At 74.6% G+C, this 57,671-nt stretch carries 40 protein-coding genes (2 of these 40 cut by a window edge); 16 read left to right on the top strand and 24 right to left on the bottom strand.

The genetic code is table 11. The annotated features are described in order from the left end of the window. The 6 genes from pabB to ACF089_RS19290 form a co-directional block, all read left to right on the top strand. Positions 1–1,843, top strand: the 3' portion of a protein-coding gene (pabB, locus tag ACF089_RS19315; protein WP_392027966.1) for an aminodeoxychorismate synthase component I. It extends 212 nt beyond the left edge of the window; only the last 1,843 of its 2,055 coding nucleotides appear in the window; the start codon falls outside the window, past its left edge; its stop codon occupies positions 1,841–1,843. Then, a complete protein-coding gene (locus tag ACF089_RS19310) occupies positions 1,840–2,958 on the top strand; it encodes a prephenate dehydrogenase/arogenate dehydrogenase family protein (protein ID WP_392027963.1) in 1,119 nt (372 codons plus the stop codon). Before pabB ends, ACF089_RS19310 begins: the two co-directional genes overlap by 4 nt. A gap of 35 nt (positions 2,959–2,993) precedes the next feature. After that, a complete protein-coding gene (locus ACF089_RS19305) occupies positions 2,994–4,220 on the top strand; it encodes an aminotransferase class I/II-fold pyridoxal phosphate-dependent enzyme (RefSeq protein WP_392027961.1) in 1,227 nt (408 codons plus the stop codon). A gap of 31 nt (positions 4,221–4,251) precedes the next feature. Next, positions 4,252–6,588, top strand: a complete 2,337-nt coding sequence (prmC, locus tag ACF089_RS19300; RefSeq protein ID WP_392027958.1) for a peptide chain release factor N(5)-glutamine methyltransferase — start codon at positions 4,252–4,254, stop codon at positions 6,586–6,588. Positions 6,589–6,645: 57 nt separating this feature from the next. Then, positions 6,646–9,723: an amidohydrolase family protein gene (locus ACF089_RS19295; RefSeq protein WP_392027955.1), complete on the top strand. Its 3,078-nt coding sequence runs from the start codon at positions 6,646–6,648 to the stop codon at positions 9,721–9,723. Positions 9,724–9,853: 130 nt separating this feature from the next. Then, on the top strand, positions 9,854–10,417 hold the full coding sequence (locus tag ACF089_RS19290) for a GNAT family N-acetyltransferase (RefSeq protein WP_392027953.1): 564 nt from the start codon (positions 9,854–9,856) through the stop codon (positions 10,415–10,417). A 176-nt stretch (positions 10,418–10,593) separates the two neighbouring features. On the opposite strand, the gene ACF089_RS19285 is transcribed toward ACF089_RS19290, so the two are convergent. After that, positions 10,594–11,004, bottom strand: coding sequence for a MazG nucleotide pyrophosphohydrolase domain-containing protein (locus tag ACF089_RS19285; RefSeq protein ID WP_392028186.1), 411 nt, complete (start codon positions 11,002–11,004; stop codon positions 10,594–10,596). A gap of 616 nt (positions 11,005–11,620) precedes the next feature. Between ACF089_RS19285 and ACF089_RS19280 the strand changes: the two genes are divergently transcribed. Beyond that, entirely contained in the window at positions 11,621–12,625 is a 1,005-nt protein-coding gene (locus ACF089_RS19280) for an alpha/beta fold hydrolase (protein ID WP_392027950.1), read from the top strand. Positions 12,626–12,684: 59 nt separating this feature from the next. Here ACF089_RS19280 and ACF089_RS19275 read toward each other — a convergent pair whose 3' ends face one another. Then, a complete protein-coding gene (locus ACF089_RS19275; RefSeq protein WP_392027948.1) occupies positions 12,685–13,542 on the bottom strand; it encodes an alpha/beta fold hydrolase in 858 nt (285 codons plus the stop codon). 172 nt (positions 13,543–13,714) lie between these two features. Between ACF089_RS19275 and ACF089_RS19270 the strand changes: the two genes are divergently transcribed. Further along, the gene (locus ACF089_RS19270) at positions 13,715–14,158 is read left to right on the top strand and encodes a hypothetical protein (protein WP_392027945.1); all 444 of its coding nucleotides are present in this window, start codon (positions 13,715–13,717) and stop codon (positions 14,156–14,158) included. A 21-nt stretch (positions 14,159–14,179) separates the two neighbouring features. Here the strand turns inward: ACF089_RS19270 and ACF089_RS19265 are convergent, their stop codons facing one another. The 3 genes from ACF089_RS19265 to ACF089_RS19255 all read right to left on the bottom strand — a co-directional run bounded on the left by ACF089_RS19265 (position 14,180) and on the right by ACF089_RS19255 (position 17,477). After that, a complete protein-coding gene (locus ACF089_RS19265; RefSeq protein ID WP_392027942.1) occupies positions 14,180–16,366 on the bottom strand; it encodes an ATP-binding protein in 2,187 nt (728 codons plus the stop codon). A 219-nt stretch (positions 16,367–16,585) separates the two neighbouring features. Beyond that, complete coding sequence (locus ACF089_RS19260) at positions 16,586–17,215, bottom strand: DUF6879 family protein (RefSeq protein ID WP_392027939.1); 630 nt, start codon at positions 17,213–17,215, stop codon at positions 16,586–16,588. After that, entirely contained in the window at positions 17,208–17,477 is a 270-nt protein-coding gene (locus ACF089_RS19255) for a hypothetical protein (RefSeq protein WP_392027938.1), read from the bottom strand. Before ACF089_RS19255 ends, ACF089_RS19260 begins: the two co-directional genes overlap by 8 nt. 182 nt (positions 17,478–17,659) lie before the next feature. Here ACF089_RS19255 and ACF089_RS19250 point away from each other — a divergent pair, with 182 nt between their 5' ends. Further along, positions 17,660–18,241 (top strand): isochorismatase family protein, encoded by a 582-nt coding sequence (locus ACF089_RS19250; protein ID WP_392027935.1) that lies wholly within the window; start codon positions 17,660–17,662, stop codon positions 18,239–18,241. A gap of 119 nt (positions 18,242–18,360) precedes the next feature. Then, complete coding sequence (locus ACF089_RS19245; RefSeq protein ID WP_392027932.1) at positions 18,361–19,350, top strand: ABC transporter substrate-binding protein; 990 nt, start codon at positions 18,361–18,363, stop codon at positions 19,348–19,350. A gap of 170 nt (positions 19,351–19,520) precedes the next feature. On the opposite strand, the gene ACF089_RS19240 is transcribed toward ACF089_RS19245, so the two are convergent. The 4 genes from ACF089_RS19240 to ACF089_RS19225 all read right to left on the bottom strand — a co-directional run bounded on the left by ACF089_RS19240 (position 19,521) and on the right by ACF089_RS19225 (position 25,335). Continuing rightward, on the bottom strand, positions 19,521–19,643 hold the full coding sequence (locus ACF089_RS19240; RefSeq protein ID WP_392027929.1) for a hypothetical protein: 123 nt from the start codon (positions 19,641–19,643) through the stop codon (positions 19,521–19,523). A gap of 39 nt (positions 19,644–19,682) precedes the next feature. Then, positions 19,683–20,171 carry a hypothetical protein gene (locus ACF089_RS19235; RefSeq protein WP_392027926.1) on the bottom strand — a complete coding sequence of 163 codons (489 nt, stop codon included), beginning with the start codon at positions 20,169–20,171 and terminating at the stop codon, positions 19,683–19,685. Between the two features lie 288 nt (positions 20,172–20,459). Further along, positions 20,460–21,572, bottom strand: coding sequence for a DUF6745 domain-containing protein (locus ACF089_RS19230; RefSeq protein ID WP_392027922.1), 1,113 nt, complete (start codon positions 21,570–21,572; stop codon positions 20,460–20,462). 463 nt (positions 21,573–22,035) lie between these two features. Continuing rightward, positions 22,036–25,335, bottom strand: a complete 3,300-nt coding sequence (locus ACF089_RS19225) for a cytochrome P450 (protein WP_392027919.1) — start codon at positions 25,333–25,335, stop codon at positions 22,036–22,038. A 139-nt stretch (positions 25,336–25,474) separates the two neighbouring features. Here ACF089_RS19225 and ACF089_RS19220 point away from each other — a divergent pair, with 139 nt between their 5' ends. After that, positions 25,475–26,104, top strand: coding sequence for a TetR/AcrR family transcriptional regulator (locus tag ACF089_RS19220; RefSeq protein WP_392027916.1), 630 nt, complete (start codon positions 25,475–25,477; stop codon positions 26,102–26,104). A 79-nt stretch (positions 26,105–26,183) separates the two neighbouring features. Here ACF089_RS19220 and ACF089_RS19215 read toward each other — a convergent pair whose 3' ends face one another. The 5 genes from ACF089_RS19215 to ACF089_RS19195 form a co-directional block, all read right to left on the bottom strand. Further along, positions 26,184–27,686, bottom strand: coding sequence for an MFS transporter (locus ACF089_RS19215; RefSeq protein ID WP_392027913.1), 1,503 nt, complete (start codon positions 27,684–27,686; stop codon positions 26,184–26,186). A gap of 811 nt (positions 27,687–28,497) precedes the next feature. Further along, a complete protein-coding gene (locus tag ACF089_RS19210) occupies positions 28,498–29,127 on the bottom strand; it encodes a hypothetical protein (protein WP_392027910.1) in 630 nt (209 codons plus the stop codon). A gap of 458 nt (positions 29,128–29,585) precedes the next feature. Next, positions 29,586–30,965 carry a hypothetical protein gene (locus ACF089_RS19205; protein ID WP_392027907.1) on the bottom strand — a complete coding sequence of 460 codons (1,380 nt, stop codon included), beginning with the start codon at positions 30,963–30,965 and terminating at the stop codon, positions 29,586–29,588. 99 nt (positions 30,966–31,064) lie between these two features. Then, positions 31,065–31,850: a TetR family transcriptional regulator gene (locus ACF089_RS19200; protein ID WP_392027904.1), complete on the bottom strand. Its 786-nt coding sequence runs from the start codon at positions 31,848–31,850 to the stop codon at positions 31,065–31,067. Positions 31,851–31,914: 64 nt separating this feature from the next. Further along, positions 31,915–32,892, bottom strand: coding sequence for a ferric reductase-like transmembrane domain-containing protein (locus ACF089_RS19195; RefSeq protein ID WP_392028184.1), 978 nt, complete (start codon positions 32,890–32,892; stop codon positions 31,915–31,917). A gap of 409 nt (positions 32,893–33,301) precedes the next feature. Between ACF089_RS19195 and ACF089_RS19190 the strand changes: the two genes are divergently transcribed. After that, positions 33,302–33,922, top strand: coding sequence for a hypothetical protein (locus tag ACF089_RS19190; protein WP_392027901.1), 621 nt, complete (start codon positions 33,302–33,304; stop codon positions 33,920–33,922). 65 nt (positions 33,923–33,987) lie between these two features. Continuing rightward, complete coding sequence (locus tag ACF089_RS19185) at positions 33,988–34,614, top strand: sigma-70 family RNA polymerase sigma factor (RefSeq protein WP_392027898.1); 627 nt, start codon at positions 33,988–33,990, stop codon at positions 34,612–34,614. 108 nt (positions 34,615–34,722) lie between these two features. Here the strand turns inward: ACF089_RS19185 and ACF089_RS19180 are convergent, their stop codons facing one another. The 5 genes from ACF089_RS19180 to ACF089_RS19160 form a co-directional block, all read right to left on the bottom strand. Next, a complete protein-coding gene (locus ACF089_RS19180; RefSeq protein ID WP_392027895.1) occupies positions 34,723–35,700 on the bottom strand; it encodes a streptomycin biosynthesis protein in 978 nt (325 codons plus the stop codon). A gap of 477 nt (positions 35,701–36,177) precedes the next feature. Continuing rightward, positions 36,178–37,413 carry an ABC transporter permease gene (locus ACF089_RS19175; RefSeq protein ID WP_392027893.1) on the bottom strand — a complete coding sequence of 412 codons (1,236 nt, stop codon included), beginning with the start codon at positions 37,411–37,413 and terminating at the stop codon, positions 36,178–36,180. Then, positions 37,410–38,321, bottom strand: a complete 912-nt coding sequence (locus ACF089_RS19170) for an ABC transporter ATP-binding protein (protein ID WP_392027890.1) — start codon at positions 38,319–38,321, stop codon at positions 37,410–37,412. The genes ACF089_RS19175 and ACF089_RS19170 overlap by 4 nt, the downstream gene beginning before the upstream one ends. Continuing rightward, positions 38,318–39,523 (bottom strand): efflux RND transporter periplasmic adaptor subunit, encoded by a 1,206-nt coding sequence (locus ACF089_RS19165; protein ID WP_392027886.1) that lies wholly within the window; start codon positions 39,521–39,523, stop codon positions 38,318–38,320. Before ACF089_RS19165 ends, ACF089_RS19170 begins: the two co-directional genes overlap by 4 nt. A gap of 16 nt (positions 39,524–39,539) precedes the next feature. After that, positions 39,540–40,103 carry a hypothetical protein gene (locus ACF089_RS19160; protein ID WP_392027884.1) on the bottom strand — a complete coding sequence of 188 codons (564 nt, stop codon included), beginning with the start codon at positions 40,101–40,103 and terminating at the stop codon, positions 39,540–39,542. Positions 40,104–40,423: 320 nt separating this feature from the next. On the opposite strand from ACF089_RS19160, the gene ACF089_RS19155 reads away from it, so the two are divergent. Together ACF089_RS19155 and ACF089_RS19150 are read left to right on the top strand one after the other, a co-directional pair. Continuing rightward, entirely contained in the window at positions 40,424–41,074 is a 651-nt protein-coding gene (locus ACF089_RS19155) for a response regulator transcription factor (RefSeq protein WP_392027881.1), read from the top strand. 139 nt (positions 41,075–41,213) lie between these two features. Then, entirely contained in the window at positions 41,214–42,452 is a 1,239-nt protein-coding gene (locus ACF089_RS19150; protein WP_392027879.1) for a sensor histidine kinase, read from the top strand. Between the two features lie 171 nt (positions 42,453–42,623). On the opposite strand, the gene ACF089_RS19145 is transcribed toward ACF089_RS19150, so the two are convergent. The 4 genes from ACF089_RS19145 to ACF089_RS19130 all read right to left on the bottom strand — a co-directional run bounded on the left by ACF089_RS19145 (position 42,624) and on the right by ACF089_RS19130 (position 53,341). Continuing rightward, positions 42,624–47,543, bottom strand: a complete 4,920-nt coding sequence (locus ACF089_RS19145; RefSeq protein ID WP_392028181.1) for an amino acid adenylation domain-containing protein — start codon at positions 47,541–47,543, stop codon at positions 42,624–42,626. Positions 47,544–47,634: 91 nt separating this feature from the next. Continuing rightward, positions 47,635–49,776, bottom strand: coding sequence for an ABC transporter ATP-binding protein (locus ACF089_RS19140; protein WP_392027876.1), 2,142 nt, complete (start codon positions 49,774–49,776; stop codon positions 47,635–47,637). Next, a complete protein-coding gene (locus ACF089_RS19135) occupies positions 49,773–50,006 on the bottom strand; it encodes an MbtH family protein (RefSeq protein WP_392027874.1) in 234 nt (77 codons plus the stop codon). Before ACF089_RS19135 ends, ACF089_RS19140 begins: the two co-directional genes overlap by 4 nt. A 482-nt stretch (positions 50,007–50,488) precedes the next feature. Further along, positions 50,489–53,341: an AAA family ATPase gene (locus ACF089_RS19130; RefSeq protein ID WP_392027871.1), complete on the bottom strand. Its 2,853-nt coding sequence runs from the start codon at positions 53,339–53,341 to the stop codon at positions 50,489–50,491. Between the two features lie 440 nt (positions 53,342–53,781). Here ACF089_RS19130 and ACF089_RS19125 point away from each other — a divergent pair, with 440 nt between their 5' ends. Then, a complete protein-coding gene (locus tag ACF089_RS19125) occupies positions 53,782–56,904 on the top strand; it encodes an AAA family ATPase (protein WP_392027869.1) in 3,123 nt (1,040 codons plus the stop codon). Positions 56,905–56,968: 64 nt separating this feature from the next. Here ACF089_RS19125 and ACF089_RS19120 read toward each other — a convergent pair whose 3' ends face one another. Further along, positions 56,969–57,671: the 3' portion of an MFS transporter gene (locus ACF089_RS19120; RefSeq protein WP_392027866.1), read on the bottom strand. The gene runs 596 nt beyond the window's last position; the window shows 703 of its 1,299 coding nt (coding positions 597–1,299); its start codon lies off the right edge, out of view — the gene reads right to left on this strand; its stop codon occupies positions 56,969–56,971.

Genomic DNA, 57,671 nt, shown 5'->3' with positions numbered 1-57,671 from the left:
CCAGGACCGGGTCCCGGTGCTCGGGATCTGCCTGGGCCACCAGGGCATCTCGCACTTCGCCGGGGCCACCGTCGGCCACGCCCCCGAGCCGACGCACGGCCGGACCTCGGAGGTCTTCCACGAGTCGGCCGGTCTCTTCGACTCGATCCCCTCGCCGTTCACCGTGGTCCGCTACCACTCGCTCGCGGTCACCGATCTGCCCGCCCATCTCACCCCCGTGGCCTGGACCGCCGACGGCGTGGTGATGGGCGTCCAGCACCGGCGGGCCCCGCAGTGGGGCGTGCAGTTCCACCCCGAGTCGGTGCTCACCGAGTACGGCTGCCGGCTGATGCACAACTTCCGTGAGCTGGCGCTCGGCGCCGCGGGCCGGCCGGGTCCGCGGGCCGCGCGGTCCGCGCCGGTCGGGGACGGCCGCCGCGTCGAGTGCCGCACGCTCGACGCCCACCCCGACGCCGCCGGGCTCTTCAGCGAGCTGTACGGGGAGTCCGAGCACGCCTTCTGGCTCGACAGCTCCCGGCACTCGCTGCCCACCAGCCGCTTCAGCATCATGGGCGACGACTCCGGCCCGCTCGCCGAGTATCTGTCGTACTCGGTGCCGGACCGGACCTGGACGATCGAGCACAACGGCGAGGTCACCACCGTCGCCGAAGGGTTCTTCGAGCATCTCGGCGAGCGGCTCGCCGAGCGCCGGGCGCCCCAGCCCGCCGGGCTCCCCATCGACTTCAACCTCGGCTATGTGGGCGCGCTGGGGTACGAGCTGAAGGCCGAGACCGGCGGCGGCTCCGTCCATGTCTCCCCGATGCCGGACGGCCGGCTGATCTTCGCCGACCGGGCCGTGGTCATCGACCACCAGGAGCGGCGGACCCATCTGCTCGCGCTGACCGATCCCCGGCTCGGCGCGACCGTACGGGCGAGCGCCGACTGGTTCGCCCGTACCGCCGAAGCGGTCCACCGCCACCCCGAGCGGCCGCCGGCGCCCCGCCCGGAGCCGTCCGGCTCGATCACCCGCGCCTTCCGCTTCGACCAGCCCCGGACCGCGTACCTCGGCAGTGTGAAGTCCTGCCTCGACGCGATCACCGACGGCGAGTCGTACGAGATCTGCCTCACCAACACCGCCGAGTCCGCCCCGCTGGACGCGCCGTTGGAGAGCTATCTGCGGATGCGCGCGATCAGCCCGGTGCCGTTCGGCGCGTATCTGCGCTTCGGTCAGGACGCGGTCCTCAGCGCCTCCCCCGAACGGTTCCTCCAGGTCCGCCGGGACGGCCGGGTGCAGGCCAAGCCCATCAAGGGGACCCGGCCGCGCGGGGCGAGCCCCCAGGACGACGAGGCGATCCGGCGCGAGCTGGCGGCCCACCCCAAGGACCGCGCCGAGAATCTGATGATCGTCGATCTGCTGCGCAACGATCTGAACCGGGTCTGCACGGTCGGCTCCGTCCATGTGCCCAAGCTGTTCGACGTCGAGACCTACTCCCATGTGCACCAGCTGGTCAGCACCGTCGAGGGCCGGATCGCCCCCGACCGCTCGGCCGTGGAGTGCGTCCGCGCCGCCTTCCCCGGCGGCTCGATGACCGGCGCGCCCAAGGTCCGCACCATGGAGATCATCGACCAGCTGGAGCGGCGGGCGCGCGGCTACTACTCGGGCTCGATCGGCTGGCTGTCGCTGAGCGGGGCCGCCGACCTCAGCATCGTGATCCGTACGGTCGTCACCAGCGAGCGGGCCGCGACCTTCGGCGTCGGCGGGGCGATCGTCTCGCTCTCCGACCCGGAGGAGGAGCACGAGGAGACCCTGGTCAAATCGCGGGCCATGCTCGCCGCGCTCGACGCCGCCGTGGAGGAGTCATGAGCGGCCCGGGCCCGGCGGCGGGCGAGACGGGCGGCCGCCCGCCCGGCCGCGCGGTCGTGGTCGGCCACGGGCACGTCGGCCGGCTCCTCTCCGGACTGCTGCTCTCCGGCGGCTGGGAGACGGTCGTCGCCGACACCGCACCCGCGGACGGCGACGACGGCGGTCCGCGCCTTCTGCGCGCCGACGTCGGCGACCCCACCCAGGAGCTGCGGCGGGAACTGGGCCGCGCCGACGCCGTGTTCCTCGCGGTGCCCGAGCAGGCCGCGCTGTCGGCCGTCGGCGTCCTCGCGTCGTCGACGTCCCCCGACGTCACCCTGGTGGAGACCCTCTCCCACAAGCACCGCTTCCTCACGGAGGCCGAACAGAGGCTCGCGCCCCGCCCGGTGCTCAGCCTCAATCCGCTCTTCCACCCCTCGCTCGGCTGGACGGGGAACGCCATCACCGCCTCCCTGCTGCGCGGCGGCCCGCGCTGCGAGGCGCTGCTGGAGCTGATCGGCTCCACCGGCGCGCGGGTGGAGCGGCTCGGCCACCGCGAACACGACCGGTACGTCACCTCCGTACAGGCGCTCACCCACGCGGCGCTGCTCTCCTTCGCCGCCGCGCTGTCCCGGCTCGGGCTGGACCCGGGGACGGTGGCGGCGTGCGCGCCGCCGCCGACCCGGACGCTGCTGGCGCTGGCCGCGCGGGTGCTGACCTCGGACGTGGAGACGTACTGGGACATCCAGGCCGCGGGCGAGGAGGCCGCCGACGCCCGGAACGCCCTGGGCGCGGCGCTGGGCGCGCTCGACGACTGCGCCCGGCCGGGCGGCGGGGCCGGCGCGCCCGGTGAGAACGGCGAGAGCGGCGAAAGCGGCGCGCCCGGCGACGGCGAGAACGGCGAGAACGGCGAGAAACAGTTCCGGGATCTCTTCGCCGACATCTCCGGGTGGTATGGCGACGGGCTGCGGGGCTCCGCCGACGACGCGGCCCGGATGCTCACCGCGCTCATCGCCCGCCCGGCCGCCGCCGGCGCCGCGGGGGCCGCCGCCCCCGCCGCGGAGGCCCCCGCCCGACCGCACCGTACCCCCGAGTCGCACCACTCCCCCGCACCGCACGACTCTTCCGGCTCGCCGTGAGCCCGGGCCACCCCTTGAGACACCAGGAGGGCGTCATGAACGACCCGCTGCCGAACCGGATCGCGCGGAGGTCGGCCGCCACCACCGACATGTACGACCGTGCGGTGCGGGCCGGGCTGACCGGCCACACCATCACCCGGCGGACCGGCAAGTCCGTACGGCTGGAGACCGGCGAGGAGTGCGTCGAGTTCGTCTCCTGCTCCTATCTCGGGCTGGAGGACCACCCGAGGCTGGTCCAGGCGGCGCGCACCGCGCTGGAGACCTACGGCACCCACTTCTCGTCCTCCCGCAACAGCGTCGAGCCCGTGGAGGCCCGGCTGCTGGAGGAACTGCTCGGCTCGATCTACCCGGGCATGTCCGCGCTCGTCTTCAACTCGGTCAGCAGTGTGCACCTCGGAGTGCTGCCGCTGCTCGGCGCGGGAGTGCTGCCCGGCTATCCGATCGGCGGCGAGGGCCCGCTGTTCGTGATCGAGCGGACCGCCCACGCCTCGATGCAGGCGCTGCGCGGGGTGCTCGAACAGGTCGGCCCGGCGACCCGCTTCCGGGTCGAGGACCCCGCCTCGCTCACCGCCGCGATGGAACTGGCGCGCACCTCGGGCCGCACCCCGATCGTCCTGGTCGACGGCATCGGCTCGATGGGCGGGCTGATCGACGTCGCGGCGCTGAGCGATGCGGCGGCCGAACTCGGCGGCTACGTCTACATCGACGACGCCCACGGCATCTCCATCAGCGGACCGGCGGGAGCGGGCTACGCCTTCGAGGCGCTGGGCGGCCGGATCCCGCCGTCCGTGCTGCTCGTCGGCTCGCTGTCCAAGGCGTTCGGCGGCTCCGGCGGCTTCCTCCTGACCCACGGTCCGGAGGATGTGACGCTGCTGCGCCGCGAGGCCAACCCCATGGTCTTCGGCCACTCGAACATGATCACGCACATCCTCGCCAACGCCGAGTCGGCCCGGATGCACCTCGACGGCACCGTCGACGGGCTCCAGCAGGCGCTGTGGGCCAACGTCGAGCTGTTCGACAAGGCCAACAGCGGCGGCGGCCTGGTCAACGCGGGCGCCCGCTCGCCCATCCGGGGCCTCGCCATGGAGACCGAGGAGGCCGCCTTCGAGGGCGCGGTACGGCTCAGGGAGGCCGGGATCCTCTGCTTCCCCGTCTTCTATCCCGTCGTGGCCCAGGGCACCGGGCTGCTGCGGTTCGCGCTCTCCGCCCAGCACACCCCCGAGCAGATCCAGTCCGTCGCGGACTGCCTCGCCACCGCCTGACCACCGGCCACCAGGTAAAGGAAGAGCTTCGATGAACGACAGCACCGCCACCGCCTCCGGCTTTGACGCGATCGTCGTGGGCAACGGCTCCCTGGGCACCTCGCTCGCCGTCGAACTGGCCGGCCGGGGCGCGTCCGTCGCCCTGATCGGCCGCCGCGCCCGGCCCTTCGCCGCCTCCTCGGCGGCGGGCGCGATGCTCGGCTGCTTCGGCGAGGTGACCACCGGACTGCTGAACAACGCCCACGGGGCGGCCAAGTTCGAGCTGGACCTGCGGGCCAAGGACGTCTGGCCCGAGTGGCTGGAGACCATCTCCGACGGGGCCGCCGACCCGCGCGACATCCTCACCGCCAAGGGCACCACCGTCATCCTCAACACGGTCGGCACCGGAGCGATCGACTCGGACAACTACGAGGCGATCCGCGCCACGCTCGACAAGCACGCCGAGCCGTACGAGACGGTCGACCCCGAGGACATCGGCTGGCTGGACCCGGACCCCAACTCCCGCCCGCTCAAGGCGCTGCACATACCCGGCGAGCACGCCGTGGACTCCGGCCGGCTGCTGCGCCGGCTGGAGGCGACCGCGGTGCGCCGGGGCGTCGAGCTGTTCGACGCCCAGGCCGCTTCGGTGGTGCACGAGGGCGGCCGGGCCCGCGGGGTCGTGCTCGACGACGGCCGGACCCTCACCGCCGACAAGGTCGTGCTGGCGAGCGGCGTCGGCGCGCAGGGCCTGGTCGACTCGGTGCCCGGACTCGGCGACCGGATCCCCCGGCTGGTCGCCGGATACGGCGTCTCGGCCACCGTCTCCACCCAGGACGGCACCGCGCCCGAGTCGGTGATCCGCACCCCCAACCGGGCGTTCGCCTGCGGACTGCACATCGTCCCGCGCGGCATGGCCCGGGTCTACGTCGGCGCGACCAACATCATCAACCCGCGTCCGCTGGCCGATCCCGTCATGCGCGACCTGCTCTTCCTGCTGGAGTGCTCGCACCGGCAGATCCGCCGCAATCTCTGGTCCAGCAGCGTCGCCGGGGTCCAGGTCGGCAACCGCCCGGTCTCCCTCGACGGCTTCCCGCTCCTCGGCGAGACCCCGCTGAGCGGACTGTGGATGATGACCGGCACCTACCGGGACGGGCTCTTCCTCTCCCCGCTGCTGGCCCAGGAGTTCGCCCGCAGGCTGCACGGCGAGACGCCCGAACTCGATCTGGAGATCTTCACCCCCGAGCGCAGGCCGCTGGAGGGCGTGAGCCGCGAGTCCGCCATCGACACCACCGTCGAGCACATGCTCGCCACCGGCTACGAGCACCACTGGCACGTGCCCACGGACTGGCAGGAGTATCTGGGGGCCGACCTCAAGCCCCTCTACACCGACTGGGCCGACCGCATCGACACCGACTTCACCCCGCCGCCGGAGCTGATCGCCTCCTCCCGGCTGCACCCCAAGATGGTCGAGTGGATGCGGACGTACTACGCCAACTGCCGCGCCAAGTGGGGCGCGCCGGTACGGGACGACGCCCCCTCGGTCCGTACGAAGGTGGAGTGGGCGCGCGAGGTGCTCACCACCGCCCAGGTCTGGACCCCCAAGCAGGACGCCGTCGCGCTCGCCGCGCACGTCCTCGCCACCGGACCGGACGCGATCGACCTCGACGCGGAGCTGACCGCCGAGCAGAGCGACGCCTACCAGGCGCTGGTCTCCCGGCGCGCCGACCGGGTGCCGCTGGAGTATCTGACCGGCCGGGCGAAGATCTTCGACCTCGAACTGGAGGTGAACGAGGACGTCTTCATCCCCCGGGTGCACTCCGAGGCCATGGTCTCCGACGCGCTCGCGGCCGCCGACGGCGAGCGGCCCAGGATCGTGGATCTGTGCACCGGCTCCGGCGCGATCGCGCTGGCGCTCGGGGCGCGGCGGCCCGGAGCCGTCGTCACCGGCGTCGACCTCTCCGCCGCCGCCGTCGCGTGCGCGCGGGGCAACGCCCGGCGGCTGGCCGGGCAGGTGCCCGCGGCCGTCGACTTCGTCCGGGGCGACGCCGCCGACCCCGCGCTCCTCGCCGAACTGGACGGCACGGTCGACCTGGTCACCGCCAACCCGCCCTATGTGCCGGACCGGCTGGTGATCCCGGCGGAGTGGGCGGTGCACCAGCCGGCCGAGGCGATCTACGCGGGCTGGGACGGGCTCGACGTGCTCCGCTCGGTGGTCACCGCCGCCGCCCGGCTGCTGAAGTCCGGCGGGGTGCTGGCCGTCGAGCACTACGACGCGGTGGTGGACGAGGTCGTCGACATCGTCACCGCCGCCGGCTTCGAGGCCGTCGTGAGCCACACCGACCACGACGGCTTCCCCCGCTATGTCGTCGCCCGGCGCGCCGGGCGATGAGCCGGTGGCCCCGAAGAGGACCGCGGCGCCGGACGTGAACGACCTGGAGCACAGCGCATGAGTCTCAGCAGACGCGCGATGCTGCGGGGCGGCGTGGCGCTGGGGGGTGCGGCGGCCGTGGACCCGGCCGCCCTCACCGCCCCGGCGCTCGCCGCCCCGGCGGGCATCGCCATCGACCGGGCCACCAATGTGGCCCTCTCCCACGACCCCGCCACCGGGCGGCTGGTCCACGACGCCGTCAACGCGCTCTGGCTCATGCCGTCCGGGGGCGGTCCGGCCCGGCGGCTCACCGACGACGCCGAGGACGCGACCTGGCCGTCGTTCTTCCCCGGCGGCGCCCGCGTCGCCTTCCAGTCCTTCCGCCACGGCCGGTACGACCTGTGCGCGGTGGACGTCGCCACCCTCGCGGTGGAACGGCTCACCTCCGGCCCGCAGTACGACATCGAGCCCGCCGTCTCCCCCGACGGCACGGCGATCGCCTATGTCTCCGACGCGGGCGACACCAGCACGATCCGGATCCTCGACCTGGCCACCGGCAGCTCCCGCGCCGTCGCCGGGGCCGACGACCGGCGCTCCTACCGCTCGCCCGCCTGGCATCCCGACGGCCGGCTCCTCGCGTACATCGCCGGGGAGACCTCGGTGGAGACCCTGCGCCCGGCGACCGGCGAGCGCACCGTGGTCCGCACCGCGCCCCCCGGACAGGTGCTGCGCGGCACGGGCTACGGACCGGACGGCGCGCTCGCCCATGTCGCCGTCGACGGCCCCCGGGCCACGCTGTACGTCGACGGCCGGGCGGTGACCGGACCGGCCGAGGAGCCGGGCCCCTTCCCGCCCGCCTGGACCGGCGCCCGCGAACTCGTCCACGGCTCCGCCGACGGCCTCCTCCTCCGCCGCACCGCGCCCGCCGCGCCCACCGGCGCGCCATGGACCTCTGCCGCGATCCCGTTCACCGCCGTGCTCGCGCCGCCCGGCACGCCCCCGGTCTCCGCGCGGCCCGTCACACCGCCCCGCGAGGCCCCCGTCCGGGGCATCGCCGGACCGGCGATCTCACCCGACGCCTCCTCGGTCTGCTTCCGGGCGCTGGGCGCGCTCTGGCTCATGCGGTTCGGCTCCGCCCCGGTGCGGATCGTCGACGGCGGGGATCCCAACGACCCGCACTGGTTCCCCGACGGACGCTCCGTCGTCTACAGCGGCGACCGGTCCGGCGTCCCCAACCTGTGGCGGCACACCCCCGGCGGCGGCCCCGACGAACAGCTGACCGACCACCCCGGCGGCGCGCTGCGCCCCAGCGTCTCGCCCTCGGGCGACCGGATCGCCTTCCAGGACGAGGCCGGGGCCGTACGGATCCTCGACCTCGCCGCCGGGACCAGCCGCGAACTGCTCCCCGCCGCCGACAAACCCGGCAAGGCGTCCTGGTCCCCGGACGGCGCCCGGCTCTCGATGGCCGTCCTGGTCACCGCCTCCGAGCGGGAGACCGCCGGATACAACCGGGTCCTGACCGCCGAGGTCGCCACCGGCCGGACCGTCACCCGGCCCATCGCCCCGTACCGCTCCATCGCCACCCGCGGCGACGACGGACCGGTGTGGACCCCGGACGGAAAGGCGATGATCGTCGTCGCCGAGAGCCTGGTGCACCGGGTGCCCGTCGCACCGGACGGGACGGTCACCGGACCGCCCGTACCGCTCTGCGACCGGGTCGCCGACGCGGTCTCCGTCTCCGCCGCCGGACATGTGCTCTTCCTCTCCGTCGGCGAGCTGACCCTGCTGCCGCCCGGCCGCCGGCGGCGCCGGCCGGTCCGGCTCGCCACCTCGCTCGTCTGCCGGCAGCGCCCGGCCGCGCCCCGCGCCGTCGTACGCGCCGGGGCGCTCTGGGACGGCGAGGGCGACGGCTACCGCCGGGACGTCGACATCACCGTCGAGAACGGCGTCGTCGTCGCCGTCGAACCGGTCCGCCCCGGCTCCCCCGCGCCCACCGTGGACGCGAGCGCCCGCACCGTCATCCCCGGGCTCGTCGACGTCCACAACCACTGGCACCACCGGGGCCGCCAGTGGGGCGGGCGGCAGGGGCCGCTCTGGCTGGCGTACGGGGTGACCACCAGCCGCTCCACCGGCGATCCGGCCCACCGGATGGCCGAGACCCGGGAGGCCCTGCACTCGGGCGCGGTCACCGGGCCGCGCTATCTCGGCTCGGGCGAGCCGCTGGACGGCGCGCGGGTCCGCTTCGACTTCATGCGCTCCGTCACCTCCGAGGAGCAGCTCGACCGCGAGCTGCTCCGGGTGACCGGCCTCGGCTACCACGTCGTCAAGTCCTACCAGCGCCTTCCGGTGCTGCTGGAGAGACGGCTGGTGGGGCGGCTGCGGCAGGCGGGCGTCCAGGCCGTCTCGCACTATCTCTACCCGGCGCTGCCCACCGGCTTCAACGGCATGGAGCACACCGGCGGGGAGAACCGGCTCGGCTACTCCCGCACCCTGAGCTACGCGGGCGGGCGCGCCGCCGAGGACACCGTGCGGCTGCTCAGCCGCCCCGGGGTGTACATCTCCTCCACACTGCTCTTCGCCCATGAGCTGTTTCTGGACAGCCGCGATCTCATCGAGGACCCGAGGACCCGCACCCTCTTCCCCTCCTGGGAGTACGCCGCGCTGCTGGCCCGCGCGGAGCACGCGGCGACCCCGGGCGGCGAGCTGGACCGCGCCTGGACGGCGGGCGACGTCGATCTGCTGCTGCGGGTGCACCGCGCGGGCGGCACGGTGGTCGCGGGCACGGACGCGCCGCTGGACTCCGTCGGCATCGGCATCCACCAGAATCTGCGGGCGCTGGTCAAGCACGGTTTCACCCCCGTCGACGCGCTGCGGACGGCGACCGGGAACGCGGGCCGGGCGCTGGGCGCGGCGGGCACGCTCGGGGTGATCCGGCCGGGGGCCCGCGCCGATCTGCTGGTGATCGACGGGGACCCGCTGCGGGACATCGCCGCCGCCGCCCGGATCGAGCAGGTCTTCGTGGACGGCCACCGGCACACGGTGCGGGAACTGCTGGCCCCCTTCGCCCGTTTCCCCCGTACGCGGACGGCGGCCGCGCCGGCCGCCCCGGCGCCGTCCCCGGGCTGCTGCCGCTCCCGCCCGGCCCCGCCGCCGTGACCGGGCCCCCTCGGCGACCGGGGCCCTTGGCGAAAAACCTCTGGTGTGACCACACGATGATCATGTGTGCTGAAGACTCGTGGTGACACCACCCACTCATCCGCATCCTTCGAGAACGCAGGGACTGTTCATGTTCGAACTCGTTGAGCCCATCAAGACCGAACGTCTGGTCATCCGTCCGTTCGCCGCGCGCGACGAGGACGACATGCTGGAGTTCGAGTCCCGGGAGGACGTGGCCCGCTATCTCTTCAACGAGCCGCGCACCCGCGAGGACAACGCCAAGGAGCTGGCGGTCCGGCTGGAGCAGACGGCTCTGCGCAAGGAGAAGGACACCCTGATGACCGCCGTCGAGCTGGACGGCAAGGTCATCGGCTATGTGCTGCTCGTCTGGCTGAGCGAGGAGCACCGGCAGGGCGAGTTCGGCTATGTCTTCCACCCCGGCTTCCAGGGCAAGGGGTACGCGACGGAGGCGGCCGTCGAGATGCTCCGCATCGGCTTCGAGAAGATGGATCTGCACCGGATCATCGGCCGCTGCGATCCGCGCAACGGCGGCTCCGCCCGGGTCATGGAGCGGCTGGGCCTGCGCAAGGAGGCCCACTTCGTGGAGTCCGAGATCTTCAAGGGCGAGTGGGGCGGCGAGCTGCACTACGCGATGCTGGCGTCGGAGTGGCGCGCGGCGCGGGACGCTTCGTGACGCGGGGCTGACACGGGAGGGAGGCCCCGGACGGGGCCTTCCTTCTCCGGGCGGGGCGCCGGGGCCGTCCGGCATGAGTTCTGGCCATTCGCGCGGGGCCGGGCGGCTCGGTTCGGGCGGCTCGGCCCGGTTCGGCTCGGCTCAGTTCAGCTCGGTTCGGGTCGGGTCGGGTCGGGTCAGAGCGAGTCGGACGTCGTCGGCCAGCCCTGGCGGCGCAGCACCCCGGCGATGTCCGGGGCCCGGTAGTGATCGCCCTTGAGGACCTTGCCGTCCTCCCGCAGCACGGGCACGCCGTCGGGCCCCAGCTTCGACATATTGGCGCGGTGCACCTCGGCGAGGACCGCGTCCAGATCGATGCCGTGGACCAGCGCCGTGCCGTAGGCGACGTAGACGACGTCGGCCAGCTCGTGCGCCAGGCTGTCGAGCGGACCGTCGACGGAGACCTCCGCCACCTCCGCGAACTCCTCGGCCAGCAGCTCGTGCCGGTGCGCCGCCAGCTCCGGCGGAACCTCCGCCGGGACGGCCCGGGCGTCGAGCCCGAAAGCGCGGTGGAACTCCTGGACCAGGGCGGCGGGCGACTGCTTCATCCGGCCGACTCTACGCGGCGGACGGGGCTCCCGGCCCCGGTGGAAGAAGGTCAGCCCGACCGCGATCAGGGCCGCGCCGAGCAGCACGGCGCTGAGCGTATGACCGATGCCGGTGTCGGAGAGTATGGGCTGCACCCCGGCGCCCGGCCCCTCGCCGTACGGCACGCCCCCGGCCGCACCGCCCGCCGCCGCACCGGCGCCGGAGGCCGCGAGCGCCGGGGCCGCACCGCCCGCCGTCAGGCATATCGCGCACAGCAGCAGAACGCCGCGACGCACCCCGCCCCGCCGCCGGGCCCGCGCCGCTCCGCCGCGCGGCCCCCGGTCCGAAGGATCAGCGAACACCGTCACAGCCCCGCCCTCTCGCCGTAGCCCCGCCCGCCCGGGCGTCCCCCGCCGTGCAGCAAGACGGCGAACACCACCGCCCTGGTTGTTCACGTATCGAGGGAAATTTCGCGACCCGTTCCCCCGTGCGCCGGCCGGGCGGCTGAGCTGCGACGACACCCGCGCCTCACCCGGACGGTCGGCGTTTTCACTCTCCCGCGCCACGCGGCGCGCGCGAGGGGCCCGGCGCGCGAACGCTGAGGAGCGACAGCCCTCCGTCAGAGAAGAGAGCACCATGGCTGTGTCACCGCCCTCCGCCGCCCCGTCGAACCGTCGCCGCATATCCGGCATACCCCTCACCGCTCTGCGCCGGACCGGCGCGCTCACCCTGGCCCTGGCCACGACGGCGCTCTGCGCCGCGCCGGCCGTCGCCGCCGACGGAAGCGGCTCCGACGGCAGGGCCAAGCCGACCGTCGTCCTCGTGCACGGCGCGTTCGCGGACGCGTCCGGCTGGAACGACGTCGTCGAACGCCTCCAGCACCACGGCTACAACGTGGTCGCCCCGCCCAACCCGCTGCGGGGCGTCGGCAATGACTCGACCTATGTGGCGTCCGTCCTGGAGTCCATCGAGGGCCCGATCGTCCTCGCCGGCCACTCCTACGGCGGCGCGGTCATCAGCCAGGCCGCCGCCGGGAACCCCAACGTCAAGGCGCTGGTCTACATCTCCGCCTTCATGCCCGACGTGGGCGAGTCGCCCGCCGGGCTCTCCGGCAAGTTCCCCGGCAGCGAACTCCAGCCCGCCCTGCGGCCCGTCCCGTACACCGACGCCCACGGCAGCGGCTCGGACCTGTACATCAAGAACGACAAGTTCCACTCCGTCTTCGCCGCCGACCTCTCCACCGCCCAGACGAAGGTGATGGCGGTCGAGCAGCGGCCCGTGGCGGCGGCCGGATTCGCGGAGAAGGCGACCGCGGCGGCCTGGAAGACCATCCCGTCCTGGTTCGTCGTCGCCAAGAACGACAAGGCCATCGCGCCCGATCTGGAGCGCTTCGAGGCCAGGCGCGCGAAGTCGCGCACCATCGAGATCAACTCCTCGCACGTGGCGATGATGTCCCACCCCGACACCGTCACCAAGGTGCTCCGCGAGGCCGCCTCCGGCAGTGCCGACCGGCCCGCGCTGGCCGCGACGGGCACCCGGACCAAGGCCCTCGCGGGCCTCGGCGGACTCGCGAGCGCGGCCCTCCTCGCGGGCACGGCGCTGGTCGTGACCTCCCGCAAGCGCCGGAGCGCCGGCGGCTGATCCGCCGACGCGCCGCACGGCGGCGGGCCCGGCGCACCCCGCGCCGGGCCCGCCGCCGTTCAGTGCCGCCCGACGAAGTCCAGCACCGCGTCGTTCAGCGCCGGGGCGTTCTCCTCGTGCATCAGATGCGAGGCGTGCAGGATCAGGATCCGCTCGCTGTCCGGCAGCAGCTCCTCCAGCCGGTCGACGAGCCGGTGGAACAGCGGCGCGCTGTGGAAACCGTTCACCAGCAGTGTGGGGACGCGGAGCGCGCGGACGTCCTCCGGGTCGAGCGGGGGCGTCCCCGCGTCGAAGAGCCCCGCCTTCAGCGCGGAGAGGTTCTCGCGCATCTGCGGTACGCGCTCGGGGGCCAGTCCCGCGTACGCCCGCTCGTCCAGCACCCCCCGCAGAAAGATCCGCATCGCCCGCTCGTCGTCGCCGGCCCGGAACGCCCGGCCGGCCGGCGCGAGGGTCCCGATCCGGAATCCGAGCAGCGCGCGCAGGACGGCGGGCCGGCGCAGCAGCGGCGGCAGCTCGGCCGGGCGGGGCGGATCGCTGAGCAGCAGCGGCACCACGGGCGGCTCCTCCAGCACCAGGCTCCGTACCGCCTCCGGCCGCCGGATCGCGGCGAGCAGACTGATGAACGCGCCCCACGAATTGCCGACCAGATGCGCGGGGGCGGCCCCGACCCGCTCCAGGAACGCCAGCAGATCGTCGACGTGCGGGCCCATCGGATTGGGGACGCCGGGCGGGATGTCCGGATTGGGGCGGGCGTAGCGTCTGCTGTAGGCGATGGCCCGGTACGCCGCCCCGACGGCGGGCAGCTGCGCGTCCCAGGTGCGCAGATCGCTGAGGTCGCCGTGGACGAAGACGACGGGCTCGCCGTCCCCGGTCTCCCGAAAGGCCAGGGAGACCCCGTTGACGTCGGCGGTTTCCATGTTTCCCCTCTCACCGGGCCCGCTTCCGACGAGCGCCCTCACCCTTCCCCCTCCGCCCCGCCGCCTAACGGCCCCTCACCCGTCCACTGGCCCATCCGGCGCACCCGGCGTGCGCCCGCGCCCCTCCGCTCCTTGACTGGAGTCCGGATTCCCGACGGAGGAGGCGTACGGCGTGAACACGCGGTGGAAGCGGTGCCTGGCGGCGGCGGGGCTCGCGGCGGCGCTGGCCGTCCCGGCCGCGGGCTGCTCCGACGGCGAGGGCGGCCCGTCCGACGTCGCCTCCCGCGCGATCGCCTCGGCGACCGCCGCCGTCGACGACAAGCTCCACGAGATCAAGGGCGGCGTCAACGCCAAGGACCAGGTCACCCTCGGCGCCCCCGACAGGGACGCCGACGGCCGCACCACGGTCGTGATCACCGCCCGCAACACCGCCGGCTCCCCCAAATCCTTCGCCGTCCAGATCATCTACCGCGACCCCGGCGGCAATCTCCTCGACACCGTCCTCGTCACCCTCCCCGACATCCCCGCCGGCTCCTCCGCCAAGGCCACGGCCCGCAGCAACCGCGATCTCTCGGGCGACGTCCGCGCGGAGACGGGGACGGCGCTGCGGTACTGAGCGCGTCCGCGCGTCCCGCCCTCAGCGCAGCCGCGCGGCGATCCGGGCGCGTACCTCCCGAGCCCGCGGATCGTCATGACCCGCCAGAAGCCGCAGCGCCTCCGCCCCATGCCGCCGCGCCGCCTCCGGATCACGGTCGGACACCGCCCGGGCCAGGCCGTCCAGCGCCAGGGCCTCGTTCCAGCCGTCGCCGAGCGCGCGATGCGCCGCGGCCGCGCGGCGGTGGAAGCCGGCCGCCTCGTCGGCGCGGCCGAGCCTCCGATAGATCTGCCCCGCGCCGTGCCAGGCCAGCGCCTCCCGGCCGCGGTCCCCGAGCCCTCGGTGCCGGGAGGCCGATCGCTGGTAGGAGACGAGGGCGTCCGCGAGGGCTCCGACGGCCTGCTGGGCGTCGCCGAGACAGATCAGCCAGAAGCCCTCCAGCCGTGCGTCGCGCAGACCGAGGGCGATCTCCAGCGCGGCGTCGGCCGCCTCAAGGGCCCGCTCGGGCTCTCCCCGCTCGCGCTCCAGTTCGCTCAGCAGCCGCAGCGCGTTGCCCTCGCCCCGGCGGCTGCCGAGAGCGCGGTGTGCCGTCAGCGCCCGCCGGACGGCGACGGCCGCCTCGTCCGTACGCCCGGCGCGCAGATGGGTGCTCCCGAGGTTGGCGAGCGCGGTGGCCGCCCAGTGCGCGGATCCCAGCTCGCCGAAGGCGTCGACGGCCTGCGCGAAGTGGTGCGCCGCCTCGGCCAGGCGTCTGCCGCGCAGGTGGGTCAGCCCGATCAGATTGAGCGAGTGCGCCTCGCCCGACCGGTCCCCCAGCTCGCGCAGGAGCGTCAGCGCGCCGTGATGGCACTCGGCGCCCTCGGCCGGGCGGCCGGCCCGGGTGTGTCCCATGCCGAGGGCGGTGAGCAGCAGGGCCTCGGCCGCGCGGTCGCCCAGCCGGCGGGCCGCCGCCAGACCGATCAGGCCGACCGGCTGCCAGTCCTCCGCGGGCGCGGACGGTGACTGGGTGTGCCAGAGCACGGCCGCGAGCCGCCAGGCGGTCCGGGGGCGTCCGGGGGCGGCGGCGCGGACGGCCCTCAGCAGATTGGCGTGCTCCCGTTCCGACCAGTCCACGGCGGCGTCGCGGTCGGGGAAGGACGCCGGACGGACGCCGTCGGCGGGCGGGGCGAGTTCCAGCCGGTCCTCGGCCGGGGCGAGCAGGCTCTGGGCGGCGTCGGCGGTGTGCAGATACCAGTCCAGGACCCGGCGCAGCGCGGCGTCCCGTTCCTCGGGCGGCTCCTCGTGGTGGGCCTGGTCGGTGGCGTAGGCGCGCAGCAGATCGTGGAACTGATAGCGCTCGGGGGCGGTCTGCTCCACGAGATGCGCGCCCACCAGGGAGTCGAGCAGCTGCCGGGTCCGCCCGGCGGTCAGTCCGGCGAGGGCGGACGCGGCCCCGAGGCCGAACTCCGGTCCCGGGTGCAGTCCGAGGAGACGGAACAGCCGTGCCGCCCGGTCGGAGAGGGCCCGGTAGGACCAGGCGAAGACGGTCCGCACGGCCTCGGCCTCCTCGTCGTCCCCGGTGCTGAGCGCGTCCCAGAGGGCGGATTCGTCCCGGAGGTCGGCGATCAGGTCGTCCAGTCGCATATGGGGGCGTCCGGCGGCGCGTTCGGCGGCGATGCGCAGGGCCAGCGGGAGGCGGGCGCACAGCTCCGCCAGTTCGGTGAGCCGGTCCGGGTCGTCGGCGGGGCGGTACCCGGCGGTGACCGCCCGCAGGAGCGCGACGGCCTCCTCCTGCGGCAGGGTGCCCAGCGTCAGCCGGCGCGCGCCCTCCCGGACGGCGAGCCCCGACAGCCTGCTCCGGCTGGTGACGACCACCAGGCTGCCCGCGCTGCCCGGAAGGAGCGGGCGCACCTGGGCCGCGGTGGCCGCGTTGTCCAGGACGATCAGGAGCCTGCGGTCCGCCAGCAGGGAGCGGTACAGCGCGGCGGCGGCGTCCGGATCCCTCGGGACGGCGGCCGGGCGGACGCCGAGGGCGGTGAGAAAGCGGTGCAGGGCGTCCTCGGCGGTGACCGGTTCCCCGGGGTCGTAGCCGCGCAGATTGACGTAGAGCTGCCCGTCCGGGAACCGCTCCTGGACCCGGTGGGCCCAGCGCAGGGCGAGGGAGGTCTTTCCGGCGCCGGCGGTGCCCGCGATCACCCACACCGAGACCACGAGCGCCGTGCCGTCCTCGTCGCAGAGCACGGCGTTCAACTGGTCCAGCTCCTGGGCGCGGTTGACGAAGCCGCGTACGTCGGCGGGGAGCTGCCTCGGGGTGGGGACGGTCGCGGGCTCCTCCTCCGGGGCGCCGTAGTGGTGGAAGTGGATCCCGCCGCTGACGCCTCCGGCCTGGACGACGTCGCGCGACGAGCCCGACAGCTCGTTGCGCGAGCCGCCGGAGGGCTCCGCGTCCGCGCCGGGTCCGGTGATCGTCTACTCCGTCGGAGGCTTCGGCGGGGGCAGGTGCGCCACCTCGCGGTCGAAGTAGCGGGCCATGTCCTCGGCGCTCCCGTACAGCTCGGCGACAGCGCGCTCCCAGCGGCCGACGAGTTCCGGTTCGGTGTAGCGGATCGCGCCCAGCGTGGCGCCCGACGCGGAGTAGAGGACTCGGTACAGGGTGCGTCCGCCGAGGACGACGACCTCGGGGAGCGGGCCGGGGGCCTCCGCCTCGGCGAGCGTTCCGGCGTCGACGACGCGCACCCGCTCCCCGTACGCGGCCCGTTGCCGCAGTGAGTGGAGCTCCCACTGGAGGTAGGGGGTGAGGGGCTTCTCGACCACGCGCACCCGGTGGAAGAAGGATCCGCGGCGCTCGTCCTCACGGGCGAGGGCGAGCAGCGTGTCGCGGCGTTCCCCGAGGAGCGCGAGCGCCTCGTCCCACGCGCCCCGGCGCAGTGCGTCCCGGCTGGCGCTGCCCTGCTCCTCGAAGTGCTGGAGCCGCTCCAGTTTCCAGGAGTCGTGCCGGACGACCTCGGCGTCGCGCTCTCGGAAGTCCCGTTTGTAGGACTCCCGGTCGAGCCGTTCGCCCAGCTCGGGAGGGAGGGGCGGGAAGCGGGGCTCAGACATCGGGGATGTCCGGCTTGGCGGCGCTGAGCAGGGCGCCGGGGATGACGACCAGCCGTTCGTCGGCGGCGAGGGTCACGCCGTCCGGGAGGCGGGAGCCGTAGTGGTCGGTCAGATCTCTGCCGATCACCGCGATGTCCCCGTTGCTGAGCCGCCAGATGTCCGGGCAGTCGTCCCGTCCGTCGGAATTGCCCAGTTCCGCGGCGGGCTTGCCCAGCCGCCTCTCCAGGGCGGCGGAGGGATCGGCTTCCCAGGCGCGCGCCATGGCTGCCTCCGTTCGGCTCGGCCACCGTGGGGATTCGGTACGCAGTGTAGGCAGGGCCGTCACAGCGGGCAATGGCCCGACGGGCTCGCCGGGCCCGGGCCGCCGTACCGCGGGTGCGCCGGACCGGTCCCGCCGGGCGAAACGCGGTGGAGGCGGGCGGGGGCCGCGGTGAGGATGGGGGGATGGATCTTCGAAGTGTTTCCGCGCAGGCTCTGATCGTGGTGGACGTCCAGGCGGACGCGGTCGTCGGCGGGCGGGCGGTGCCCGGGGCCGGGTGGCTGGTGGAGCGGACGGGGGAGTTGATCGGGCGGGCGCGGCGGAGCGGGGCGCTGGTGGTGCATGTGCAGAACGACGGGTCGCCCGGGGCGGGCGACGAGCCGCACACGCCGGGCTGGGAGCTGCACCATCCGGTCGGGGCGGGTCCGTTGGAGGCGGTGGTGCGCAAGACCTCGGCCGACGCGTTCGACGGGACGTCGCTGGGGGAGCTGCTGGCCGGCTCGGGGGTGCGGGCGCTCGCGGTCTGCGGGGTGATGTCGGAGATATGCGTGCAGGCCACCGCGCGGACCGCGCTGGCGCTGGGTTATCGGGTCGTCCTGCCGTACGACGCCCATACGACGCACGACATTCCGGCGGCCCCCGGGATCAGCGAGGTGGTGCCGGCCGCCGCGGTCTCCCGGGTCGCCGCGTGGGCCCTCGGCACGGCCGAGATCACCACCGCCGCGGCCGGCGTGGTCTTCACCGCCCCGCCCTCGCGGGGGCGTTGAAGGGCCGCCGGGACGGTCCGGCGCGGATCTGCCGACAGGGGACTGGACAGGCACATTTACACTTAGCCAAGCCTTACCAAACTTGCGCCGGTCCTCCACCGCACGAAAGCAGAACGTCCATGATCAGCAACATCGCTTCGCGCCGCCGCACGCTCGCCCTGGCCACCGCTCTCGCGGGCGCCCTGACCCTCACCGCGTGCGGCTCCGACGCGGACTCCGGGTCCGGCGACGCCAAGGGCGAGGACAAGGGCGGGCAGCAGACCCGTGTGATCAAGACGGCCATGGGCGACGTCAAGGTGGCCGCCGAGCCGAAGCGGGTCGTCGTGCTGGACACCGCCGAGCTGGACTCCGTGATCACCCTCGGCGTGAAGCCGGTGGGCGCGACCCGCACCGACTCCGTCTCCGGCTTCCCGGCCCATCTGCCGGCCGAGACGGTCGAGGGCGTGAAGCTCGTCGGCGAGATGACGGACCCGAACCTGGAAGCCATCGCGGCGCTCGACCCCGATCTGATCCTCACCAGCAAGATCCGGCACGAGGACAAGTACGAGCAGCTCAAGGGCATCGCCCCCACCGTCATGACCGAGTCCACCGGCCTCCCCTGGAAGGAGAACTTCCGCACCCACGCCGAGGCGCTGGGCAAGAAGGACGAGGCCGAGAAGGCCGTGGCGGGCTACGAGAAGCAGACCGCCGAGGTCACCAAGGCGCTGGGCGGCAAGGAGAAGGCCGCGAAGACCGAGGTCAACATGGTGCGCTTCGTCGAGGGCGCGGACATCCGCATCTACGGCAAGGAGAACTACATCGGCACCCTGCTCGCCGATGTCGGCCTGGGCCGCCCGGCCGTCACCGAGAAGGCCGAGGAGGGCTTCATGCTGAATGTGAGCCCGGAGAAGATCGACCTCGCCGACGCGGACGTCATCTTCCACTCGACCATCGGCGACCCGAAGAAGGCCAAGGCCACCGAGGTGCTCGGCGGACCGCTGTGGAAGAACCTCGACGCGGTGAAGAAGGGGAACGTGCACTCGGTCCAGGACGAGCTGTGGATCCAGGGCATCGGCTACACCGCCGCCGGGAAGATCCTCGCGGAGCTGCAGACCGCGCTGACCAAGTGACCGGCTGACCGGCCGACCGCCTGACCGGTCGACCGGTCGACCGGTCGCAGCAGAATCGCCGGTGGGGGCGGGCGCGGACATCCGCGCCCGCCCCCACCGGCATGACCGGGACGTCTACGACGAGTGCGCCACTCCCCCGGGGCGATACGAGGGCCGCCCGCCCCGCGCGCTCACCCGGGGTCCCAGCTCTCGTCCTCGTCCGACTGGTACGGAACCCCCACGGCCGCCGTCGCACGCGTCACCTTCATCGCGGCCACCCCGTTCAGCAGGTCAAAACTTTTAAAGCGGTTCATGCCATTTCCCCCTTTCGTTCCCTTCATTCTTTCTGTCCTTCAATCGGCAATCAACTGATTACCTGCTCCGACCGCCCGCACCGCGTGCTCGCGCTGTCTGCGGATCAGATACCGGCCGGGGGCGATCCCCGTGCCGCCGTGCTCGGGATGGAGCAGATACGCGACTCCCGAGACCTCGGCCAGCCCGAGCGCCAGCCCCTGGGGATCGCCGACCCCGGCGGTCCAGCGACAGGCGCCCGCGTCGGCGGTGAGGGTGTGCGGATGGCCGCCGGCGCCGCGCAGCAGTTCGACGCCGCCGGGCGGGACCGGCCGCCACTCCGCGTCGGCCGGCACCTCGGCGTCGGCCACCAGCTCGTGCGGCACGACGATCAGATCGCCCTGGGCCTGGGGTCCGCCGACCACCGGGACGGCCGCCTCCCGCTCCAGATGGGCGAGGACGTCGAGGCCGGTACGGGAGGAGAGTTCGGCGAGGGTCGTCACGGCGGCGGGCGCGGGCCGGGGTGCGGTCGCGGGTGCGGTCGTCTTCATGTGCGTCACCTTCGAGTGCGTCGTGGGGGCGGGCGGGCGGAGGTGGGGTGGTGGTGCGGTGCGGTGGTGCGCGGTCGTACGGGAGGCCCGCGCACCGTCGCCCGGCGGTCGGCTTCGGTCGGGATTCGGTCCAATTAGGGATCAGTTCGAACAGGGTGGGACCGGCGAAGGTCCGGTTCGGACCAGTGAAGGTCCGGTTCGGAGCGGTGACCGTCCGGTTCGGGGCCGGTCGCGGTTCGGTTCGGGCCGGGCGGTCGGGTGCGGGCCGGGGCCGGGCGGGCCCGGCGGTCAGGTGCGGCGGGCGAGTCCGGCGTACTGATCGCCGCTCAGGCCGTAGGTCCACCCGGCCGCGGACACCGGATCGTCGATGTCGGCCGGCACGCTCAGCCCGTACGCGCGTCGTCCGCCGTCCGGCCCCGCCGAGCCGTCGACCGCGAGCAGCAGCCGGGCCGCGCGGCCCCAGATCTGCTGGGGCAGATGGTAAAGGCGCAGCTCACAACCGGGGTTGCCGGGATCGGGGGCGGCGGCCACCAGCGGCAGACCGGCCTGTTCGACGTACGCCTCCCAGCCGATCCGCTCCATCACGGCGTGACGGGCGTCCATCCGGGTCTCGCGATGGAGGACGGCGGCGGACGGGGCGGTGACCGCCCGGGCGGAGACCGGGACGCCGTGCAGCGCGTAGACCTCGGTCCCGTCCGCGTACCGGACCGCGGGTCCCCGTCCGTCGTGCAGCCGCACCTCGCCGAACCGGGCGCCCGGCAGCGGTTCGGTGCGCACCTCGACCGGTCGTTCCGCCATGACGCACACCTCCTCTCGGGGCCACCACCACCCGGCCGTCCGGGCGAGTTCCATCCACAGGTCGAGCAGTCGTCCGTCGCCGCCCTCGCAGACGCGATGGCCGAGCCGCCGGCGGATGTCGTGTCCGGCGGCCCAGTACGCGTCCTGCGAGCCGTACCAGGCGAACCCGGTACGGCGGCCGCCGGCCGACAGCAGCGCGGTGCGCGTCGGGGCGACGAGTCCGTCCCACAGCGCGGTGTGCAGCGGTTCGTGCACGGCCACCGCCAGGACGGTGCCGAGCGGGACGCCCCGGGCGAGCGCCTCCTCGGGCGGCAGGGTGCGGGCCGTCTGGACGGGGGCCTGCCACCACAGCAGGTGACGGCGGTCGGTCCGCGCCTCCGCCCGGGCCCGCAGCCCGGCCGCCGAGGCGGCGATGGAGACGGCGACGGCCGATTCGCGCCCGTCGTCCGGGATCAGCGGCAGCGCCGCCGCCGGGGACGGGACCCAGACGAACGCCGGCCTCGCCGCTCCGGCGACGCGGTACAGCTCAACGACCGCGGCCTCGGCACGGTCCCGGTCGACTGGTCGGGTGGAGCGCCCGAGCGCCAGCCACTCGTCGCGCAAGGAGCACGCCAGGGCGAGCCGTCCGGAGCCCCCGGGAGGGGTACGAAGGTGCTGCGGGGATCCGTGATCACGGGTCCCGGGTGAGCGTTTCACCGCGCTCACCGGAGGGTGGCGGTGTCCGCCTTTCCATCTGTCATACCCAGGATCGTGGCAGGCGCCCCGGGCATCCGCAACGCTGTTTTCGCCGGTGATCGGGGCCCTCGGCAGGGGTGCCGGCCCGGCCCTCAGGCGTACCGCGAACGGCTCACGGGGCCGCCCGCCACGCCGTGATGACACCCGGGGATGGCCGGATGCGTACCGGAGGCCGGGCCGCTCATCGGTCCCCGCCTGGGGGATCCGCTGGGCGGCCCGGCCGTCATTCTGTCCTGAATTCGCCGTCGCGGCCGGGTGGTCGGAGCGAAGGGCCGACCGGCGGCCCCGGCGCGGTCCGCACCGGCGGCCCCTCCGACGGCCCCCGCCGGATTCAGCCCGCCCAGACGTCCTCGACGTAGCGCCCCTCGTCCATGAGCCCGGCGAGCCAGTCCTCGGCGGCCTCCGGGGTCGCGCCCACGCGGTCGGCGTAGACGGTGCGGAAGGCGTCCCGGACGGCGGGGGCCATGGCGCGGCCGTCGCCGCAGACGCGGACATGGGCGCCGGCGGCGAGCAGCTCCCAGACCTCGTCCGCCTCCCGGAGGATGCGGTCCTGGACGTATCGCGCGCCGTTCTCGGGGGCCTTGGAAAAGGCGGGGCGCGGGCTCACGGCCCCGGCGGCCTCCGCCGCCTCGAACTCGGCGCGGTGGAGGTAGTCGACGTCGGGATGGTCGCAGCCGAAGTAGCAGAGCAGGGGCGCTCGGTCGGGGCGCGGATCGGCGACCCGGTCCGCGACGGCGGCGCGGAAGGGCGCGAGCCCGGTCCCGGCGGAGACCAGCAGCACCGGTACGGCGGGGTCCGCCGGGAGCCGGAAGCCCTCGCGGCAGGGGGAGATCCGGCCGTGGACGGTGTCCCCCGGTCCCAGCCCCGCCAGATGGGCCGCGCCCGCGCCCAGGAACCGCCCCTCGCCGCTGCGGTGCGGCGCCGGGTGGGCGGCGACCATCAGGTCCACGGTGTCCGGGGCGAGCGCGGGCGAGGAGGAGATGGAGTAGTAGCGCGGGTTCGCCGGCGGGAGGACGTCGAGCAGCTCCGGCAGGCCGGGGCGACAGGAGGCGTGCCGTTCCAGCAGATCGGTCACGGTGGGCGCGCCGGGCCCGACGGCTCTGTCCGTACCAGCGGCTCCGGCGGCTCCGCTCGTTCCGGCGGCCCCGGCGGCTCCGGCGGCTCCGGCGGCTCCGGCGGCTCCGGCGGCGAGTCGCTCCAGCGCGGCGCGCTCCGGCGGGCAGGGGGTGTGCGCGGCGAGGGCGGCGGCCTGCCGGGCGGTCGCGGGGCGGCCGAGTTCGGTGAAGTGGGTCAGCAGGGTGCGTACGGTCATCGGCCGGTCCAGCGGCAGCCGCCCGCCCCCGGCGGCGCCGAGCACGACGACCCGGTCGGGGTCGAGCTCCAGGGCCCGGAGCGTACGGTCGACCAGGGCCGCAGGGTTGGCGGGCCGGATCAGCAGATGGTCGCCGCTGCGATAGGCCGTCCCCTCGGGGAGGCGCAGCCGCAGAAAGCGCTTGGAGCGGCCCAGCGGGCTGGTGAGGTCGGCGAGTTCGGCGGTCTCGGCGACCGTGAACGGGAGCAGTCCGTCGTGGACGGGGAGGCCGCCCTCGCCGGGGTGGTCCGTGACGGTGTGGCGGGGTCCGGCGGGCGCGGGGTCCGGGTCGGGGCCGTCGGCGGGCGCTCCGTACCGCTCCAGGAGCGCGGGCCACAGCCGCTCGGTCCACCGCCCGACCTCGGCGGCGACGTCCGTGGACACGTCGACGGCGGCGCGTTCGACCAGGGCGGCGCCGCCCGCGGCGGCCAGCTCGCGGTCGATGAGGGCGGGGACGCGCTGATAGGTCGCCGACCAGTTGCGGTCGCCGATGCCGAGGACGGCGTACGGCACGCCGGCCGGGGCTCCGGAGCCCTCCAGCCACGCCGTGAAGCGGGCGGCGTCGTCGGTGGGCCGGCCGTTGTAGGAGGAGGCCACGATCAGTACGGGGGTGTCGGGGCCGAGTGCGTCGACGGCCTCGTCCAGCGGGGCGAGGGAGGTGCTGAAGCCGTGCCGGGCGCCCTGGTCGGCGAGGTCGGCGGCGATGCTCCGCGAGGTGCCCAGATTGGAGCCGTACAGCACGGTCAGGGTGGTCCCGGGGGCGCGCAGGCCGGCCGTGGCGGGGGCGGCCGGGCGTCCCCGGGCGGGTGCGGCGGCAGGGGCGGCGGCCGGGCGGCGGTCCCCAGGGGTGCGGCGTACCGGGGTCAGGGTGAGGCCGTCCGGTTTGAGGGTGAGGGTCTCCTTGATCCGCAGCCGGTAGTCGCTGTGGTCGAGCAGCCGGTAGCGGTGGACGATCAGCCCGAGCAGGAGGGTCGCCTCGTGCAGCGCGAACTGGCGGCCTATGCAGGAGCGTTCGCCGTTGCCGAAGGGCTTGTAGAGGTGGCCGGGGCGGCGTTCGGTGTTCTCCGGGGTGAATCGGTCCGGGTCGAACAGCTCGGGGTTGTCGCCCCAGCCCGGGTCGCGGTGGAGCATCGGGGTGATGACGGTGATCACCTGGCCGCGCCGCACCGGGTGGCGGCCGCCGATGACGGTGTCCTCCAGCGGCTCGACGGCGAAGGCGGGCGCGGTGGGCCACAGCCGCAGGCTCTCGTTGAGCACCCGGCGGAGGTGGACGAGCCGTCCCACGTCCTCGTACGAGGGATCCGGGTCCGGGTCGCTCCCCCACAGCGTGTCGGTCTCGGCCTGGGCGGCGGCGAGCACGGCGGGGTTCTTGAGCAGGTGGTGGAGGGCGAAGGAGAGCGCGCCGCTGGTGGTCTCGTGTCCGGCGATCAGGAAGGTGAGCAGCTGATAGCGGATGTTGGCGTCGTCGAGCGGTTCGCCGGTGTCCTTGTCCCGGGAGTTGAGCATCAGGTCGAGGAGGTCCCGGCTCCGCCCGGGGCCCGCGCCGTTCCCGGTCTCCGCGAGGGGCGCGAGGGGGGCGGCGGCCCGGCGGCGGCGGACGATCCCGTCGGCCAGCCGGTTCATGGCGTGGATGTCGGCCCGCTGGCGGTTCTCGGAGACGGTGTGCAGGAATTCGAGACCCGGGACGAATCCGGTCTTCCGCTGGGCGTGGTCGAGGGCGCGGACCATCGAGGCGATGAAGGGGTGCGGCTCGGTCCGCGCGAAGCACTCGAAGTCGTGGCCGAAGCCGCAGAGTCCGATGGTGTCGAGGGTCAGCCGGGTCATGTCCTCGGGCACGTCCACCGGAACGCCCTCGTGGGCGTCCCACTTGGCGAGGAGCCGGCGGGCCACGGTCATCATCGCGGGGTGGTAGTCCCGCAGGGCGTTGAAGGAGAACGCGGGCATCAGGATGTTGTGCGCCTTGCGCCAGTTGGGCTCGTCACCGAAGGCGGTGAAGAGTCCGTCCCCGGCGAACTCCCGCACCGTGACCAGCGGGGCCGCCGACTTGCGAAAGCGCGTCTCGTCGCACACCTCGGCGACCAGGTCGCCGCCCGACACCATCAGGGTGTCCTCGCCGAAGATCCGCAGATTGAAGATCGGGCCCAGCGCCCGGGCCTCGCGCATCGCGTACTGGGTGAAGGCGTCGGTCGGCACGCTCAGCGCGTGGCCGAAGACGGGCAGCGGCGTGCGCTCGGGAACGGTGGCCGTCCGCGCTCCCCGGCCCGGTGCTGTCGAGTCCATGGATCCTGCCCTCCGGTGGTCGTCGAGGGACGGCGACCTGGGGTGCCGGTCCCGCCTCCCGGTCCACCATACAAACGACATTGTCACCTGACAATGTCGCTCGACAGTTTCGCTTGACTATGTCGCTATAGTGGCTTGTATGGCACATGTAACCGCCGCCGAGCGGCGGCCCCAGCTCATCGCGGCGGCCATCGAACTCATGGCACGCGAGGGCGTCACCGCGGGCTCCACCAGGGCGATCGCCGCCGAACTGGGGGTGGCGCAGGCGACCGTGCACTACACGTTCGGGACCAAGGCCGATCTCTACCGGGCCGTCCTGGAGTTCCTCACCGAGGACCTGCTCGCCGGCGTCCAGCGGTCGGTGGCCCGCGCCACGAGCCTGGAGGAGGCGCTGCGGGCCACGGCCGACGCCTTCCTGCTCGACCTCGACGGCCGGCCGGAGCTGAATCTGCTCTGGTTCGAGCTGATCGCCTTCTCCCTCCGCAGCCCGGAGCTGCGCGAGGTGGTCGAGCGGTATCACGAGGGCATCGCCGACATCGCCACCGAGGCCCTCACCCAGACCGAGCGGCGCGGCCGGCGCGCCTTCGCGCTCCCCGCCGCCGATCTGGCCCGCTTCCTCCTCTCCGGCCTCGACGGCCTCGGCCTGCACCTCCTCGTCCGGGGCGAGGGCCCAGCGGACGACTCCACCCGGCGCGCCCTGGACCTGCTGGTGACGGCGACGGTGGCGCTGGCGTACGGCGGGGCGGGCGCGCCGGGGGGCGAGGGCTGAGCAGGAGCCGGACAGGGGCCGAGCGGGGGCGCCCGGCCTCCTGAACCCTTCCGGCCGGGGCGCCGAGGAGGCCCCGGGGTCAGTCCGCCGGGCGGGAGGCCGCGGCCCGGCCCGGGGTGCGGACCGCCGTCCAGGTCACCACGAGGCCCGCGGCGAAGAGGGCCGCCGCGACGGCGAAGGCCGCGGTGTAGCCGTGGGTGAGGGCCTCCGCGGCCTGGGCCCCGAGGGCGGGGTCGGCCGAGGCGACGGCCTGGTGGAAGGCGCCGGCCGCGTCGTCCAGACGGTCGTTCGCGGCGGCGGCGGAGACCGTGGTGAGGACCGCGAGGCCCAGGGCGCCGCCGACCTGCTGGGCGGTGTTGAGCAGCGCCGAGGCGATGCCGGTGTCCTCGGGGCGTACGCCGCTGACCGCGCCGAGCGTCATCGGCACGAAGCCCGAGCCGAGCCCGAGGCCGGTGAGGAGCATCGCGGGCGCGAGATGCGTCGCGTACGGCGAACCGGGCTCCAGCAGACTCAGCCAGAGCATGCCCAGCGCCGCCACCAGCAGCCCGGGCCCCGCGATGCTCCGGGGCGAGTGACGGGCGATCAGCTTGGAGCCGAGGGTGGCCGCGATCGCCATGCCGATGCTGAAGGAGAGGTAGGCGAAGCCGGTCCGCACCGGGCTGTAGCCGAGGATCTGCTGCATGTAGAGGGTCAGGAAGTAGAACGTGGCGAACATGCCCGACCCCATGAACAGCATGGTCGCGTACGCGCCCGAGCGGCTGCGGTCCCGGAAGAGGCGCAGCGGCAGCATCGGGTTCTCGGTCCTGGACTGGAGGACGAGGAAGACCGCGAGCAGCACCGCGGCCGCGGCGAGGGAGCCGAGGGTGAGGGCGTCGGTCCAGCCGTGCTCGCCGCCTCGGGTGATGGCGTGGACGAGGGCCAGCAGACCGCCGGTGCCGGTGATCGCGCCGGGGACGTCCAGCCGGCCGGGGCGGCGGTCGGCCTCGGTGTCGGCGAGCACGCGGGTGCCCGCGAGGATCGCCAGGCCGATCGGGATGTTCACGAAGAACACCCAGCGCCAGTCGAGATAGTCGGTGAGCACCCCGCCCAGCAGCAGCCCCACGGTGGAGCCGAGGCCCGCCATGGCCGCGTACACGCCCATGGCCTTGTTACGGGGAGCGCCCTCGGGGAAGTTGGTCGCGATCAGCGAGAGCGCGGTCGGCGCGGCGATCGCGGCGCCGACGCCCTGGAGGATCCGGGACGCGATCAGCACCTCCTCGCCGCTCGCGACGCCCCCGAGCAGTGAGGCGAGGGTGAAGACGGCTATACCGGCCCGGAACATCCGCCGCCGCCCGAAGAGATCGCCGGCCCGGCCGCCGAGCAGCAGCAGACCGCCGAAGGCGAGCGCGTAGGAGTTCACGATCCAGGCCAGATTCGCGGCCGAGACGTCCAGGTCGTTCTGAATGCTCGGCAGCGCGATGTTCGTGATCGTCCCGTCCAGCACCACCATCAACTGCGCCGCGGCGATCACGAGCAGCGCGAGTCCGGGGCGGTGGGCGGGTGGGGCGGAGGTTGGGGTGGGGTTGGGGGTGGGGCTGGGCATGGCGGTGGTCTCCCGGTGGGTGCGGGGCGCGCGGGGGCGCGGGCCACCGATAAAAATATACAAGCGTTGAGATTTATTTATCACCGGGCGTTGAGAAATTTGTCACGCGCAGGGGGGTGCGCGCTGGCGCGCGCGAGGGGGGGTGGGCGCCTCCGGCGCGGGGGTGGGCGGCCGGGGCCGGGCCGTCGGCCGGGCCGGCGCCGAGGGGCTCCCTCGGGTGGGTCGGCGGGGATCGGCCGGGGGCGGCGGGGCCGATCGCGGCGGCTCGGGCGCGCCAGGAGGGCCGTGGCGGCGGAGCCGTACCCCACGGGCAGGGTCCGGGGGCGTCTGGCGAGCAGCCGGTGGGGCCTGTTGGGGCTGGCTGCCGCACCCGGCGAGGGAACGGCGGCCGGCGGTACGACCGGGGGCCGGGCGGGCGCGGAACCGGCGGGGCCGGGAGCGTACGCCGCCGGGGTGCCCCCTCGGGTGGGGCGCGAGGGTCGGCGGGGATCGGCCGGGGGCGGCGGGGCCGATCGCGGCGGCTCGGGCGCGCCAGGAGGGCCGTGGCGGCGGAGCCGTACCCCACGGGCAGGGTCCGGGGGCGTCTGGCGAGCAACCGGTGGGCCTGTTGGGGCTGGCTGCCGCCCGGCGGACGGCTGTCGGTGCGGCCGGGCTCGCGGCTGCGGGGCGTACGGGAGGGGCCCGCTCCCGTACGGGGTGGCCTCGGGACGCGCGGCCGGCGGGGCGGGGACGTACGGGAGGGCGGACGCCCCCGGGGGCGGTCGGGGGCGGGCCCTGTTCGGTGGGTCAGCGTCGTGGGTGCGGACAGTCCTTACCCGGCGGGAACTTTGTCCGTGAGGTCGTAGCCGCCCTCGATCACCTTGGAGTCGGCGGCCGGCGCCATGCACTTGCTCAGCGGCGGCTCGCCCTTCTCGGTGCCTCCGGAGAGGCCGATGCGGCTGGGACCGCCGCTCTCGCCTTCTCCCACGTAGAAGCTGATCCCCATGCGGACATGCCGCTTCAGATAGTCGTCCCAGCCGGCGACGTTACCCCCGGTGCGCACGATGCGCCCGGTCACGGTGGCGGTGGGGCCGCCGGTGGTCAGGCAGTCGACCTTGAAGTCGCCCCAATTGACCTTCTCGGGCTCGCCCTTGGCGGCCGGCATCCGGTGGTGGATGCGGAAGGTGCCCCAGGCCTTGTCGGGCTCGACCCAGCCCACGCCCTTGAAGGTGGCGTGGGCGTCCACGGTGACCCGGATGTCGTGACCGGCGTCGGGATAGTCCATGCGGCCCCAGCCCTTGAGGCTGGAGGTGAGGGATCCGGAAGGGGTGGAGGCCCGCACGGTCTTGCCGGGCTCGGACGCGGGTGCCGCTGACGCGGAGGCGACCCCCGCGGTGGTCACCGCCACGGCGGTCGCCGCGAGGAACGTGACGGCGCGGTTGGGCAGCTTGAATCCGGACATGGCGGAACTCCATTCGAGGTCGTGGAACCGAGGCGCCGGAGCGCGAGAACCTCCGCTCGGCCACGACCGATCATGCTCAACATCCGCTCCGCACACGTCAGTCAGCGGTCGCGACCGCTCTCCACCGTGCGACCGAGCCCGCCGGTGAGGCGATACCCCTCACGGCGTAGCGGGGCGTCGCCCCGCTGTCCGGGCGGGATCGGAACGGCCGGCGGGCGGCAGACGAGGTGGTCATGCGGCCCGTGGGACAGAGCCCAGGGTCTTTCTTTTGGATCAGCCGGATCAGGGAGCGGGGTCTGGTGCCGTGCATCGCAAGGCGGAGGATTGAGTCCATGCGGTGGGGGCACCTCCCGCGCCGCCAGGCGCAGGGCGGGGGCACCTCCCGCGCCGCCAGGCGCAGGGCGCAGGGGGAGTGCGGTGCAGGGCACGCGAGCCCGGCAAGATCCGAAAGAGAGGCCCTAGGAGCGGTAGCCCCAGCGGGCGCGGCCGTCCTTGCCCATGAAGCATCGCGCGGGTCGGCCGTCGGCGGTCGTGGCGGTGGAGCCCACGGGGGCGCAGCTCTGTCCGAAGCCGACGCCCGCCCGGGTACCGGAGCCGCCGCCCGAGCCGCCCGTACCGGTGCCCGAACCCCCCGTACCGGTGCCCGAGCCGCTGCTCGACCCACCGCGCGGGCCGGAGGCCGGGCCACCGCCGTTGGCGGGCGGTCGCCGAGGCTCGGCGACGGGCTTCGGCCGGGGCTTCGGCTTCGCCTCGGGTTCGGGCTTGGGCTTGGGCTTGGGCTTCGGTGTCGGGCTGGGTGCGGCGCAGGAGTCGCCGGGGGCGATCAGCCACAGGTCGACCTGGGCTTCCGCGGCGACCTCGGCGTTCGGCGCCGGGCGCTGTCGGCAGACGTGCTGGTCGTCGAGGTCGCGGGACGCGCCGTCCAGGCGTTCGCCGGTGTGCGCGTGGAAGTGGAGCACCCGGTGGAGGCCGAGGTCGTCGAGGGCGCGCGAGGCGTTGACGAGCCGGTCGCCGACGACGTCGGGCATCAGGACCCGGCGCGGTCCGAGCGGTCGCGTCGGGCACTCCTCGCGCTCCGGGACGGCGTACAGGGTCAGGGCGGTGGCCGAGCGGATCACCACCTCGTCGCGCGAGGGCTTCTGGAAGCAGACCCGCCAGCCGTGGTCGCCGAGCGCCACCGGCCGGCGGCCGGAGGAGGCGTCGGCCGAGGAGACCGTACGCCAGGGGGCGCTGCGGGCCCTCGCCGCGGCCCCGGTGAGGGTGGCCCCGGCGAAATCGGGGACGGCCGCGGCCGGCTCCGCGCGGTCCTGGGCCGCGGCCTCCCGCGCGCCGGAGCCCGAGTCGGGTTCGGCGACGTTCACGAAGACCGCGAAGGCGGCCACGATCGCGCAGGCGGAGACGGGCCGTCGGCGCGCCCACGCGGCGATCCGCCCGCGCCGCCCGGGGCGCGCGGGCGACCCGGCGGGCACGAACTCCCCGACGGCCTGGAGGAGTTCCCCCTTCGGGTCGAGCTTCGAACCGTTCAGCCGGCGGGGTCTCCCCTCGGCCAGGATCTCGACGGAGTCGAGCAGCCCGCTCGCGCGGCGGAGTATCGACAGCGGCGCGGGCGCCCGGATCAGCCGGGGCGACAGAGCGCTCGGGAACAGGATGAGCCCGTCCGGCGTGAGCACCGCGTAGCCCCAGCCGTGGTGGTAGAAGGACTCGGCCCTCTCGTCCGGCCCCAGTTCCTCCAGCAGGGCCCGCGCGTGGCTCTCGGGCAGGGAGACGCTCTCCGCCTCGGCGGCCGTCGCGGTGCGCGGGTCGTTCCGCAGAAGAAGCTGCGCGGGGGTGTCGGACATAAGCGGATGTTAACGGCCGTCGATCGACGGCCGGCCGCCAGGATGGGAACGCGCCCCCGGGCCGCCGCCCGCGCGTACTCCGAGGTCAGCGCGGCCGCTTCAGGCCCCGGGGCCCTGGGGCGGGGTGATCAGGGAGCGGAGGAGGGGGACCGCGAGACGGAGGATGTCGTCCTCGGGGGCCTCCGCGAGATCCGGCATCCGCAGGAGGTGGCGGTGGGTCGCGATCCCCATCATCATCGCGCCGACGAGCGCCGAGCGGAGCCGGGCGTCCGGGTCGTCGAGCGCCGCGGCCACCGGGTCGACGGCCTGCTCGGTGACGCGGCGGCGCAGCAGTTCGGCGGCTTCCTCGCTGGTCATGCTGGCGCGCAGCAGCGCGGTCATCGGGCTGTCCGGGTCCTTGGACCAGGCCCCCAGCATGGCGCGCAGATAGTTCTCCACCGATTCGCCGGGATCGTCCGTGGTCAGCTCGGCGACCGGGATCTCCCAGCGGACGGCCTCGCGGAACAGCTCCTGCTTGGTGCCGAAGTACTGGATGACGGAGGCCTTGTCGACCCCGGCGTCGGCCGCGATGGCCCGGATCGTGGCCCGCTCGAACCCGGCCCGCGCGAACTGCCGCCGGGCCGCCTCCAGGATCCGCCGCTTGGTGCGCTCGCCCTTGCGCTCCGGAACGCCGGACTCCGCGACACTGGCATCAGGGGCGCCGGACCCCGCGGCACCGGGACCGGGAGCGCCCGGATCGGGAGCGCCCGGATCGGGAGCCCCGGACCCCGGGGCGCTGGCCCCCGCGGCGCTGGCCCCCGCGGCCCCGGCGTCAGGAGCCCCCGGCCCGCCCGGCTCCGCGCCCGCCGGGCCCTCGCGCTTCTCGGGGGCGTCGTCCCTGGTCACGCCGGTCTCCTCTCCGCGTACTCCGGCCCCGATGCTACAAGCGCCCGGGGCCCCGGAAGGGAGGTCAGTCGTGGTTGTGGGTGGAGGAGGTGTCCTCGGGGGGCTCGGCGCGGCCGCCGTCGCGGCCCGTGGCCAGTACGGCCAGGAGCACCGCGACCGTGGCGGCCACGAGCACCCGGCCGGTCATGCGCAGACTCCAGCCGGTCGCGGAGCCGGGGTGCGCGCCGGGCGCGTTCAGCCGCTGGGAGCGGCGCGCCGGACGGAGCAGCCGCAGCAGGAAGAGCGCGGCGATCGGCAGTTGCAGCAGCCAGATGGAGGTGCGGAACCAGCCGTCGTACCAGACGTTGGTGCCGTACAGCAGGGTGTGCCAGACGCTCAGCACATAGACGACGAGGACGAAGCGGTGCAGCACCCGCCAGGTCTTCGGGCCGATGCGGTGGCGTATGTAGAAGAGCAGGCCGAGGGGGATCGCGAGATAGAGGGCCGCCTGGCCGATGGGGATGGCGATCCGGCCCGTGCCGGACTCGTAGCCGCCGGGGACGAAGGACTCGACGAAGGCCGTCCAGGCGGCGGAGTACCAGGCGTCGGTGTCGTGGCGGATCAGCTCGGCGGCGAAGAGGAGGGCGTGCGCGACGATCAGCGAGATGGTGTTGAGGCTGGTGGTGCGGTGCAGCCGTTCCAGCCGGGGCACGGACATCGGCAGCCACGCCGGGCGGGGTCCGGAGAGCAGCAGCCCGAGGACGACCGTGCCCCAGGCCCAGAGCAGGGCGGACCAGCCGAACGCCTGGCTGAGGAAGTACACCCAGAACGCGCCCGGGTCCTCGCCCATGAACGGCATGACGGTGGTGGTGGAGGAGGCCCCGGAGCGGATGCGCTCGTAGAGGAGGACGAAGATCGCGCCGGTGATGACCAGCGCGACGGCCCCGTCGAGGTATCCGGCGCGCAGATCGGACCGGAGGGTCACCCGGGTCCGGTCCCGCGCTCCCGGGCCCGGCGCGACACCGTCGCCGCCGCCGGAGGACTGCTCCGGCAGCCGGACGATCCCGCCCCGGCCCCCGGCGGCCGACGCCGGGTCCGATGCCGGGTCCGATGCCGCTGCCGATGCCGACCCGTCCCGCGGATCCGCCGCCGACGGATCCAACGCGGACGCCGACGCCGACGCGGACGCCGATTCCCGTCCGGACTCCCGTCCCGACTCCGGCTCCGGAGCGGTCTGCTCCCTGTTCGACTGCATGGGCTCGACTCCGCTCCCTGGCTGAAGTCCCGCGCCGGCCGGAGCGCGTGCGGGCGTCTCACGGAAGGAGTCGGACGCCCGTCCCGGAAAGTTCCCCGGCGTTTTCGAGTGACGCGCATCACGGGACCGACTGTCCGCCCATAGGCGATGATCATCCGAACTGTCGGCATCGGCCGGTCTTCCCCGGGCCCCGGGTCCCCCTGGCACCATGGCCGTCATGGGAGCCGGATCCGCCCTCCGCCTCGCCCACACCGCGGTGCTCGCCGCTGTGTGCGTCGTGGTGTCCGGGCTCGGACACGATCTCTCCTCCGGCGCGTCGCCCTCGCCCTGGGGGTACGCGCTCGCCCTCCCCCCGGTGTGCGCGGCGGCCTGGCGGCTGACCCGTACGGAACGCTCCGCGCGGGCCGTGGTCGGCGCGAGCGCGATCGGACAGCTGGCGCTCCATGTGCTGTTCGGGCTGGTGTCGGGGCACGCGACGCACGGCGCGGCGCACTCGGGCGGCCACATGACGCCGTCCCGTCCGCCGCCGGACGGGCTGATCGCGGCCACCGTGCTGGGCTCCCCCGCCTCCGCCATGGCCGGGGCGCATCTGCTGGCCGGGGCGGTGTGCGGCTGGTGGCTCTGGCGGGGGGAGCGCTCCCTCGTCCAACTGCGGCGCGCGCTCGGCCTCTTCGACCGGGGGCGGCTGCGTCTCGTCCGTACGGTGCTGAGCGGCGCGTACGCCGGGCTGCCCGCGCTCCCGGCTCCCGCCGGGCACACCGAGCCGGTACGGCTGCCGGCCTCCCTCGAACCGCTGCGCGCCCTCTTCCGGCGCGGACCGCCCCTCCTTCTGTCCTGATCACGTCATCCCGTCAACTCATCGCCGCCTGACGGGTCTCACCCGGACTTGAAGGACGTTTTGTGATGGTTCATCCCCCTGTCCACACCCCCCACGAGGTACTCCCCGCCCGCGATCGCGACGCCGAGATCACGGGCTGGGCACTGGCCGCCGGACTCGGCGACGAGCGCGCCGCGGAACGGTTCGTGGACGCCACCTATGACGACGTACGGCGGTTCGTCGCCCATCTCACCGCCGATGTGCGCGGGGCCGAGGACCTCGCCCAGGAGACCTATCTGCGGGCGCTGCCCAGCCTGCGCCGGTTCGCCGGGCGCTCCTGCGCCCGGTCCTGGCTGCTGGCCATCGCCCGCCGGGTGGTCGTGGACCGCTACCGCCGGGCGTCGGCCCGGCCCCGGATCGCCGACACCGCCGACTGGCTGGGCGCGGCCGACCGGGCCCAGCCGCGCCAGCTCCCCGGCTTCGAGGAGTCGGTGGCCCTCGCCGACGCGCTGCGCGCGCTGGAGCCCGGGCGGCGACGGGCCTTCGTGCTGACGTGCGTGATGGGGCTGTCGTACGCGGAGGCCGCCCAGGTGCTCGACTGCCCGGTGGGGACCATAAGGTCCCGGGTGGCGCGCGCCCGGCGGGACCTCGCCGAGATCTGGCGCGGTCCCGCGGCCGACGGCGGACGCGCCCCACTGCCCGCGGCCGCCTGAACAGCCGCCCGAGCGGCACCCCCCGCGCGCCGGCCCCGCCCGGGACCGGCGCGCGGAACCGGTACGCGAGGTGTACGGGGGCCCCGGCGCGGGCCCCCGTACCCCCGCTCATACGGTGTGGGCCACCTGGCGCTCCACCTTGGCGGCGAACTCGGCCCAGATCTTCGCGTGGTCCCGGGCGAGCTGGGCCACCACCCCGCCCCAGTGCGGGGGAACGTTGTCAACCAGATGGTCCCAGCCCGCCGCCTCCAGACTGTGCACATTCAGCAGCCGCAGCAGGGTGCGCCCGCTCTCGCTGAACTTCAGGGACGGATCGGCGCGCAGCCGGGCGACCAGGACGGCGCGGTCCTGGACCGCGTGGCGGACGGCGGGGGCCGGGGGGATCAGTTCGTCGCGCCCCCCGCGCCCGGCCGTGCCGTCGTCCCGCTGCCCCGGCACCGGGTCCTCGCCCCGGCTGAGCCGATTGCGCACATCCCGGGCCGTCTCCGGCGAGATGCCCGCCGCCTGGGCGATCTGACGCAGGGACAGTTCCGGATTACGGGTCATCAGATCGCCCGCGAGCCGGCGGCCCACCGCCCGGTTGATCGGGCGGACCCTGCCGTCCTGGCCGATGCGGGCGCTACCCAGGGGCTCGGCCCCGGGCACCCGTTTGCGCATGCCGGCGACGGTGCGCGCGGCGATGCCGGTGACGGAGGCGACCATCCGGTCCGACCACTGCGGGTGCGAGGTCATGATCCGTTCGGCGGCCCGTTTGCGGTCCGCGAGGGAGAGCGGCAGGCCGTGGGCGATGTTCATGCTGACGGCGACCACGAAGGCGTCGGCCTCGTCGCCGTCGAAGAACCGGACGCCGATCGTGGGCCGGCGGCGGAGCCTGGCGGCCTTGAGGCGGTGCATGCCGTCGATGACCCTCAGGGTCGGCCGGTGCACGATGATGGGGGGAAGCTCCTCGTGCGCGGTGGCCAGTATCTCGACATGGTCCGCGTTCTCACCGAGGATCCGCGGCGAGTCCGCGGAGAACAGTGAGTCGACGTCGACTTGGACGACTGGTTCCTGGACGAACTGAACGTGCTTGGTCCCCGATTCCACTGAGACTCCTCACGATGTGATCCCACCCGGGAGCGAACACCCCGTGCCCGTCCGCGAAGCGACCCGCGCACGGACCGACCCGACCGGGACCGCGCAGCGCTGGGCGGTGTCGCGTCGACCGGGATCTGCCGGAGTGGTCGTGATCTGCTGAAGAAGACGTAGTGGCGGAAAACCATCCCCCCGTCGCGCACCCTCCCCGACGCACGATCTCCAAGGTGGAGGCCCCCGCTTCACCCCTTTTCGCCGTGAGTTCGGGTCCCCCTGACCCCTCACGGGCTTTGCGCAAATCCGACTATAACAATCCGTGTTCTCGTGCGTACCCATAGAGATCCCCTAAACCCCGGGCCGCCATCCCCTACCGGTCTCTGACGTGGCCTCAGGCAGCACGAAGGGGGGCGCGGACCACCACCCCACGGGTGGTCCGTACCCCCCTTCGACGCCGCACGGACGCCCCCCAACGGCATCCGCGTCAGGCGGTCACACGGTCCGCAGCGCCTCGGTCGGAGAGAGCCGCGCCGCCCGAATGGCGGGCAGCAGGCCGGCGAGCGCGCCGATCAGGATCGCGGAGGCGATGCCTCCGACCCAGGCTTCGACCGGGATCACCACGGACCAGTCCTGGAGGCGGGCGTAGACGACGGTGGAGGCCGCCCCGGCCGCCACTCCGACCGTGCCGCCGATCAGGGCCAACGTGATCGCCTCGGCGAGGAACTGCGTCCTGACCTGGCGCCTGGTCGCGCCGAGGGCGCGCCGCAGACCGATCTCCGAACGCCGCTCCAGAACCGAGATGATCATGATGTTGGCGACGCCGACCGCGCCGACGACCAGCGCGACGGCCCCCAGGCCCAGGAACAGGCTGTTGAACGCGCCCTCCGCCGCCGCGCGGGCGGTCAGCGCGTCGGAGGGCTGGCTGACGTCGACCTCGCCCGGCGCCTGCGGATTGGCGGTCCGGGCGAGCACCGACTGCACCGCGCCCACCTCCTCGGTGGCGGCCCGGACGTACACCGTGCTCGGGCTGCCGTCGACGGTCCTCCCGCCCACGACGCCCACGTGGTTGAGGTACTGCCGGGCGGCCGGGTAGCCGATCAGCGCGCTGGTGTCGATCTCGGCGGTGAGCGTGGCCGGCCGCAGAATGCCCACGACGTAGAACCACTGGTCGCCGAGCCACACCCGCTGCCCGGGGTAGACCCGGTCGATGCCCAGCCGCTGGGCGGCGGTCGCGCCGAGGACGGTGACGGGCTTGGTGGCGGTGGCCTCGTTCAGCCAGCGGCCGTGGGCCACGTCGGCGGCGATCACCGGCAGCAGATTGAGACTGGCCGCCCGCACCTGGAGCGCGTTGGTGTGGGTGGAGGGGATCAGCGGACTGCGGTACGCCTTGGCGTCGGCGACCGTCCCCACATGGGCCACCCGCTCCACCGGGCCGAGCATCGAGAGCCGGTCCGGGGCCTCGGCCGGGAGCTGCGCCTCCTTGCCGCTGAGGGTCTGCCCGTTGGTGGCCTTCAGCAGATTGGTGCCCAGCCGGTCGATCTGCGCGAGCAGCCCGGCCTGGGAGGACGACGACAGTCCGAGGACGGCGACGATCGCGGCCACGCCGATCGCGATGCCGAGCGCCGAGAGCGCGGCGCGCAGCGGCCGGGAGCGGATCCCGACGCTCGCGAGCCTGGCCTGGTCGCCGAGCCGCAGCCGGGCGGGGGCGGTGACGGGGTGGTTCTTCATGCGCGCTCCCCCGGGTCGTCGGACACGGGCTCGGACACGGACACGGACATGTGCTCGGGCCCCGGCGAGGGCTCGGCCCCGGCCCCGGACTCGGCCCCCGACTCTGGCCCGGCCCCGGACTCGGCCCCGGACTCTGACTCGGCCCCGGGCTCTGCCCCCTTCGCGCTGTCCGAGACGATCCGCCCGTCCAGCACATGGACCTGGCGCGGCAGCCGGGCGGCCAGTTCGCTGTCGTGGGTGATGACGACGATGGTCGCGCCCTCGGCGTTGAGCTGGTGCAGCAGCGCGACGATCGACGCGCCGGTGGCGCTGTCGAGATTGCCGGTGGGCTCGTCGGCGAGGACGATCGCGGGCCGCCCCACCAGCGCGCGGGCGATCGCCACCCGCTGGCGCTCGCCGCCGGACATCTTCCCCGGGCGGAACCCCTCCCGGTGGGCGAGGCCGACCTGTTCGAGCGCGGCGGCGGCCCGCTCCCGGCGCTCGCCGACCTCGACGCCCGCGTACAGCAGCCCGTCGGCGACGTTCTCCAGCGCGGTCGCGTACTCGGCGAGGAAGAACTGCTGGAAGACGAAGCCGATGCTGCGGGCGCGCACGGCGGCGAGCTGCCGGTCGTCCAGTTCGGCGACGTCGATGCCGTTGATCCGTACGACGCCCTCGGTGGGCCGCTCCAGGGTGCCCATCACCTGGAGCAGGGTCGTCTTGCCCGACCCCGAGGGCCCGACGATGGCGACGAGTTCGCCCCGGCGGACGGTGAAGGACACCCCGCGCAGCGCGGGTACGGGGGGCTGCTCGCCGTAGGTCTTGGTGACCGCCGCCAGCTCCAGCACCGCGGGGGCGGCGTCCGCCGGGGGCGGGCCCCCGGCGCTTGCAACGGCGACGGCGTGCTCGGACGCCGGGACGGTGGTCATGTCGCGGGCACCGCCACCCGGTCGCCCGCCCGCAGCTCTCCGGTGATCTGCACCTGGCCGCCCGCGTTGTCGAAGAGGCCGAGGGTCACCGGCACGGTGTGCCGCTTGCCCGCGGTGTCGACCCGCTCCACCGCGAATCCGTCCCCGGCGACCCCGACCAGCGCCGTCACGGGCACGGTCAGGGCCTTCTTCACCCCGGCGGTGGTGATCCGCACCTGGACCGGGGCCTGGTCCAGACTGCCCGCGTCCTTCGGGTTCTTCAGCGTGATGTAGACGGGGAGCAGCGCGGTGGACGCGCCCGAGGCCGTCGCCTCCTCCTTGCCCCCGGCGGACCCGGCGATCGTGCCGATACGGCTCACCTTCCCGGGCGCGGTGCGATTGTCGGGCAGGGTGACCCGCACCGGGTCGCCGACGCTCACGCCGGTCTGCTGGGAGGCGTTCAGCTCCACCTTGACCTGGCGGCCGGTGGTGCCGGCCTCCAGCACCGGCGCGCCGGGCGCGGCCCTGGTGCCGGGGGCCGCGACGGTCTTGGTGACCCGCAGCGGTCCGGGCAGCAGCACCGCGTCGCCGAGCTTCAGCCGTCCGGTCTCCTCCGCGCCGACGTCGTCCTGGAGATTGATCAGCGCCTCCCTGGTCTCCGCGCCGAAGTCGTCCGAGTCGGCGTCGAGTTCGGACGAGGTGGCGTGGCCGAGCGCCAGCAGATTCCGGTTGAGCGCCTTGACGTCCCGGCCGGAGTCCCCGTACGCGAGGTCGCGGTAGAAGGGCCGGGTCCCGCAGAGGAGCGGTACGGGCCGGTCGGCCACCGCGTAGAGGGTCTGTCCGCACTTGACGACGTCGCCCACGGCCGGCAGCGAGGTGTAGATGCCCCGGGTCTGGTTGACCACGGTGTACGCGCTGCCGTCCGGGCGGGCCGCGTACGACAGGGTGCCGACCTGGTTGATCTGCGCGGAGAGCGGGCCCTCCCGCACGGTCGCGACCGCGCCGGTCCGCTCGCCGGCGCCCGCCGGTGCGGCCGGCTCGCCCTTCAGGGGATCGGTGACCACGACCGCGGTGGCCGCCGCGGCCACCAGGACCACGGCGGCGGCGATGAGCAGGGGCCCCCGGCGCCGGGGGCCGTGCGGCTTGGGACGGTTCTTCCGCGGCCGTCTCGGCTCGGGGGAGGAGGCCGCCGTCCCGTCCGTCTCGGGCAGCTCGGTGCTCATCAGCCCTCCGCCGCTCTCAGTTCCCACCGGGCGCGGCGCCGCCCGGCATGTGCTGACGGCAGGCTTCCTCGGCCTTCTTGAACTCCGCCGACTCGGGGTCGAGCCCCGGTCCGCGGTTGAGCTGGATACGGCCGTCGACCGGATCGGGGAAGGCCTTGACGCCGTTCTCCCGCATACAGGAGACGAACTTCAGCAGCGCCTTCTCCCGGTCGGAGCCCGCGCCGGAGCCGGCGGCGAGGCCGGGCGGCTCCTGCGACTTGCACGCCGCCAGCGCGGTCTTGTAGGTCGAGTTCTCCGGGTCGAGCGGGCCGCCGCGCTGCACCTGGAGCCGGAGCCGGCCGTCGACCGGGTCGGGGAACTCCGCGACGCCGTTGTCCCGCATGCACTGGGCGTACTTCACCAGAGCGGCGGACCGGTCGGCCGCGCCGGTGGCCGCGGAATCGGCCGGCTTCGTCTCCACATCGCCCGAGTCGGAGTCTCCGCAGGCGACGGCGGTCAGACTGAGGACCGTGATCGCGGCGAACACCGCCCCGGCCTTCCTGGTGGCGCGCGACATGCCGGGTACGAACGTCCTGCTCATGTGCTGGTCCCCTCCGTGTGCGTGGTCCGAGGTCGTACGACGGCGGCCGCGACGGGCCCGGCCGGCCGGCGCACCGGCGCGTTCCGCCGTGTTCCGGTCGCGTTCCGATGCGTTTCTGGTGTGACGCACTCCGTTCTACGAGGCGTGCGGTCACACCGCGGTCCGAACATCTGGAACCCGCCTGTGACCGCCGCGCGACGGGTACGTTGAGGGCGGGGTCACCGGGCGGCGACACCCTGTGACCGGCCCGCGACCGGCGGCCGGGCAGGGTGGGGACGAGCGGATCACCGCGTGCACGACCCGGGGCGAGGGGCGGGGCGATGAGAGTTCTGGTGGTGGAGGATCAGGCCGAGCTGGCCGCGTCCGTGGCGCGGGTGCTGCGCCGGGCGGGGATGGCGGTGGACGTCGTCCACGACGGCGCGGAGGCGCTGGAGCGCTGCACCGTCGTGGAGTACGACGTGGTGGTCCTGGACCGCGACATCCCGGGGGTGCACGGCGACGACGTGTGCCGGACGCTGGTGGCGCGGGCCACCTCGCGGGTGCTGATGCTGACCGCGTCCGGCACCATCGCGGACCGGGTGGAGGGGCTGAGCCTCGGCGCGGACGACTATCTGCCCAAACCGTTCGCGTACGCCGAGCTGATCGCCCGGATCCGGGCGATCGGACGGCGCTCGCAGCCCGCGCTGCCGCCGATCCTGGTCCACGGCGATCTGAGCCTGGACCCGGCGAAGCGGATCGCGACCCGGGGCGGCGAGGATCTCGCGCTCAGCCCCAAGGAGCTGGCGGTGCTGGAGTATCTGCTCGCCGCCCAGGGCCGGGCGGTCTCCGCCGAGGAGCTGCTGGAACGGGTCTGGGACGAGGCGGCCGACCCGTTCACCACCACGGTCAAGGCGACGGTGAGCCGGCTGCGCTCCAAGCTCGGCAGCCCCGCGCTGATCGACACCGTCCCCCGCGGCGGCTACCGGATCTGAGAGGCCGATGCCCATGTCCCGAGCGCTGCCGCCGTCCCGGCCGGCCCCGCCGTCCCCGTCGGCCCCGCCGTCCCGGCCGGACCGGCCGGCCCCGTCCGCCCCGCCGCCACCTCCGTCGTCGTCGCGGTTCCTCGCCCGGTTGCGGCCGATCCGGGTCCGCACCCGGCTGACCCTGCTCTACGGAACGCTCTTCACGGTCTCCGGCACCGTGCTGCTGGCCATTCTCTTCCTGCTGGTCAGCCAGTCGCCGAAGAGCGTCTTCAACGAGATCAAACGGGGTCCGGGACCGGCGGTGACGATCGGCCCGGGGCCCGGCCCCGGCACCGTGGAGGGACCGGCGGAAGGACAGCTCAGCGACCTCGGGAAGGAGCTGCGGGAGCAGGCCACCCGGCAGCACGAGGCCGAACTCCAGAGCCTGCTGGTCCACTCCGGGATCGCGCTCGCCATCATGACGCTGATCTCCCTGGCCCTGGGCTGGCTGGTGGCGAACCGGGTGCTGCGGCCGCTGAGCACGATGACCACCACGATCCGGCGGATCACCGCCCGGAACATGCACGAACGGCTCGCCGCCGACGGCCCCCGCGACGAGATGAAGGATCTCTCCGACACCGTGGACGGGCTGCTGGAGCGGCTGGAGACCGCGCTCGACGCGCACAAACGGTTCGTCGCCAACGCCGCGCACGAGCTGCGCACCCCGCTCACCCTCGAACACGCCCTGATCGAGGAGATGCTCATCGACCGGGACGCGGGCCGGGGCGAGCTGCGGTCGACCTTCGAACGCGTGCTGGAGATCTGCCAGCAGCAGGGCCGGCTGCTGGAGTCCCTGCTGACGCTGACCACCGGCGAGCGCGGCCTCGACCGCCGGGAGCCGCTGGACCTGACCGGCCTCACCGAGCGGGCCGTCGACGCCGCCCGCGCCGAACTCGCCGTACGGGGGCTGCGGTTGACGACCCGGATCGACCCCGCGCGCAGCTCCGGCGACCCGGCCCTGGTGGAGCGGCTGATCGCCAATCTGCTGGACAACGCGACCGACTACAACGTGCCCGGGGGGTGTGTGGAGATCGAGTGCGGGACGCGGGACGGCCGGGCCGTCGTCGCGGTCGCCAACACCGGCCGGACCATCCCCGACGAGCAGCTGGACCGGCTCTTCGAGCCCTTCCACCGGCTCGACCGCACCGCGGGCCGCGACGGTCACCACGGGCTCGGCCTCTCCATCGTGCGGGCCATCGCCCTCGCCCACGACGCCTCGCTCACGGCGAGCGCCCGGGAGGGCGGCGGTCTGCGGGTGGAGATCTCCTTCCCGCTGCCGGTCGAAGCGGCCCCCGCGCCCGCCGCCGCCCCGGACCGCGTACCGCCCGCCCCGTCCCAGCACCGCTGACCGGCGAGTCCGCCCCGGCGCCGCCGACCGGCGGACCCGTCCCAGCACCGCCGACCGGCGGATCCGCCCCGGGCGCCGCCGACCGGCAGGGCCCGGGAGCGCGCCCGAAGACCGCCCGGGGACGGCGGAGAACGCCCGGGGACCGTGACGGTCCCCGGGCGTCCGGCGCCGCTACGGCGCGGGCACCTCCTCGGCCGCGGTCCGCCCCGCGAAGGTGGCCTCGAACTCCTCGATGTCCTCCTGGCCCAGCGAGATCAGCGAGAAGTCGGAGGGCGTGTGGCCGCCGCTGTCCCCGCGCGCGACATGGGCGACCAGACCCTCCAGCATGGCGACCCAGCCGGTCAGCAGCTCCGCCAGCACCTCGGAGCCCAGCAGCCCCACCGGACTCTCCAGCGTCACCGTCAGCTCCGGGCCGCCCGGCAGATCCCGCACCGCGCCGCCCGCCTCCAGGGTGTGCCGGGCCGCCATCGCCGGATCGATCGTCCCGCCCATCGCCCGCTCCCCGGCCGGCCGCCAGCTGCCCCGGTCGGCCGCCTCGCCCTCACCGGCCGCCGCGCTGAAGCGGCCCATGTAGTTGAACGCCACCTGCGGCGACGGGAGCGCCGCCAGCGTCGGCGCGGTCGCCGGGTTGAGATGGCGGAGCATCCCGTACCCCAGACCGTCCCCGGGCACGCTCCGCAGCTGCTCCTTGATCCGCTTGACCAGCCGGCCGGCCGCCGCGCCGCCGGAGCGCACCTCGGCGAAGTCGAGCACCCCGGGGTCGAGCCGGACCGGATACACGCCGGTGAACCAGCCCACCGTGCGGGTCAGATCCATCTCCTCGGTCAGCGGCTCCCGGCCGTGGCCCTCCATCGCGACCAGCATCCCGCCGTCGAAGCCCTCGCTCCGGCCCCGCCGCCAGTCGCCGACGGCGGCCACCAGCGCGGCCAGCAGCACATCGTCCACCCCGGCGTGGAAGGCGGCCGGGACGCTGGTCAGCAGCTCGGCGGTGACCTCGGCCGGCAGGGTCAGCGGCACCCGTTCGAAGCCGTGCGCGAGCTTGTCCTCGGCCGGGTTCAGCGGGCGCTCGCCCAGCACCAGTTCGGAGCCGGCGAGCATGCCCGTCCAGCGCGGCAGCTCGCTCACCCGCTCCTGGCCGCGCGCCTGCGCCGCCAGCTCGCCCGCCCACCGCCGGAACGAGGTCCCGACCGGTTCGAGCACCGGCTCCGCGCCGGACTCCAGCGTCAGATACGCGAGCGCCAGATCGGGTACGAGGATCCGCCAGGACACCCCGTCCACGACGATGTGGTGGGCGGCGACCAGCAGCCGGCCCGTCTCCTCGGGCCCCAGGTCGAACCAGACGGCCTGGACCATCACCCCCGCGTACGGGTCGAGACGGTCGGCCGCCTTTCTGGCCTCGGCGTTGACCAGCGCGGACAGCTCCGTATCGGTCAGGGAGCGCGCCTCGACGCGGTGTACGGAGTCTTCGGCCGGGGCGCCCTCGCCCGGCTCCGGGACGAACAGCCGCTCGGGATCGCCGGAGCCCTCCGCCGGGGCCGTCAGCCGGGCCCGCAGCAGATCGTGATGGTCCAGCAGGGCCTGGAGCGCCGCCGTCAGCCGTCCGGCGTCCAGCCCGGCGGGGACCGACAGCAGCATCGACTGCGTACCGGAGCGGGCCACCGAGCCCGACTGCTCGGCCAGCTCCCGCATCACCGGGGTGAGCGGCACCTCGCCCGTCGCCACATCGTCGGCCTCGCCGGAGCGCTCCCCGGCGGTCACCGTCCCCGCGACCCGCGCCAGCTCGGCCGGGGTCTTCAGCTCGAACACCTGCCGGGGGGTGATCACCACTCCGGCGCGGCGCGCCCGGGACACCACCAGCATGGACATGATGGAGTCGCCGCCGAGTCCGAAGAAGGAGTCCTCGGCGCCCACCTTCTCCAGGTTCAGCACCTCGGCGAAGAGACCGCACAGCAGCTCCTCGACCGGGGTCGCGGCGGCGCGGCCGACGACGCGCCCGGCGAAGTCCGGGGCGGGCAGGGCCTCCCGGTGCAGCTTGCCGTTGACCGTCACCGGCAGCGCGTCCAGGGCGATCACGGCGACGGGCACCATGTAGTCGGGCAGCAGCCCGGCGACGTACTCCCGCAGCCCCTCCTGGTCGAGGGGCCCGGCGGCGGCCGGGACGACATAGGCGACCAGCCGTTTGACGCCCGGCTGGTCCTCACGGGCGATCACGGCGGCCTGCTTCACCGACGCGTGCGCGGCGAGCACCGCCTCCACCTCGCCGGGCTCGATCCGATAGCCGCGGATCTTCACCTGGTCGTCGGCGCGCCCGGCGAAGAGCAGTTCGCCGGACGGGCTCCAGCGCGCCAGGTCCCCGGTGCGGTACATCCGCCGTCCGCCCCGCCCGGAGCCGTCCGGATCCGGGAAGGGGCAGGCGACGAAGCGTTCGGCGGTCAGGGCCGCCTGGCCGACGTAGCCGCGCGCGACGCCCGCCCCGGCGATGTACAGCTCGCCGGTCACCCCGGGCGGCACCGGCCGGAACGCCTCGTCGAGGACATAGGCGCCGGAGTTGTCCATGGGACGGCCGATGGGCACCAGATCGGGCACGGCGGATCCGGCGGTGAAGGGGATCTGGGTGGTGAACGCCGTGGTCTCGGTGGGCCCGTAGGTGGAGCGGACCACCATGCCGGGATGGGTCTCCAGCAGGATCCGGATCGCGTTGGCGGAGACCACGTCACCGCCGGTCGACACCTCGCGGACCCCGGCGAAGATCTCCGGGTGCTGCTCGGCGAGGAGCGCGAACAGCCCGGCGGTGGCGTGCACATTGGTGACCCGCCGCCCGGCGATGAGCCGGCCGCGCTCCACGGCGTCGACCTCGCCCGGGGGCACGATCACCAGCTCGCCGCCGTGCAGCAGCGGCACCCACAGTTCGTAGGTGGAGGCGTCGAAGGCGTGATTGGCCTGGACGAGGACCCGCTCCACGACCTCGTCGGTCCAGCTGTCGTCCAGGCAGAAGGCGACCACATTGCCGTGGGTCGCGCCGACGCCCTTGGGTTCGCCGGTGGAGCCGGAGGTGTAGAGGACGTACGCGAGGTTCGCGGCGGTCAGCGGTACGTCCGGGTTCTCCGCGCCCGGCCCCTCGCCGAGGGTGTCGAAGGAGACGGGGAACAGCTCGGCCGAGAAGACCTTCTCGCCCGCGAACCGGTCGGCGGTCTCCTGGTCGAGGAGGACGAGGGAGACCTCGGCGTCGGCGGAGCGGCCGTGCAGCGGCACATAGGCGCCGCCGGCCTTGACCACCGCGAGCAGCGCGGTCACCAGGTCGGCGGAACGGTCCAGGACCACGCCGACCCGGCTCTCGGGGCCCACCCCGGCGGCGGCCAGCCGGTGGGCGAGCCGGTTGGCGCGGGCGTTGAGCTGCCCGTACGTCAGGGTCCGCGCGCCGCAGGAGACGGCGGGGGCGTCGGGCGCGGCCTCGGCGCGGCGCTCGAAGAGGACGCCCAGGGGAGCGTCGGGCAGCGGGCGGGCGGTGTCGTTCCAGTCCTTCAGGATCAGCCGGCGCTCGCCGTCGTCGAGCGTCTCGGCGCGGCCGACGAGGGTCTCGGGGTCGTCGGCGATCTGGGCGAGGAGCCGGACCAGCCGGGCCATCAGCGCCTGGACGGTGGGCTCGTCGAAGACGTCGGGGCGGTAGTCGAGACGGAGTTCCATCGCGTCGGCGGGGGTGACGACGAGGGTGAGCGGATAGTGGGCCGCCTCCTCGCCGCCCGCGCCGGTGATCCGTATCTCCCCGCGCCGGGGGGCGCGCTCGCGGGCCGGGTCCCCGGGCGGCGGACCGCCGTGCAGCGGCCCGGCCTCCCCGGGCGGCCGGGCCCCACCGGGACCACCGGGACCGCCGGGACCACCGGGACCGCCAGGTCCACCGGGACCGCCGGGTCCACCGCCGCCGGGGGGCGGGCCGCCGTGGAGAGGGCCGCCGCCGGGGGGCGGGCCGCCGCGCCGCGGGGGCTCGGCCTCGCGGCCCCGGGCGGCGCGGCCGGTGCGGGGCTGCTCGACGGGCCCGCGCGGGTAGTTCTGGTAGACCACGAGCGCGTCGAAGGTCGCCCCGGGGCCGCCCGCCCGCTGGATCTCCGTCAGCCCGAGATGCTGGTGCTCCAGCATCGCCGAGTGCTGCCCCTGGAGCCGCTGGAGCACGGCGCTGAACGGCAGCGACGGCTCCAGCCGGACCCGTACCGGCACGGTGTTGATGAACAGCCCGAGCATCTTCTCCACACCGGGCAGATCCGCCGGACGCCCGGACACGGTCGCGCCGAACACCACGTCCGTGCGCCCGGACACCATCCCCACCAGCACCGACCAGGCGCTCTGCACCACCGTGTTCAGGGTGACGCCCTGGCTCTGCGCCACCTGGCGGAGCCGGTCGGCCAGCTCCCGCCCGGCCCGGGAGACCACGTGCCGGAGCATCACCGGGGGCCCGCCCCGGTCGGCGGGCCCGACCAGCGTCGCCTCCTCCAGATCGCCGAGCAGCTCCCGCCAGGCGTCCCGGGCGACGTCCTTGTCCTGCCGGGACAGCCACTCCAGATAGGTGCGGTACGGGGTCACCGGCTGAAGGACCCCGGTGTCGCCGCCGGCCCGGTACACCGCCCACATCTCGCCGAAGAGGATCGGCAGCGACCAGCCGTCCATCAGGATGTGATGGATCGTCACCACGAGCCGGTGGCGCTCGGGGCCCAGCCTCACCAGCAGCACCCGCAGCAGCGGCGGCACCGCGAGGTCGAACCGCGCCCGGTCGGCGTCGGCCGCGCGGGCCTCGGCCTCGGCGGCCTCCGCCTCGCCCAGCCCGCTCAGATCCACCAGCCGCCACGGCAGCGGGGCCTTCTTGGCGATCACCTGGACCGCGTCGCCGGAGCCCCGGGCCTGGAATCCGGCGCGCAGACTGGCGTGCCGGTCGAGCAGGGCCTGCCAGGCGGCCCGCAGCACCTCCGGGTCCACCTCGCCCTCCAGGGTGAGCACCCGCTGCCCGACATACACGTCGCGCGGCGCGTCCTCGTCGTAGGCGGCGTGGAACAGCAGTCCTTCCTGCAGTGGCGCGAGCGGCCACACATCCTCGACCTGCATCTGGCTCAACGTCTCTCTCCTTCTCGCCACCGGGAGTCACCGGCATCGGACGCGGTGCGCTGAAAGTCCTGGAACGTGCTGCGGTACGGGGTCAGGGCCGGTGTCCCGAGGGATGTCCGGCGCCGCCCGGGGGCGGGAGCAGATGGGGGCGGCCCCCGCCGCCGGGGGGCGGGAGGAGATGCGGTCTGCCTCCGCCGCCGCCGGGCGGAGGGAGCAGACGGGGCGCGCCCCCGCCGCCGGGCGGCGGTCCGAGCGGTCCGCCGCGCGGTCCGCCGTCCCGTTGTCCGGGGCCGGGGCCGGGGCCGGTCCGCTCCGGTACGGGGGCGGTTTCGGGCGCGGGCCCGCCCGGGGGCCGGGAGAGCTGGGTGCGGTACAGCTCCGCGTAGAGCCCGTCCAGGGCCAGCAGCTCCTCGTGGACGCCGCGTTCCACGATCCGGCCCCCGTCGACCACGAGGATCTGATCGGCCTCGCGGATGGTGGAGAGCCGGTGGGCGATCACCAGCGAGGTGCGGCCCTTCAGCGCGGTGCGCAGCGCGCGCTGCACCGCCGCCTCGGACTCGGAGTCCAAATGGGCGGTGGCCTCGTCCAGTACGACGACGGAGGGGGCCTTGAGCAGCAGCCGGGCGATCGCGATGCGCTGCTTCTCGCCGCCGGAGAACCGATAGCCCCGGTCGCCGACGACGGTGTCGAGCCCGTCGGGGAGCGAGCGGATCAGCCCCCAGATCTGCGCGGCCTCGCAGGCCGCGATCAGCTCCTCCTCGGTCGCGCCGGGACGGGCGTACTCCAGGTTGGAGCGGAGCGTCTCGTGGAAGAGGTGCGCGTCCTGGGTGACCATGCCGACGGTCTCGCGCAGCGAGTCCAGGGTGAGGTCCCGCAGATCGCGGCCGCCGACGCGGACGGAGCCCGCGTCCGGGTCGTACAGCCGGGGCACCAGATGGGTCAGGGTCGTCTTGCCCGCGCCGGACGGGCCGACGAGGGCGGTGAGCTTGCCGGCGGGCGCGCGGAAGCTGACGCCGTCGAGGGTCCAGGAGTCGTCGGCGCGCTCCGGGGCCGGGGTCGCGAAGGACTCCAGCGAGGCGAGGGAGACGGCGGAGGCGGCCGGGTAGCGGAAGAAGACGCCCTCGAACTCGATCTCGGGGGCGGCCGACTGGCCCGGCGGGGGCAGCGCGGCCGCGCCGTCGCGTTCGGCGATCAGCGGCTCCAGGTCGAGCACTTCGAAGAGCCGGTCGAAGCTGACCAGCGCCGTCATCACCTGGGCCTGGGCGCTGGAGAGCTGGTTGATCGGGCCGAAGAGCCGGGTCAGCAGGGTGGCCAGGGCGACCAGGGTGCCGATCTGGAACGCGCCGTCGATGACCAGGGAGCCGCCGAGGCCGTAGGTGACCGCGGTGGCGAGCGAGGCGAGCAGGGTCACCGAGAGCAGCAGCAGCCGGGAGTACACCCCGGTGACCACGCCGAGGTCGCGGACCCGGCCCGCGCGCTCGGAGAAGAGCCGGGTCTCGTCCGCGGGCCGTCCGTAGAGCTTGGTGAGCAGCGCTCCGGCGACGTTGAAGCGCTCGTTGAGCATGCTGCCCATCTCGGCGTCCACCTGCATGGACCGCCGCAGCAGCCGCTGGAGTCTGCGGCCGACGACCCGGCCGGGCAGGATGAAGAACGGTGTGATCAGCAGGGCGAGCAGTCCGACGGCCCAGGAGAGATAGAAGATGGTGCCGAGCACCAGCACGAGCACCAGCGAGCTGGACATCACCATCGACAGCAGCGAGGTCATCGCCTGCTGGGCGGCGACCACGTCGGTGTTGAGCCGGCTGACCAGGGAGCCGGTCTGGGCCCGGGTGAAGAAGGCCAGCGGCTGTCGCTGGACATGGGCGAAGACGGCGGTGCGCAGATCGTAGACGAGGCCCTCGCTGACCCGGCCGGAGAGCCGGCTCTCGGCGAGTCCGGCCGCCGCCTGGAGGATCGCGAGCCCGCCGACGAGCAGGGCGACCCAGACGACGACGGCGGTGTCCCGGGGGAGGATTCCCTCGTCGATGAGGACCTTGAACAGCAGCGGGGTGGTGACGATCATCAGCGCGTCGAGCGCGGTGATGACCATCAGCGCCGCCACGGTTCCCCGGTAGGGGCGGACGTAGGGCAGGACGCGCCGGAGGGTGCCGGGGGTGATCCGCTGCGCGCCCTCGGGGGACTCCGGGCCCATACCGCCCCGGATCTGGATGAGGGGACCCCCTCCGCCGATCATGAGACGGGGACCTCGGTCCCGTTCTCCTCCATGGCGGCGACCAGGCTCAGCGGGCGCAGGTCCGTCCAGTTCCGCTCGATGAAGTCCCGGCAGTCGGCGCGGGTTCCGGGGCCGTGCGCGAGGGTCCAGCCCCGGGGGACGTCCGCGAACGCGGGCCAGAGGGAGAACTGCCCCTCGTCGTTGACGAGCGCCAGGAAGGTCCCGTCCGCGTCGTCGAAGGGATTGGCCACGACAAATCCTTTCCTTGAGCACCGGATTGTGCGGAGAGTTCTCATCGTTACGCCGGGCCGGTGGAAAGGAATCCATTGCCGAATCGGCCATGCGCGAAAGGAATTGATAGGAATCGACGACGCTCGGCGCCGCCTCCTCCCGGGCCTCAGAGTCACACGGTGCGCGCCGCCCGGACAAGAGTTCCAGGGCGCTGTCCGACTGCGGATCCCGGCGCTGATCCACCTACCGGTCCCGCGCTGTCCGACCTGCCTCCGGCCCTGTTCCCCGGCTTTTCCGCGTCTGTTCCGGAGCCGCGAGAAATCTGGTACGAAGCCGATGCGACAGCCGGTCGGAGCGCCTTCCGGAGACCGCCGAATTCCACCATGTCCAAATGGTGTTCCTCCGCACTTGGACACGGAAAGCGAGTGCCCCGCACGGGAAATGGATTGCGTGGACCGGGGCGGCTACGATCGGCGCGCGCCGCGCCGCCGGGGCGCGGTCCTTACGCGGGGTACCCCTCCAGGGGGAGCATCAGATGGAGCGGCAGATCGGTTCTGCGGGACACGTCGAGCTTGCGGTAGACGCGGGTGAGGTGCTGCTCGACGGTGCTCATGGTGATGTGGAGCCGCTGGGCGATCTGCCGGTTGGTGTAGCCGCCGGCGGCGAGCCCGGCGACCCGCCGTTCGGCGTCGCTGAGCCCGGCGACGCGCCGTTCCGCCGCGCTGAGTCCGATCAGCGGGTCGGTCTGCTCCTCGGGGGCGGGCGGGGCCGGGTCCCGGGGCACGAGGAGCGGGCTGAGCAGCGGTCCCAGCTCCTCGGCGCCGCACTCGGCGGCCAGCAGCCGGGCCCGCTGCCCCATGGCGCGGGCGGGCCCGTCGTGGCCCTGGTCGCCGTAGACCGCGCCGAGGTCGGTGAGCGCCCTGGCCAGGCCCAGCCGGTCGCCGGACCGTTCCAGCAGCCGCACCGCCGCGCCGAGCGCCTTGACCCGGGCGTGGGGTTCGCAGGCGGCGGCGAGGACGCGGAGCGTCAGCCCGCGCGTCCGGTACTGGCCGGGGTGCAGCCGTTTCAGCTGTTCGCCCGCGAGCCGGCCCGCGGTGGCGGCGTCGCCGAGGGCGAGACGTGCCTCGGCGAGATCGGTGCGCCAGGGGATGAATCCGGGTACGTCCATTTCCCAGCGGGTCATCAGGTCCCCGCACGCCTGGAAATCGGCGAGCGCCGCCTGCGGGCGGTCGATCGCCAGATAGTAGCGGCCGCGCGTGCGGAGATAGGGAAGACAACTCGGGGTGTGGAACATCGCGTCGGGAACGGCGGTGCCGAAGTGTTCCTCGAACTCGTCGTGCTTGCCGCGTGCGGTCAGCGTCGCCAGCATCACGGAGAGCGGAATGCCGAGGGCGACTCCCCATCCCTGCGGAGTGATCAGGCCGAGCGCCTCATGGGCGAATTTCTCGGCCCTTTCCAGTTCGCCGCGGCGCAGATGGATCGCGGCGCGCAGCGACATGAAGAGCGCGTTGCCGAGCGGGAGTCCCTGGGCGACCGTGCGCGCGACCCGGTCGCAGGCGCGTTCCGCTCGGTCGAGTTCGTCGGCGCACATCAGCGCCGCGATCGCCGCCAGGGGGGCCACGGTCCGGGTGCTGTGGCCGGGCTGCCGGAGGATGTCCTCGGCGCGGACGACCGTCTCCCGGTGGTCCCCCGGCGGCAGCACCCCGGCCAGCAGCGCGGCGGTCTCCCGGGAGCGGGCCAGCGGCGCGGGGAGCGGCGGGGCGGCCGCCGCGAGTCCGCCGGGGCCGGTCCGCTCGGCGGCGGGGACGGGCGGCCGGCGCAGCCCGGGATAGCCGTACGGCAGCCACCACAGGGGCCCGTCGGGGCCGCCCCCGCCGGGCTCCGTACGGTGCAGCAGATCGAGCGCGTCGTCGACCCGGCCGAGCCAGAGCAGCCAGGAGACGGGCCGGGCCGCGCTCGCGGCCGGGAGCCGGCCCTCGCGCAGCGCGCGCGTCAGCTCGGGGAGTCTGCGGGCGGCGATCGCGGGGTCGAGCTGCCATTCGGCGCGGGCCAGGTCCAGCAGCACGGCGGGCCGCCCGGCGTCGTCGGCGCACTCCTGGAGGGCGAGCCGCAGACAGGAGATGGCGTGCGCGGGCTCGCCGTCGGCCCAGGCCTGGCGGGCCGCGTCCCGCAGCACCGCGACCGCCCAGGGCGCGCCCGCCCGGTCGGCGGCGAGCAGTCTGCGGGCGACGACCCGCGCGGGCGCGCCCTGGCCGTGCAGCACCTGGGCGGCGCGTACGTACAGCGCGGTACGGGCTCCTGGGCGCATCCCGCTGAGCACGGCGGCGGGGACGGCGGGGTGGCGGAAGCCGTCGGGGCCGAGGAGTCCGGTGGCCCGCAGGGCGTCGCGGGCCAGCGCGATCGACTCGGCGTCGTACTGCACCACTTCGCCGAGCGCGGGGTCGGAGGCGTCCTCGGCGAGGACCGCGGCGGCCTGGGCGAGCGCGCTGGCCTCGGAGTGGAAGAGGCAGGTCAGCACGGCCTGCCGGAAGGCGTCCCCGAAGACGGGCGAGGGTGTGGTGAGCGCGGCGGGGCTGCCGTCGGGTTCGGGCGGGGCGGCCGGCCGGGAGCCGAGGGTGTCCTCGATCAGCGCCTGGGCGACCAGCGGATTCCCGCCGCTGGCGGTGTGGCACTCGGCGGCCAGCCGCTCGGCGGAGCGCGGGTCGAGCCGGTCGGCCAGCAGTCGGGCGACCCCGTGCGCGGAGAGGGGCTCCAGCCGGATCCGCCGGGCGCCGGGTCTGCGGAGCAGTTCGGCGTGGAGCAGCGGATGGGCCCGCGAGGTGCGCAGGCACTGGGTGAGCACCAGCAGCGTCCTGGCTCCGGAGGCGCGGCAGGCGAGATGGAGGAGGAAGTGCAGCGAGGCCGCGTCCGCGTGGTGGACGTCGTCGATCCCGATGACCAGCGGTACGCGTTCGGCGGCGGTCAGCAGGATCTCGCCGAGCCCGCCGAGGATCCGGGCGGGCACCTGGACGGCGGCGTCGGGTTCGAAGCCGGGTCCGTGGGAGAGCGCGGCGAGCGCGCCCTCCCTCAGCAGCCGTTCGGCCCGGTCGGTCTCGGCCGCGGAGAGCACCGGGTGCTGGAAGAGCCGGCCGACGGCGCTCAGCGGCAGCTCGCGCTCGACCCGGGAGGCGGAGGCGTGGAGGAAGACCCGTCCGGCGGCGGGCGCGCGGTCGGCGAAGGCGTGGAGCAGGCTGGTCTTGCCGACGGCGGCGGCGCCCTCGACGAGGACCACGCCGACCGGGGACCGCTCGTCGGCGAGCGCGTCGTCCAGGGCGCGGAGTTGTTCCGTGCGCTCCACCAAGCTCGTGCCAGGCATGTCCCGTCCCCCAAGCAGCCGCCCTCCTGCCTGCGCGCCCCCGAACCCCCGTTCCGGGCAAGCGGTGTCAGGGCCCGGGATGGCCGGCCGGACACCGCTCGTGCTGACTCTCGCACCGCGAAGCCCGAAGGACAAACGTCTGTTTGTGGACTGTTTCGATCCCGAACAGCCCACAGAGCGCGCGCATACCGTCCGGCGGCGGTCAAGGGCCCGGGCGCGGCCCCGCGGCGGCCCCCGCGTTCCACAGCCGCCCCACAGCGGACCACCAGCCAGAACCGTCCCATCGGCTCCCGCCGAACCCGTACGGAACGCGGCTTCGGCGGTGACCTTCCTGTGACGCCTCACATGGTCTACTCCTCACGCAGGGCACCATCCTCGTCACCGTAAGTCCAGTCGACGTCAGTACCAGACGAAATACGCCATCCGTTGGGGACACGTCTATGCAGCTGATCGAGCGGGACCGAGAGCTGGCGACACTGCGAGCCCTGTTCTCCGCGAGTCTGGACGGCCGGGGGGCGGTGGTGCTCCTCAGCGGCGCGGTGGCCTCGGGAAAGACCACGCTGCTGCGCTCCTTCGCCGCCGAGGCGACCTCGGCGGGAGCGCGCTTCGTCCGGGTCACGGCGGCGGCCGGGCGGCGGGACGAACCGCTGGGCGTGGTGCGCGGGCTGCTGCGCTCGCTGACCGCCGCGCCCGGGGACGAGGGGACGGCGCGCGGCCGGGCCGGGTCGCCGTCCGGCCCTCCGCCAGGGCCGCGACCGCCGTACGGGGCGGGTGGGTTCGGCGGGGCGAACGCGACCGACGGGATCGACGCGGCCGACCGGATCGGTGGAGCCGGCGGGGACGGCGGGACCCACAGTGCCGGCGGGGACGGCGAGGTCTACGACATCGGCGGCGACGGCGGGATCGCCGCGGACGTCCCGCGCCGCTTCTGCGCCGCCCTGCTCTCCCGGGCCGCCCGCACCCCCCTGGTCATCGGGGTGGACGACGCGCACCACGCCGACCCGGCGTCCCTGCGCGCCCTGCTCTCCCTCTCCCACCGATTACCGTCCTCCCGGATCCTGCTGATCCTCACCGAACGCCCCGGCGGCTGGCCCGACCACCCGCTGCTGCACGCCGAGTTACGGGGCCGCCCGCACTGCGCCCGGCTCGCCCTGCGCCTCCTGTCGCCCGCCGGACAGGCCCGGCTGATCGCCGAACGGCTCGGCACGGCGGCCGGCGGCCGTCTCGCCGAGGTCAGCCACTCCCTCACCGGGGGCAACCCCCTGCTGATACGGGCGCTCCTCACCGACCGGCACGGCCTCGGCCCGGACCGGGCACGGCCGATCGTCGGACCGGCGTTCGTCCGCGCGTGGACCGGCTGTCTGCACCGGGGCGAGCCCGGAGCGCACCGGGTCGCCCAGGCCCTGGCGATCCTGCGCGAACCCGCGCCCCCGGGACTGCTCGGCAGACTCCTCGGGCTGGACACGGCGCAGGTCTCCCACCTCCTCGACACCATGAACACGGCCGGACTGCTCGACGGCGGCCGGTTCCGCCACCCGGAGCTGCGCGCCGCGCTGCTCGCCGCCATGGGCCCCCGGCTCCGCTCCGGGCTGCACGCCCACGCCGCCCGGCTCCTCCACGACCAGGGCCACACCGCGCCCGCCGTCGCCGGTCACCTCCTCGCGGCCGCCGGTCCGGACACCGGGGGCCTCCCGGCCCGCGGCCCGGGGCTCCGCGAGCCCTGGGCGGCCGCCGTGCTGCACGAGGCCGCCGCCCGGAGCTGGGCCGACGGCGAGCGGCAGTTCGCGCTGGACTGTTTCCGCAGGGCGTACGGGATCAGCCCGGACGGGCCCTCCCGGGTGCGGGCCGCGAGCGCCCTCGCCGACGCCCAGTGGCGCACCGACCCGGCCGCCGTCCGCCCGCTGCTGTCCGGGCTCGCCGCCGCGGCCCACGACGGCGCTCTCGACGACCGCGCCACCCGGGCGCTGCTCTCCCGGCTGCTCTGGTTCGGGCGGACGGAGGAGGCCGCGCCCCTGATCCGCCGGGCGGCAGGCCGGGCGGGCGCTCCGGCGGGCGGCCCGGCGGGCGCTCTCGCAGGCGGCCCGGCGGGCTCTCCGGCGAACGGCGAGTGGGGGTCCATCGGTCTGCTGATGGCCTGCGTCTGCCCCGAGCTGCTCGACGCCGTGACCCGTACGCAGAAGACCCCGCCGCCGCCCCTGCCCGTACCGGCGGAAGCCCTCGTACCGCCGCCCCCGGAGACCCCGCAGGCCCCGGCGGCCCCGCAGGCCCCGGCGGCCCCGGAGGTCCTGAAGGTCATGGAAGCCCCGCCCGCCTCGCCGCCCCCCGCGGTGAGCGGCGGGGCCCGTCCCTCGTCGGCCGGGCGGCGGCTGCGGGCCGCCGACGCGCTGCTCGCCGCGCTGAGCCGGGCGCCCGGGGACTCGGCGCTCGCCGGGGCGGAGCAGGTGCTGCGCGAGACCCGGCTCGGCGAGGCGGCCTCCGGCCATGTCCTCGCGGCGCTCGCCGCGCTGGTCTACGACGACCGGCCGGCCGAGGCCGCGCGCTGGTGCGATCCGCTGCTCAGGGAGGCCGCGACCCGCTGCGACGCGGTCGGCCACGCCCTGCTGGAGTCGGCCCGCGCGGTGATCTCGCTCCGTACGGGCGATCTGGCGGCGGCCGAGTCACGGGCGCGGGACGCCCTGGCGCGGATCTCCCCGGCGAGCTGGGGCGTGGCGGTCGGGATCCCGCTCTCGGCGGCGGTGCTCGCCGCCACCGCGACCGGTCGGCACGACGAGGCCGCCGCGTATCTGGCCCGGCCGGTCCCCGAGGCCATGTTCCGCACCCCGTGCGGCCCGCACTACCTCCAGGCGCGCGGCCGCCACCGGCTGGCGACCGGCCGGCCGGGGGAGGCCCTGCGCGACTTCACCGACTGCGGCACGGCGATGGAGACCTGGGGCTTCGTCTCCCCCGGGCTGGTCCCGTGGCGCGGCGACGCCGCCCAGGCCCTTCTCGAACTGGGCGAGCGGGACCGGGCGGCCGCACTGATCGCCGAGCAGCTGGCCCTGCTCCGGCCCGGTCCCTCCAGGACCCGGGGGATCACACTGCGGGTGTGGGCGTCGACGCTTCCCCCGGCCCGGCGGGCGGCCCCGCTGCGGGAGTCGGCGGATCTGCTGGAGCGGTGCGGCGACCGGTACGAACTCATGCTGTCGCTGACCGAGCTGAGCCACACCCTGCACGCGCTGGGCGACCACGACGACGCCTTCGCCGCGGCGCGGGGCGCGCACCGGCTGGCCCGGAGATACGGGCTGGGCGCGCCGAAGACCGCGCCCCCCGGCGAGGGGGCCGACGGCGGCGGGCCCGCCCCGGCCGACCGCGAGCGTCCGCCCGCGCCGGGTCCGGCCGAACTGACCGAGGCCGAGCGGAAGGTGGCCGCGCTCGCCGCGCACGGCCACACCAATCGGCAGATCGCCGAGACGCTGCTCGTCACGGTCGGCACCGTCGAGCAGCATCTGACCCGGGTCTATCGCAAGCTCCAGGTCAACCGCCGTACCGAGCTGCGGCCCCGGCTGCGGATCTCCCCCGTCTGAGGCCCGTGCGCACCCCCGCCGGGAAGGTGTCGCCCCCTGGTCGCCGCACGGGGGTTTCGACGCCTCAGGAGGACGCCGTCCGGCCGCCGCCCGGACTCTCGTACGCGACCGGACCCGGGCCCGGGCCGGGGCCGGGGACGAGGTCGGGACCCGGGCCGGGGACGAGGTCGGGGCCCGGGCCGGGGACCCGGCGGTGCCTCCCCCGTACCAGCGCGCCCCACAGCAGCACCGGCAGCAGCAGGCTCTGGAGGCCGACCGCGAGCCAGAACAGCCCGGCTCCGCCGGTCCGTTCGGCCGCGCCGTAGAGCGGTCCGCCGAGCAGCGCGGCGGCGAAGGCCCCGAGTCCGGCCGCCAGCCGCTGCCGGCCGAAGACGGTCGCGTCGGGGGCGGTGGAGCGGGCCAGCGCCTCCAGATCGTTCCGGAGGAAGAGCACGGTCTCCACCAGCGCCAGCGTGAGCACGCCCGCCGCGATCCCCGCCGCACTTCCGGTCGCGATCGCCGCCGTGCCCAGCGCCATGGCCCCGAATCCCAGCCGCAGGGCGCGCGGATAGCCGAGCCCCGCGATCCGGTCGGCGAGCAGCGGCTGCGCCGCGACGATCACCGCGGAGTACCCCGTCAGCAGCACGGCATAGTACGCGGCCGAGGTGCGGGGCACCGCGTACACCGCGATGTAGTGCTGGAAGAACATGAAGACGTAGACGGACAGGACGGTGTACGCGAAGGGCGGCAGCGGCCGCTCCCCGGGGGCCGCCCGCTCACGGGCCGCG

This window comes from Streptomyces sp. NPDC014894, assembly GCF_043080985.1.
Classification (GTDB): Bacteria; Actinomycetota; Actinomycetes; order Streptomycetales; family Streptomycetaceae; genus Streptomyces.
Note: the sequence above shows the minus strand (reverse complement) of the source record. Positions and strands in the feature narration are given on the sequence as shown.

Excerpts from the sequence above, each read along its gene's own strand:
- ACF089_RS19310 (WP_392027963.1), top strand. The coding sequence starts at position 1,840 with ATGAGCGGCCCGGGCCCGGCGGCGGGCGAGACGGGCGGCCGCCCGCCC.
- ACF089_RS19305 (WP_392027961.1), top strand. The coding sequence starts at position 2,994 with ATGAACGACCCGCTGCCGAACCGGATCGCGCGGAGGTCGGCCGCCACC.
- prmC (WP_392027958.1), top strand. The coding sequence starts at position 4,252 with ATGAACGACAGCACCGCCACCGCCTCCGGCTTTGACGCGATCGTCGTG.
- ACF089_RS19295 (WP_392027955.1), top strand. The coding sequence starts at position 6,646 with ATGAGTCTCAGCAGACGCGCGATGCTGCGGGGCGGCGTGGCGCTGGGG.
- ACF089_RS19290 (WP_392027953.1), top strand. The coding sequence starts at position 9,854 with ATGTTCGAACTCGTTGAGCCCATCAAGACCGAACGTCTGGTCATCCGT.
- ACF089_RS19285 (WP_392028186.1), bottom strand. The coding sequence starts at position 11,004 with ATGAAGCAGTCGCCCGCCGCCCTGGTCCAGGAGTTCCACCGCGCTTTC.
- ACF089_RS19280 (WP_392027950.1), top strand. The coding sequence starts at position 11,621 with ATGGCTGTGTCACCGCCCTCCGCCGCCCCGTCGAACCGTCGCCGCATA.
- ACF089_RS19275 (WP_392027948.1), bottom strand. The coding sequence starts at position 13,542 with ATGGAAACCGCCGACGTCAACGGGGTCTCCCTGGCCTTTCGGGAGACC.
- ACF089_RS19260 (WP_392027939.1), bottom strand. The coding sequence starts at position 17,215 with ATGTCTGAGCCCCGCTTCCCGCCCCTCCCTCCCGAGCTGGGCGAACGG.
- ACF089_RS19255 (WP_392027938.1), bottom strand. The coding sequence starts at position 17,477 with ATGGCGCGCGCCTGGGAAGCCGATCCCTCCGCCGCCCTGGAGAGGCGG.
- ACF089_RS19250 (WP_392027935.1), top strand. The coding sequence starts at position 17,660 with ATGGATCTTCGAAGTGTTTCCGCGCAGGCTCTGATCGTGGTGGACGTC.
- ACF089_RS19245 (WP_392027932.1), top strand. The coding sequence starts at position 18,361 with ATGATCAGCAACATCGCTTCGCGCCGCCGCACGCTCGCCCTGGCCACC.
- ACF089_RS19240 (WP_392027929.1), bottom strand. The coding sequence starts at position 19,643 with ATGAACCGCTTTAAAAGTTTTGACCTGCTGAACGGGGTGGCCGCGATG.
- ACF089_RS19235 (WP_392027926.1), bottom strand. The coding sequence starts at position 20,171 with ATGAAGACGACCGCACCCGCGACCGCACCCCGGCCCGCGCCCGCCGCC.
- ACF089_RS19225 (WP_392027919.1), bottom strand. The coding sequence starts at position 25,335 with ATGGACTCGACAGCACCGGGCCGGGGAGCGCGGACGGCCACCGTTCCC.
- ACF089_RS19220 (WP_392027916.1), top strand. The coding sequence starts at position 25,475 with ATGGCACATGTAACCGCCGCCGAGCGGCGGCCCCAGCTCATCGCGGCG.
- ACF089_RS19215 (WP_392027913.1), bottom strand. The coding sequence starts at position 27,686 with ATGCCCAGCCCCACCCCCAACCCCACCCCAACCTCCGCCCCACCCGCC.
- ACF089_RS19210 (WP_392027910.1), bottom strand. The coding sequence starts at position 29,127 with ATGTCCGGATTCAAGCTGCCCAACCGCGCCGTCACGTTCCTCGCGGCG.
- ACF089_RS19205 (WP_392027907.1), bottom strand. The coding sequence starts at position 30,965 with ATGTCCGACACCCCCGCGCAGCTTCTTCTGCGGAACGACCCGCGCACC.
- ACF089_RS19190 (WP_392027901.1), top strand. The coding sequence starts at position 33,302 with ATGGGAGCCGGATCCGCCCTCCGCCTCGCCCACACCGCGGTGCTCGCC.
- ACF089_RS19185 (WP_392027898.1), top strand. The coding sequence starts at position 33,988 with ATGGTTCATCCCCCTGTCCACACCCCCCACGAGGTACTCCCCGCCCGC.
- ACF089_RS19175 (WP_392027893.1), bottom strand. The coding sequence starts at position 37,413 with ATGAAGAACCACCCCGTCACCGCCCCCGCCCGGCTGCGGCTCGGCGAC.
- ACF089_RS19170 (WP_392027890.1), bottom strand. The coding sequence starts at position 38,321 with ATGACCACCGTCCCGGCGTCCGAGCACGCCGTCGCCGTTGCAAGCGCC.
- ACF089_RS19165 (WP_392027886.1), bottom strand. The coding sequence starts at position 39,523 with ATGAGCACCGAGCTGCCCGAGACGGACGGGACGGCGGCCTCCTCCCCC.
- ACF089_RS19160 (WP_392027884.1), bottom strand. The coding sequence starts at position 40,103 with ATGAGCAGGACGTTCGTACCCGGCATGTCGCGCGCCACCAGGAAGGCC.
- ACF089_RS19155 (WP_392027881.1), top strand. The coding sequence starts at position 40,424 with ATGAGAGTTCTGGTGGTGGAGGATCAGGCCGAGCTGGCCGCGTCCGTG.
- ACF089_RS19145 (WP_392028181.1), bottom strand. The coding sequence starts at position 47,543 with ATGCAGGTCGAGGATGTGTGGCCGCTCGCGCCACTGCAGGAAGGACTG.
- ACF089_RS19140 (WP_392027876.1), bottom strand. The coding sequence starts at position 49,776 with ATGATCGGCGGAGGGGGTCCCCTCATCCAGATCCGGGGCGGTATGGGC.
- ACF089_RS19130 (WP_392027871.1), bottom strand. The coding sequence starts at position 53,341 with ATGCCTGGCACGAGCTTGGTGGAGCGCACGGAACAACTCCGCGCCCTG.
- ACF089_RS19125 (WP_392027869.1), top strand. The coding sequence starts at position 53,782 with ATGCAGCTGATCGAGCGGGACCGAGAGCTGGCGACACTGCGAGCCCTG.